Origin of the sequence: Pseudomonas sp. WS 5011 (assembly GCF_012985775.1) — a bacterium.
Classification (GTDB): Bacteria; Pseudomonadota; Gammaproteobacteria; order Pseudomonadales; family Pseudomonadaceae; genus Aquipseudomonas; species Aquipseudomonas peli.
In genome coordinates, this window is the sequence record NZ_JAAQXA010000025.1 from 1 (window position 1) to 43,263 (window position 43,263).

The following is a 43,263-nucleotide window of genomic DNA, read 5'->3' on the forward strand; positions in this document are numbered from 1 at the left end:
GGCATCATCTGCCGCACCACCCACTCCCGATGCTCTATCGAATAACGCGCCACACGGCTCTCACTTCCGCCCACCGACCAAGACTCATCGAATCAACTCACACGACAACTATCCTGACGCGGCGGGATCAGCACACTCCTGATTCTCGGTGTTTTGGAGCTATTCAGTAACACCAGTGCATCTGATCGCGCGAATACCGCTCTCGCACGAGTGCAAGAAAGCGGTCGGGTGGCAATAGAAATTATCGGCGGGGATGCCCGTAGAGCAGGCTTCCAAGGCTGCCTTGCTTCTGCAACCGAAACCGCAATTGGTAGCGGCCTTGATCTGCCAGATGCTGCGGTCGCTACAACCAGCGGCGGCATCATATTCAGATACGCCGTGACCGACAGCACGGCCGGCACACAGCTCCCTGAAGAAAACCGCACTTGCGGCAGCCTTCAAAGGCTCTACCTGAAGACATCCACTTATGCCAATTGCAGCAATGGCGAAAATCTATGCCTGAACGGCCAGTCGATACTGAACAACGCCCAGATAACCAATATCTGGTTCGCCATCCCCAATGGCAACAACACCACTTGGACGCTCAACCCCAGCAACGCAGAGCTAGCCGCTGCACGGGCTGTGCGTATAGCGCTGACCATTGCCGACCCGAGCCAGAACATCTCGCGCAGCTTTACCGGCACTTACGAACTCAGGAACCGACTGTGATGATCACTTCGCATCGACAAAAGGGAATAGCTTTGCTGGTCAGTTTGGTACTACTGCTGCTGCTCACCATTATCGCCATTACCGCCGCCAGCCTTTCCACCCTGCAGTTGCGCATGGCCAGTAACAGCCAACAGCAGAATATTGCCTTCCAGGCGGCGGAGAGCGGGTTGCAGGCCTGGATCGAGGAGTTGACTGAAAGCAACAACGCGATAATCGACGAAACTCGCACCCTAGGCTTGGCCAACGCGGATAGCGGCACCATTGCCAGGGTTCGCATCCAATCTGTACCGGCCATCTGTACCGATGCCGGCACCTCGCTCAACGCAGCTGAGGGCGGCGGGGCACAGGAGTTCATCTGCTATGAAATCACCAGCCACGGCAAGGCGTGCGACAGTGATAGTTGCGACCCAACCTCAGCCGATGGCAGCGCCCGCGCCCAGCATCTGCGCGGCTACAAGATCAGAAATATACTTTGAGCGAGGAAAATCCGTCATGAACACTTTCCAGCGCACACTCCGCCTCAGCCTCGCCGGCTCCCTTTTTAGTGCAAGCCTATTTCAAGCAGCCATAAGTTATGCCGACGACACCGAAATTTTCTTCGGTGGTGCTGTTGCGGAAGAAGGCATTCGTCCAAATGTCCTGTTTATCCTGGACAACTCCACCTCGATGAACTGCTTACCCACTAGCACTTCCGCCGCCTGTAACCCACAGTCAGGCAGCCGACTCGCGCTTATGAAGGAGGCATTCAACAATATTATTACAACAGCCAATGGCATAAACATCGGGGCTATGGCCCTAACCGCCAACAGTGGCAATACACCACAACGCCTGATTGCCCCTGTCGCGTATATCGACCAAGAAATACCGATCAGCGATATTTCCGACATCACCTATCCACGCGAAATAGCGGTCCAGGCCACTGCCGATGACGCCAGTCAAACAGCGAATAACAGCAACAACAATATAACCAATACAACCCTGCAATTAGGCGGCAACTCCGATCAAATCAGAGCGGGCTTGCGCTTTCAGAATGTCCCCATCCCGAACGGGGCGACAGTCACCTCTGCGCGAATTACATTCGTTCCAAGCGCAAACGCTACCAACAGCGTCACGCTAAGCGTACTGCCGCAGGCCAGCGATGATGCACTTGAGTTTGCAACGACCAGCACAGGCAGACTGTCCGGCAGAACCTGGCACAGTGAGGCAGGCTTCCCGACTTGGACCCCGGGCAATTGGACGGCCAATGAAAGGATCGATACCGATGCCGGTGCAAACGTCACCCAGCAGGTTCAATATCTAGTCAACCGCGACGGCTGGTGTGGCAACAACGCAATGGCCTTTCAAGTCACACGCAGCGGCACAGGTACCACTCAGCGGACGGTACATAGCTTCGACGCCACAAATAAAACCTATGCCCCCACGCTAGAAATTGAATTTACGACCAGCGGTGAGGCGGGCTGTCTCAACCCGATTATCGAACTGCCCGTTGCAAGCGGTAATAATGATGCGGCGCAGGTTGGAACCTCAGCCAGCAACCGAAACCCTGTCCTTAACGGCACAACCTTGGTGTTTAGCAGCAGCGCTACGACTCTCGGCGCACGCTTCGAAGACGTCCCAATTCAGCAAGGCGCCACCATCCTGGACGCCAAGCTGATAGCGACCACCACGGCGGGCAGCGCTGGCGGACAAGTAGCCGGCGTCGGTTTTCAACAAGTCGACAGCGCTACAGCATTTTCTACGGGCCGAGAAGACTTGAGCAACAGGATGCCCGACACTGCAAATCGCACCAACTGCACCTTTACATATTCCGGCACAGCCACAACTGTCATATGCCCAGATCTTACCGCCAGACTGCAATCGGTGATCAATCGTAGCGGCTGGCTGCCAGGTAATGCTTTGGCTGCACTGATCCGCCCGAGCAACTCCGGAGCCACTCTGCGCGCCTATGAAGGCAGCACCGCCCAAGCTATGAAACTTCGCATCAAATTAAGTCGCGAAGATCTCATAACCGAAACCACTTACCGCGACCTCGTTAATGCACAAGTGCAAGCCCTCCTTAGTGGCACCTCCTCACCCGCCAATTACCAATACACCCCATTAGTCCCGGCTATTTACGATGCTGCCAGTTACTTGCGTGACTCGAGCAACTCCCCCATTGAAAGTGCCTGCCAGCCAACCCACGTGGTGCTTCTCTCCGATGGCGCGCCCAACAACACGGACAACACCAACTACACCACGCTAAGCGGCTTAGGAGGCCCTGCCTGCGACGCCGCCACCTCCGCGGAGCGCTGCGGCCGCGACTTGGCTGAGTGGATGGCGACCACCAACCAATCCAACTGGATTGACGACGCCAACAACTATGCAACAACCCACACCATTGGCTTTGCACTCGGCGCGAGCCGCACTAATGATGAGTCATGCGATTTCACAGGCACGAGTTCTGCTGTGACGGCCTCGGAGTTCCTGTGCGATATAGCAACAGAAGGCGGGGGTGGTTATTACAGCGCAGCAGATGCCACCGACCTGACTGATGCCTTTAACGAAATCATTCAGAACGTAATTTCAACCGATGCTTCATTCGTTAGCGCCAGCGCCCCGGTCAACAGCTTTAACCGTGCGGACAACAAGGATGAATTGTATTTCTCGGTCTTCCGCCCACAAGAGTCTGATCGCTGGCCCGGCAACCTGAAGCGCTATCGCCTGGATATAGATGGCGCCCGAATTCTTGACTTCGTAGGTAGTGAAGCGGTAGATAGCGAGACCGGCTTTTTTAAAAGCACCTCTCGTAGTTGGTGGAGCGCAACAGCAGACGGCAACACAACAGTGGCGGGTGGAGCCGCCTCGCAACTACCTACCCCTGGCTCGCGCAATCTGTTCACCTATACAGGCAGCACACCCAGCAGCCCGGTAAGCCTTGCCACTGACGCCCATAGGCTGATCACCACTAATGCCAACTTAGACACCCCTTTAGGGACGGCAAACGCTAGCGAGCGCACGGCACTGGTCAACTATATTCGTGGGTTCGATACCAATGGAACGACCCAACGCAAAGCCATTGGCGACCCATTGCACTCCAGCCCGCGCCTTATCACCTATGGCTGCACTACCCGCAGTAATGGCGTATGCACGAGCGGAAAGCAAAGCGCGGTCTTCGGCACCAACGAGGGTTTTGTACATTTGATCGACACTAGCAATGGCGCCGAACAAATGGGCTTTATGCCGTCGGCCTTGCTCGGCAATATCGCACGCCTCAAAGATAATGCCCGCACCACGACCAGTAAGCGCCCCTACGGCATGGACAACACGGTGACGGTCTGGGCTAACGATGCCAACAACAACGGCATCATCCATGCCGATGGCGGTACCACCGCCGAAGCCGGCGAATTCGTGTATGCCTATGCCACCATGGGCCGAGGTGGACGCAATATCTACGCACTCGACATCACCACCCCCACGTCACCTCGATTACTCTGGCAAATCATCGGAGGTGAAAATGGTACCTCCGGCTTCGCCAAGCTCGGGCAAACCTGGTCAGCGCCAGTCAAGACCAAGGTTCAGGTTGGTACAGCCAGTGACAGCAATCCACCTACTGATGTGCTGATATTTGCTGGCGGCTATGACCCAGAACAAGATGCCCAAGTTGATGGAGACACCAACTATGTGCGCAGGGTCGATGACATGGGTAACGCCATTTACATCGTCAATGCCAAAACTGGGGCACTAATCTGGTCTGCCAGCAATGCCTCTGGCCATGATGCCGTGCTGACCGACATGCAATACAGCATGCCAAGCGCCATACGTGTGATCGACTTGCAGAAAAACGAGGAAGGTACACTAGTCAATGATGGTCAAGGTACGGCCGACCAATTCTTCGTCGGAGATATGGGCGGCCAGGTCTGGCGCTTCCATATTAATAATGGCAGTAGCGGAGCCAGCCTGGTGAGCCCGGCGGGCACGAATGGAAATGGCGTATTCGCCAGCGTGGGCGGCAATGCTGAAAACGCCAGGCGCTTTTACCATGAACCAGATATCGCACTGCTCAGCGTCAGAGGCACCCTTAGCCTTGCTGTCAACATTGGCAGCGGTTATCGCGGCCACCCCCTGCATGAAATCATTCAGGATCGTTTCTACTCGTTCCGCACAAATATCGTGGTCAAGGCGACTGGCAGCGAGGGAACGCTGACCGAAAACAGCTTAAGTGATGTTACCGACAATCTGCTGCAGAGTGGAACCGCTGAGCAAAAAGAAACCGCAGAGGATGAGCTGGAGACGCGCAGCGGCTGGATGATCCAACTAAGCAGCGACGGCGAGAAAGTGCTCTCACGCGCCCTCACAGCTAGCGGTAGACTCTACTTCAATACCTATGAGCCCACCGCCCGCTCCGACTCCTGTCAAGCGAGTGTAGGCATTAACAGGGCCTATAGCGTCCATCTTTACGACGCTACTCCAGTGCGCATCACCACTGTAGGCGATCCAGCTGACCGCTTCGAAACAATAACAACCACAGGGATCCTGTCAGACCCAACCGTGGTTTCGATAGGAGACAAGAGCGTATTGGTTCGCTTCCCCTCCATGGAAGAACTGGACAACGTGCGCATGGGTAAAACCTTCTGGATGGATATGACGGAGCTGAATTAATGATGCCCATAAACCGACAGCTAGGCTTCACCCTACTAGAGCTATTGATTGCAATAACAATCATCAGCATCCTCGCCGCCATTGCCATCCCTAACTATCAGGGCCACGTACGGCGTTCCGCTTGCGAGGACGCTAAAGGCGTACTCGTTGGCGCAGGCAACGTGATGGAGCGTTTTCGGGCACAAAGTAATACCTATGAAAATGCTCCACTTGGTGCTTATGTCCAAAGCCCGGTAGATGGCATTGCCCAGTTCAACATCGTGGCCAGCGCTGTAACAGCCACAGCCTATACACTCACCGCAACGCCAGTTGCCGGTGGACGACTGGCAGGCAGAGGCACTCTGACCCTAACCTCCACAGGGGTAAGAGGCGCCACTAACGGCGCAACCGACCCTGGCTTTCTGGCGGCGAATGTTTGGAACAGTAGTTGCCGTGGATTATAAGAAGGGCATTACGGCGAACTACACACCGAGTCAGTCGACGGTGGGGCCGGGCCGTTAAGAGCTGTCTTGTAAACGAAAGGCTATGTAACCGTTAATTTATGCGATGAGTACTTAACCAAACGAAAAACTCTCGGAAATATTTTCTTTCGAGGATTTCGTTTAATGATCCTTGTTTCGCAATACCGTCGACTACTTCAAGGGCCCCATGCGGGAGCAAACAGTGATACCTAGGGCGTCACTCGCCTCAGACGGTGCGCCGGGGTCGGGCGTCGGCGTAAACCATGGAGGGCTGTCGCTTCAGTAACCTTACGTCTGCCGTGCAGGCTCAGAGCCGTGTCACACGTAACTCCTTCGGCATTGAGAAGGTCACATTCTCCGGTCGCCCCAGCATCTCTTGCGCCCCTGTTGCGCCCCACTCATTCAGTTGCTGGATAACCCCCTGCACCAGCACTTCCGGGGCAGATGCACCCGCAGTAATACCAATGCCTGTCACACCCGCAAACCACTCCTGCTTGAGATCTTCAGCCCCATCGATCAGGTAGGCAGGCGTACCCATGCGCTCCGCCAGCTCGCGCAGGCGGTTGGAGTTGGAGCTGTTGGGGCTGCCGACCACCAATAACACGTCGCATTCAGCGGCGAGTTGTTTGACGGCGTCCTGACGGTTCTGCGTGGCGTAGCAGATGTCGTCTTTGCGCGGGCCGCCGATGGCGGGGAATTTGGCGCGCAGGGCGTCGATGACTTTGCTGGTGTCGTCCATCGACAGGGTGGTTTGAGTGACGAAAGCCAATGCTTCTGGGTTACGCACCTGCAGCTCAGCTACGTCGGTTTCGTCCTCCACCAGGTAGATGGCGCCGCCGTTGCTGGCGTCGTACTGGCCCATGGTACCTTCGACTTCAGGATGGCCCTCGTGGCCGATCAGGATGCATTCGCGCCCTTCGCGGCTGTAGCGCACCACTTCCATATGCACCTTGGTTACCAGCGGGCAGGTGGCGTCGAATATCTTCAGGCCACGTCGCTCTGCTTCCGCGCGTACAGCCTGGGAGACACCATGGGCACTGAAGATAACGATGACATCGTCAGGAATCTGATCCAGCTCTTCGACGAAGATTGCGCCACGCGAACGCAGATCTTCGACCACAAACTTGTTGTGCACCACTTCATGGCGCACATAGATCGGCGGACCGAAGACTTCCAGGGCGCGGTTGACTATCTCAATGGCGCGGTCGACGCCGGCACAGAAGCCACGGGGATTGGCGAGTTTGATATGCATGCTGGTTATCTCGGCGCGCGTAAACGAAAGTTGCCGTAGGTTGGGTTGGCGGCACATTGCGGCGCAAGCCACGAAAGCCGTGTAGCTCAACAGCACAGTGCCCGACATACGAACCATGGTGGGTTACGGCGCGCTAAACAACCTGCTGCAGACTCAAGCTGCACCTGCGCGCCTAACCCACCCTACAAAAATACTGCGCTGATCAGAGCGCTTTGACCTCAATAATTTCCACATCGAAGCTCAGCGCCTTGCCGGCCAACGGGTGGTTGAAGTCGATGGTTACCTGGTTATCGTCAAAAGCTTTAACTACACCCGGCAACTCGGCATTGGCAGCGTCGTTGAAGATCACCAGCAGGCCTTCCGACAGTTCCATATCCTGAAACTGGCTGCGCGGCATAACCTGGATATTCTGCGGATTACCCTGACCGAAGCCCTGCTCCGGACTGATCGGCAGGCTGCGCTTGTCGCCCGCTTTCAAGCCATAGATGGCCTGTTCAAAGCCTGGCAGCAGGTTACCGTCGCCGACCTTGAAGGTGGCGGGATTTTTATCGAAGGTGCTGTCCACCACATCGCCGTTGTCCAGCTTGAGGGCGAAATGCAAGGTCACCTGCTTATCCGGGCCGATACGCACGTCAGTCATTTACCTGTTTCTCCGGACTTTTCACTTTTGAACATATCCAGCGCCAGCAGGATGGCTCCACCGGTAATCGCCATGTCAGCCACGTTGAAGGCTGGGAAGTACCACTGCTGATGCCAGTGCAGCAGAATAAAGTCGACCACATGGCCAAACACCACGCGATCGACCAGGTTACCCAGTGCACCACCCAGAACTAACGCCAACGCCACCGCAAGCCAGGTTTCGCCAGGCTTGAGGCGCTTGAGCCAGACCACCAGGACTCCGCTCACCACCACGGCAATCGCGGCAAAGAACCAGCGCTGCCAGCCAGTGGCATCGGCCAGGAAGCTGAATGCCGCACCGGTGTTGTAAGCCAGGGTCCAGCTAAAGTAATCAGGAATGATCACGATCTGCTGGTACATGCTCAGGTTGTTGTCGAACCAGAACTTACTCGCCTGATCGACCACAAACACCAGCAGACTCAGCCACAACCAGGCCAAACGCCCGAAACGACTAGCGTTATCACGCATAGTGACGAACCTCACCCGCGCCTTCGATGTTGTCCACACAACGACCGCAAATTTCCGGATGCGCTGGGTTCACCCCAACGTCCTCGCGGTGATGCCAGCAACGGGCGCACTTGGCATGCCCAGACTTCAGCACTTTGAGCTTGAGCCCCGAGACTTCGGTTTCCACAGCATCGCTTCGCGCGGTGGCTAGCCGCGCCAGGCTGGCGGTGGAGGTGATCAGCACAAAGCGCAGCTCGTTGCCCAGTTTGTTCAGATCGGCAATCAGGCTGTCTTCGGCGTACAGGATCACTTCCGCCTGCAGGTTGCCGCCGATGGCCTTGGCCGCACGCAGGTTTTCCATTTCCTTGTTCACAGCCACCTTGACCGCCATCACGCGCTCCCAGAAGGCACGATCTAGCTCGAAGCCTTCCGGCAGTTCGCTCAGGCCCTGATACCAGCCATTGAGCATTACCGACTCGTTACGCGCACCCGGCAGGTATTCCCACAGCTCATCGGCGGTGAACGACAACACCGGAGCGATCCAGCGCACCAGGGCTTCGGCGATGTGGAACAACGCGGTCTGGCAGGATCGCCGCGCAACGCTGTCAGCGGCGGTGGTGTACTGACGGTCCTTGATGATGTCGAGGTAAAAGCCACCCAGCTCCTGCACGCAGAAGTTGTGCACCTTCTGGTAAACGTTCCAGAAGCGGTAGCTGTCGTAGGCTTCTTCGATTTCGCGCTGCAGCAGCAAGGCGCGATCTACGGCCCAACGGTCCAGTGCCAGCATGTCTTCCGCCGGCAGCAGGTGCTGCGCTGGGTCGAAACCGCTGAGGTTGGAGAGCAGGAAGCGCGCGGTGTTGCGGATACGCCGGTAGGAATCGGCGCTGCGCTGCAGGATGACCTTGGATACCGCCATTTCGCCAGAATAGTCGGTGGACGACACCCACAGGCGCAGGATATCGGCGCCCAGGCTGTCATTCACTTCCTGCGGCGCGACTACGTTGCCCAGCGACTTGGACATCTTGCGGCCGTTCTCATCAACCACAAAACCGTGAGTCAGCAGCTCTTTGTACGGCGCGTGGCCGTCGATGGCCGCGCCCGTCAGCAAGGATGAATGGAACCACCCGCGGTGCTGGTCGGAGCCTTCCAGGTACAGGTCGGCACGTGGGCCACTGGCATGGCCCAGGTTGTGCGAACCGCGCAGCACGTGCCAGTGGGTGGTGCCGGAGTCAAACCAGACGTCCAAGGTGTCACTGATCTTGTCGTAGTCGGCGGCTTGATCGCCCAGCAGCTCAGCAGCGTCCAGCTTGAACCAAGCCTCGATGCCCTCTTGCTCGACACGTTTGGCCACCTCTTCCATCAGCTCGGCGCTGCGCGGGTGCAACTCGCCCGTGGCCTTGTGCAAGAAGAACGGAATCGGTACACCCCAGTTGCGTTGACGCGAGATACACCAGTCCGGACGCCCGGCGATCATGCTGTGCAGACGTGCCTGGCCCCAGGCCGGAACGAATGCAGTCTGCTCGATGGCCGCCAGCGCGCGCTCGCGTAGGGTGCCGCCTTCGTTAGGCTGCTTATCCATGCCGACGAACCACTGCGCGGTGGCGCGGTAGATCAGCGGGGTCTTGTGGCGCCAGCAATGCATATAGCTGTGCTGAATGGCTTCGTGCTTGAGCAGCGCGCCGACTTCTTCCAGCTTGGCGACGATGGCCGGGTTGGCCTTCCAGATAAACTGGCCGCCAAAGAACGGCAGGTCGCTGACATACACGCCGTTGCTCTGCACCGGGCTGAGGATGTCGTCATTGCTCATGCCGTAGCCTTTGCAGGAACGGAAGTCGTCCTCACCATAGGCCGGTGCCGAATGCACCACGCCAGTGCCGGCGCCCAGCTCAACGTAGTCAGCCAGATAGACCGGGGCAAAGCGCTCATAGAACGGATGACGGAAGCGGAGCAGCTCCAGCGCAGCACCTGGCGCGGTGGCGATCACGTCGCCCTGCAGGCCATAGCGGGCCAAGCAGCCTTCCACCAGTTCTTCGGCCAGCAGCAGCAGACGCTCGCCGGTATCGACCAGCGCATAGGTAAATTCAGGGTGGACGTTCAGCGCCTGGTTGGCCGGAATAGTCCAAGGCGTGGTGGTCCAGATCACGATGGAAGCAGGCTTCGGCAGGCTGGCCAGACCAAATGCGGCGGCCAGCTTGTCGGCATCTTCCACTACGAAGGCGACGTCGATGGCATCGGACTTTTTGTCCTGGTACTCGACTTCGGCCTCAGCCAGCGCAGAACCGCAGTCGAAACACCAGTTGACCGGTTTCAGACCCTTGAATACGAAACCCTGTTTGACCATCTCGGCCAGCGCGCGGATTTCGCCCGCTTCGTTGGCAAAGTCCATGGTTTTGTAAGGGTTGTCCCAGTCGCCCAGTACACCGAGGCGCACGAAGTCGGCCTTCTGCCCTTCGATCTGCTCACCTGCATAGGTACGGCAGCGCTCGCGGGTCAGGTCAGACGGCTGATTCTTGCCAAAGGTGGTTTCTACCTTGTGCTCAATCGGCAGACCATGACAGTCCCAGCCCGGCACATAGGGAGCGTCGAAACCGGCCAGGGTCTTGGAACGGGTGATGATGTCCTTGAGAATCTTGTTGACCGCATGACCGATGTGAATGCTGCCATTGGCATAGGGCGGGCCGTCGTGCAGAACAAACTTCGGCCGACCTTCGCCTTGCGCGCGCAGCTTCTGATACAGGCCAATCTGGTTCCAGCGCTGCAGAATCTGCGGCTCGCGCTGCGGCAGGCCGGCCTTCATCGGAAATTGGGTGTCAGGCAGATTAAGCGTGGCTTTGTAATCGGTCATTTCAGGCTCTTCGTAAGCGATTGGCACCCAGCAGTTGAAGCCGGGCGCTTAAACGCGCCAATGGGCACGGGCGGCAGCAATATCGGCAGCAATAGCCGTCTTCAATGCCTCAAGGGAGGCGAAACGCTGCTCATCGCGCAGCTTGTGGTGGAAAGCCACCGTCAAACGCCGGCCATATAAATCACCGGCAAAGTCCAGCAAATGCACTTCCAGATGAGCGCGACCATCACCGGCCACGCTCGGGCGCACACCAATGTTGGCCACACCCGGCCAGGTTTGGCCGTCAATCTCGGTGCTGACCAGGTACACGCCTTTGAGCGGCACCCGCTTGCGCTTGAGCTGCACATTGGCAGTCGGCGCATTCAGCTGACGCCCCAGTTTCTGCCCGTGCAACACCCGTCCGGCAATCTGAAATGGCCGCCCGAGCAGGTGCTGCGCCAAGGCAAAATCACCGGCATCAAGGGCTTCACGTACCCGAGTACTGCTGACGCGAATACCGTCCAGCTCAACCGTGCTGGCAGCCTCGACGCTGAAGCCTTCGCGCTCACCGGCCTCGGCCAGAAAGGCAAAGTCACCGGCGCGGTCACAGCCGAAGCGGAAGTCATCCCCCACTTCCAGGTGCTGCACACCCAGGCCTTCCACCAGCACGCGATGCACGAACTCAGCCGCGCTCAGCTCACGCAGGCGGCGGTTGAAACTCAGGCACAGCACTCGATCAACACCTTCGGCAGCCAGCAGAGCCAACTTGTCGCGCAACCGCGCCAGGCGCGCCGGCGCTACATCAGGTGCAAAAAACTCGCGCGGCTGCGGCTCGAAAATCAGCACGCAACTGGGCACGCCAAGCTCGGCGGAACGCTCACGCAGACGCGCCAAAATGGCCTGATGACCACGATGGACGCCGTCGAAATTCCCTATGGTGGCGACACAGCCCCGATGCTGGGGCCGCAAGTTGTGTAGGCCTCGAACCAGCTGCATAACGCGCTTCTTGCTCATAAAGTGGCCGATTATACGCACACCGAGCAGCGGACAACAGGCAGCAAATCAGCTGCAACTCAGAGCGCACTGCGGCGAGCAAAATCCTTCAAACGGAACCCCAGCAGCGCCAACACGGCCAAATAGGCCAACATACCCACACCCACCAGCCCGCCCAGGCGCAGCAAACGCCAGAGCATAATGCTGTCCGCCCAAGCTGGCAGCTGCTGCATAGCCAGCAGTAACACCGCCACCATCGCCAGCAGCGCCAGCAAAAGCTTGCCGAGGAACAAGGCCCAACCCGGCTGTGGTTGGAACATGTCGCGCTTGCGTAGCTGCCAGTACAACAGACCAGCATTCAGACAGGCGGCCAGACCGATGGCCAACGCCAAACCGGCATGCGCCAAGGGAATCACAAAGATAAACAGCACGTTCATCGCCTGGGTCGCCAGCAATGTCACCAGACCGATACGCACCGGGGTTTTGATGTTCTGCTGAGCATAAAAGGCCGGCGCGAGAATTTTCACCAGAATGATGCCGACCAGGCCCAGCGAATAAGCAATCAAGGCGCGCTGGGTCATCAAGGTATCGTCAGCGGTGAACTTGCCATACTGGAACAGCGAGGCGATCAACGGCTCGGAGATAATCGCCAACGCCACAGCACTGGGCAACGCCAACACCAGACACAGACGCAAGCCCCAGTCGAGCAGCTTGGAGTAGTCCTCGCGGTTGGCGCCCGAATGGGTTTTAGACAAGGCCGGCAGCAAAATGGTGCCTAACGCTACACCGAGCACGCCGGCAGGCAACTCCATCAAGCGATCAGCGTAATACATCCAGGACACGGAGCCGGCGACCAGAAAGGAGGCAAAAATCGTATTGATGATCAGCGAAATCTGGCTGACCGACACCCCGAAGATCGCCGGCCCCATCTGCTTCATCACGCGCCACACGCCTGCGTCCTTGAGGCTCAGACGCGGCAGCACCAGCATGCCGATCTTGTGCAAATGCGGCAGTTGGAACAGTAACTGCGCCAGCCCCCCCACCAGCACCGCCCAGCCCAGCGCCATGATCGGCGGATCGAAATAGGGGGTCAGAAACAGGGCAAATACGATCATGCTGACGTTGAGCAGAGTCGGCACAAAGGCCGGCACCGAGAACCTGTTCCAGGTATTGAGCACAGCCCCCGCCAGCGAGGACAGGGAGATCAGCAAGATATAAGGAAAGGTCACCCGCAGCAGGTCGGTGGTCAGCTCAAAGCGCTCCGCCTCATCAGCGAAACCAGGAGCGGAGGCCCAGACAATCCACGGCGCCGCGAGGATGCCGATAAAGGTTACCAGCGCCAGCACCAGAGTCAGCAGGCCTGTCACGTAAGCGAGAAACGTGCGCGCCGCCTCATCGCCCTGCTGGGTTTTATATTCGGCCAGAATCGGCACAAAGGCTTGAGAGAACGCGCCCTCGGCAAAAATCCGCCGCAGTAGGTTGGGCAGCTTGAACGCCACCACAAAGGCGTCCGAGGCCACGCCAGCGCCGAAGGTGCGGGCAATGATGGTGTCGCGCACAAAGCCCAATACACGCGAAAGCATGGTCATGGAGCTGACGGCGGCCAACGACTTGAGCAAATTCATGTAGTATCCCGGCTCCGCAAACAAGCACTGGCGCGCAAAGGCGACGAGTGTAGCGGTCTGCCGCTGGTCAGGCCAGCACAGGGAAAAGCCAACAGGCTTGACAGCACTCCCTCATATCGGCATGATTCGCGGCCTTATTTGTTTGTAACCCCCAGAATTTTTCTTCGAGGAGCTTGACGGTGGCCAATACACCTTCTGCCAAAAAACGCGCAAAACAGGCTGAGAAGCGTCGTAGCCATAACGCCAGCCAGCGCTCGATGGTTCGTACTTACATCAAGAACGTCGTCAAGGCTATCGAAGCCAAAGACGCCGCTCTTGCAGCCACCGCTTACACCCTGGCTGTGCCGGTAATCGACCGCATGGCCGATAAAGGCATCATCCACAAGAACAAAGCCGCTCGTCATAAGAGCCGCCTCAATGGCCACATCAAGGCCCTGAGCGCTGCTGCAGCTGCCTAAGCTGTTTGCGACACGCTACTCGTTCTTGAAAAACCGGCTTAACCGCCGGTTTTTTATTGTCCGCAATAATTGCTGGCGCAGCCTGCAACGCCCAGAGACAATCGCCACCGGTGGCAAACCACAAAAAAGCCCGAATCACTTCGGGCTTTTTTTGCTTCAGGGCTTTTGCGGCCAGGGCAGAATCGGAATGGCCGTCACCGCATTCTGCGGACTCCCCTCGATTACCCGATCGCTGTAGACCAGATAAACCAGGGTATTGCGCTTCTGATCGAAGAACCGCACGACCTGCATGGTCTTGAATACCAGCGAGGTACGCTCACGAAACACCTCCTCGCCCTCCTTGAGCTTTTCCAGGAAGCTGATCGGGCCAACCTGGCGACAGGCAATCGACGCCTCGGCACGATCCTCGGCCAGGCCCAGACCACCCTTGACGCCACCGGTCTTGGCCCGCGACAGGTAGCAGGTCACGCCTTCCACCTTAGGGTCATCAAACGCCTCGACGACGATTTTGTCGTTCGGCCCCATAAACTTGAAAACCGTCGACACTTCACCGATCTGCTCGGCCGCCGCCAATCCAGGCAACAGCACAAGCGCACCCAGCAATCCCTTAACCACTCGCATCAGCCTTCCCTCAAATCAGGATCAAATTATCCCGATGGACCAACTCGGGCTCATCAACATAACCCAGCAGCCTCTCGATGGCATCCGACGACTGACCGATGATCTTTTGCGCTTCAAGCGCACTGTAGTTAGCCAACCCACGGGCAATCTCGCGACCATCCGCCGCCACGCAGACCACCATCTCACCGCGACGAAAGCTACCCTGCACGGCCTTTACGCCAACTGGCAACAAACTCTTGGTACCGGTCGCCAGCGCCGTGACCGCACCATCATCCAGCACCAGGGTGCCGCGAGTCTGCAAATGCCCGGCTAGCCACTGCTTACGCGCTGCCAGCATGCCGCGCTCAGGCGCCAGCAGAGTACCCAGGCGCTCGCCCGCCTTGAGCCGCGCCAACACCTGCTCGATGGCACCGCCAACGATTACCGTATGAGCACCAGAACGCGCTGCCAGACGCGCCGCGCGCAGCTTGGTCTGCATACCGCCACGTCCGAGCGCACCACCCACGCCACCCGCTACAGCATCAAGCGCCGGATCATCGGCGCGCGCCTCGAAAATCAGCTCAGCATCGGGGTTATGCCGCGGATCGGCGTTATACATACCGTCGCGATCAGTAAGAATTACCAACAAGTCGGCCTCGACCAGATTGGCCACCAGCGCAGCCAGGGTGTCGTTATCACCAAAGCGGATCTCATCGGTAACCACGGTGTCGTTCTCGTTGATCACCGGCACCACATCCAGATCCACCAGCGTGCGCAGCGTGCTACGCGCATTCAGGTAACGCTTGCGATCAGACAGATCGTCATGGGTCAGCAGAATCTGCGCCGTGCGCCGGCCATGCTCGGCAAAGCTCGACTCCCACGCCTGAATAAGCACCATCTGACCAATAGCTGCCGCCGCCTGTAACTCGTGCATGGCGCTCGGTCGCGCTACCCAGCCCAACTTGCTCATACCCGCCGCCACCGCACCGGAGGACACCAGCACCAACTCAACACCCTGCTCACGCAGCGCGACCATCTGCTTGACCCACACAGCCATGGCCGCACGATCCAAACCACGACCATCAGCGGTCAGCAGGGCACTGCCAATCTTCACTACCCAGCGCTGCGCACCGGTTACCTTGTCACGCATGATCTTCCAACCTTAGCCGCGACCTGTGATTACAAAAACGCCGCAATTAAGCGGCGTTTTGTAGTTGCTTAATCCCGGACGTAAATGATTTCCGGGCCATCGTCTTCGTCTTCTTCATCCCAGAAGCTGTCGTCTTCATCGACATCACCGACTGCCTTGACCCCGGAACGACGCAGCGCACGCTTGTCGTCCAGCGCCTGCAGCTGAGCGCGCGCTTCGTCCTCGATGCGCGTATCCAGCTCGGCCAACTCGGCGGCGTACTCTGGGTTTTCCTGAATGCGCTCAGCGCGCGCTTCAAGGAAGTCCATGATGTCATAACAGAGCTTCTCAGTGCCCTGGCGCGCCAGGGCAGAAATCACATAAACCGGCCCAGTCCACTCGATCCGCGCAACGATTTCAGCAATCCGCGCTTCCTGCTCTTCATCGAGCATCTGGTCAGCCTTGTTCAGCACCAGCCAGCGCTCACGCTCAGCCAGCGACGGACTGAACTTGGTCAGCTCATCAATAATGGTGGCGGCAGACTCGGCCGGATCGGTCAGATCCAGCGGCGCCATATCAACGAGATGCAGCAACAGACGGGTACGCGACAAATGCTTGAGGAAGCGGATACCCAAACCAGCACCGTGGGAAGCACCCTCGATCAGCCCCGGAATATCGGCAACCACGAAGTTTTTGTAACGATCGACACTGACCACACCCAGGTTTGGCACCAGGGTAGTGAAGGGATAGTCAGCAACTTTCGGCTTGGCGGCCGACACCGAGCGAATGAAGGTACTCTTGCCGGCATTCGGCAAGCCTAGCAGGCCGACATCGGCCAACACCTTCAATTCCAGCTTGAGATCGCGCGACTCGCCCGGCTTGCCCGGCGTGGTTTGCCGCGGCGCACGGTTGGTACTCGACTTGAAGCGGGTGTTACCCAGACCATGCCAACCGCCCTGTGCCACCATCAAACGCTGACCAGCGCGAACCAGGTCACCAATCACCTCCTGAGTACCGGCATCGATCACCGTGGTACCAATCGGCACCGGCAGGATCAGATCCTCACCCTTGGCACCGGTACAGTCGGTGCTGCCACCCTTCTCACCATTCTGCGCCTGGAAACGACGGGTATAGCGGTAATCCACTAGGGTATTGAAGTTCTCGACCGCCTCGATATACACCGAGCCACCGTCACCGCCATCACCACCGTTGGGACCGCCTTTCTCGATGAACTTTTCACGACGAAAAGCCATCATGCCGTTACCGCCGTCGCCGGCTTTTACAAAAATCGATACTTCATCGACGAATTTCATCTTTACGCCTCCCGCAATCACGCGGGTCATCTAAACCGAGAAACACCAGGTTCTTGCAAAATTGACCTGCATTCAAATCGAACGCTAACACCCAGGACAGTTTGGCAAGAACCCCAAGAATACAGAAACAAAAAAGCCCCGTCGCAAGGACGGGGCTTTCCCAGCAGTCGCGCTATTAAGCCGCAACGACGCTCACGTAACGGCGGTTGAACGCGCCTTTTACTTCAAACTTGATCACGCCTTCGATTTTTGCGAAGAGGGTGTGATCTTTACCCATGCCAACGCCGTAACCGGCGTGGAACTGGGTGCCGCGCTGACGCACGATGATGTTGCCTGCTTTGATAGCCTGGCCGCCATACATCTTCACGCCAAGGCGTTTGGCTTCTGAGTCGCGACCGTTGCGGGTACTACCGCCAGCTTTTTTGTGTGCCATGAGTTCAATACTCCTATAAAGGGATCAGACCGAAACGAATCAGGCCTGGATACCGGTGATTTTGATCTCGGTGTACCACTGACGGTGGCCCTGGCGCTTCATGTGGTGCTTACGACGACGGAACTTGATGATGGTGACCTTGTCGTGACGACCTTGAGCGATCACTTCAGCAACAACTTTGGCACCTTCAACAACCGGAGCGCCGATTTGAACGTCGTCGCCATTGCCGACCAGCAGAACACGGTCAAACGTCACGGCTGCGCCAGTGGCCAGCTCGAGTTTTTCGACCTTGAGGAATTCGCCTTCGGTGACTTTGTATTGCTTGCCACCAGTAACAATTACTGCGTACATGGTAAATCTCCGTTAATCCTGCTCACCCAGCGCTTTATAGGAATAAGTGTCGGCTGGCATGGCTGCTTGGGGCCTTCAAGGACACCCTTGCAATTGCGTAAGGCAGGGAAATACCCAGGGGGAAGTTCAGGGTGCGCGATTGTACGCAAGCAGCTAGCGCGACGCAAGGCCTTGGCACCCAGAGCCCAAGCCTCTTGCCTTGACAGCCCCTACCCTGCCCCCTAGCATGCCGCGCAACCCATGAGTAGCAGGTGCAAGCGATGCAACCCCAGGCTTTCTACCGCGTGGTGGCGGATGACTTTACCGCCGTCGACGGCATCATCCGCGCCCAACTGGTGTCGCGCGTACCGCTCGTAGAGAAGATCGGCGACTATATTATCTCCGCCGGCGGTAAGCGCCTGCGTCCGCTACTGGTTCTGCTCAGTGGTAAGGCGCTGGGCATTGAAGGCGACAACCTGCGCCTGCTCGCTGCCACCATCGAATTTCTGCACACCGCCACCTTGCTGCACGACGACGTGGTCGACATGTCCGACATGCGCCGCGGCCGCAGCACCGCCAATGCCCAGTGGGGCAACGCGCCAAGCGTACTGGTCGGCGACTTCCTTTATTCACGCTCCTTCGAAATGATGGTCGAACTTGGCTCCATGCCGGTGATGAAGATCCTTTCAAAGGCCACCAGGGTGATTGCCGAGGGCGAAGTGCTGCAGCTGTCGAAGATTCGCGACGCCAGCACCACCGAAGAAACCTACATGGAAGTCATCCGCGGCAAGACTGCGATGCTCTTCGAGGCCTCGACCCATAGCGCCGCCGCACTGGCCGGCGCCAACGCCGAACAGACCGAAGCGCTGCGCGCCTTTGGCGACCACCTCGGCGTGGCCTTCCAACTGGTCGATGACCTGCTCGACTACCGTGGTGATGCCACTACCTTGGGCAAGAACGTCGGCGACGACCTGGCCGAGGGCAAGCCGACCCTGCCGCTGATCTACACCATGCGCGAAGGGACGCCTGAACAAGCTGCACTGGTACGCCAGGCGATCCAGAAAGGCGGCATCGAAGACCTGGAAAGCATCCGTAATGCCGTAGAAGCGGCTGGGGCACTGGACTACACCGCACAGCAAGCGCGTGACTTCGCCGAGCGCGCCATCGCTTGCCTGGATGCACTGCCGCCCAGCGAATACCGCGACGCGCTGATCGAACTAAGCCGCTTTGCTGTAGCCCGCACGCACTAAAGCTTCTCAGGACAGACAAAAGCCCGCCCATATGGCGGGCTTTTTATTACCTGCGATCCACAGCAATCAAACCGCGCGACGAAAGGCAGCGATTAATCCTTGCTATAAATGCAATAAGAATTATTCTCATCTAACCACTTAAAAGGGAGATGAGTCATGACCTATCTGATCGATGCCTGGCTGGACCGCCCGCAGCCGTATCTACGCATTCTCAATCGCAACACCGGCGAGGTTTGCGCCCTCCTTAAGGAAGATGCCCTAGATGAGCTGCGTGATCAGGGTGACCTGGATATGCACGAGCTGAACTCCAGCGAGCCGCTAGTGCTTAAAGAGTTGGTGCGTAATCTGTTTCTCTACTGCTACGCCCGAGCTTTGCGCCCCTGAAACGCATCGCGGGCATGGCCCGCTCCTACACCAGACTTGCTGGAACCTCGTAGGAGCGGGCCATGCCCGCGAAGGAAAGCGCCTGAAACGTTAGAGAACGTCCAGCAGCTCCACATCAAACACCAGCACGCTGTGCGGCGGGATGCTGCCCACGCCTTGCTCGCCGTAAGCCAGCTCGCTCGGCACGTACAGGCGCCATTTGCTGCCGGCATTCATCAGCTGCAGGGCTTCGGTCCAGCCGGCGATCACGCCGCCAACCGGAAACTCGGCAGGCTGACCACGGTCGTAGGAGCTGTCGAATACAGTGCCGTCGATCAGGGTGCCGTGGTAGTGGGTGCGCACTGTGTCTTCGCGAGAAGGCTTGGCACCTTCGCCGGCGGTCAGCACTTCGTACTGCAGGCCAGAAGCCAGAACGATGATGCCGTCACGCTTGGCGTTTTCAGCAAGGAACGCCAGACCCGCACCGGCCGCAGCTTCGGCCTTGGCAGCCGCTTCGGCTTGCATGATGTCACGGATGACTTTGAAGCTAGCGGTCAGTTCTGCTTCGCTAACGCGGCTTGGCTGGCCGGCGAAGGCATCGGTGATACCGGCGATGATGGCGTCCAGGCTGGCACCCGGCGGCGGGTTGTCGCGCAGCTGACCACCCAGCTGACGGCCAATGCCGTAGCTGACGCGGGTTTCGTCAGTCGAGAGATTGAGTTCGGACATAGCACGGCTCCGCTAGGGCTAAAAAAGGTCGGCCAGCCTAGCACAAACCGCCTGACCGCCCTACCCGCCTGCCGCACCCTGACGATGACGCCGACAGCGCTCGGAGCAGTACTTCACCTCATCCCAGCAGCGCGCCCACTTCTTGCGCCAGGTAAAGGGCAGGCCACACACCGCACAGGTTTTAACCGGCAATTCGGCCTTTTTCACAGCGCCTCGCCCGCATCCAGACGCGCCAACAACTGCTCACCCCGCGTCCATAAGCCCTGCTGCTTGGCCTCAGTCATCTTGTCCAAACCGCGATAGATCATGCCCAACCGATGGTTACCGGACAGCTGCTCGCGGTGGCGCATGAGGAAATGCCAGTACAGCGCATTGAACGGGCAAGCCTGCTCACCCACGCTTTCCGTGACCTTGTAGGCGCAGTCGCCGCAGTAGTTGGACATCCGCTTGATGTACTGACCACTGGCGCAATAGGGCTTGGAGCCCAGATAGCCGCCATCGGCGTGCATGACCATGCCCAGGGTGTTGGGCAGCTCGACCCAATCGAAGGCATCCATGTACACCGCCAGGTACCAGTCGCAAACCTGGCTGGGCTGGATACCGGCCAGCAGGGCGAAGTTGCCGGTGACCATCAGCCGCTGGATATGGTGAGCATAGGCATGCTCCAACGTCTGGCCGATGGCCTGACTCATGCATTTCATACGGGTTTTACCGGTCCAGTAGAACTCCGGTAGCGGCCGAGTGTTGCCGAAGGCATTGCGCTCGGCGTACTCCGGCATGTGCATCCAGTAGATGCCGCGCACGTATTCGCGCCAACCAATCAGCTGACGAATAAAGCCCTCGGCAGCGTTCAGCGGCACCTGGCCGCGCCAGTAAGCCGCCTCGACATCCGCACACAGGCGACGGACATCCAGCAGGCCGATATTCAGCGCCGCACTGATCCGCGCATGAAACAGAAACGGCTCACCGACCGCCATGGCGTCCTGATAATCGCCAAAGGCCGGCAGGGCGAAATCGAGAAAATGCTGCCACAGCGCTTCGGCCTCGGCATGGGTCACCGGGTAATCGAAAGCCGCCAGACTGCCGTAGTGATGACTGAAGCGCTCGGCCACCAGTACCAGCACGTCCTGGGTAATGGCATCCGCCGGGAAGCGTGCCGTCATCGGCGCCTTGATCTGCTTGGGCAGTGCCTTACGGTTTTCCGCATCGAAGTTCCATGCGCCGCCCACCGGGGTACCGTCGCCATTGAGCAGCAAGCCGGTCTTGCGGCGCATCTCGCGGTAGAAAAACTCCATGCGCAGCTGCTTGCGCCCCTCGGCCCACTGAACAAACTCGTCACGACCACAGATAAAGCGGCTGTCGGCATGCCAGGTGATCGGCACGCCGCTGCGCTTCAACTGATCTTCCAGCCGCCACTCACCACACTCGGTGACATGCACTTCAGTCGCCTGCAACTGCGCGGCCCAGCGCTGCAACTCTCCCGGCAGCGAGCCGCTGTTGTCCGGGTCGTCCAGTGCTACGTACTGCACGCGCCAACCACGCTCGCGCAATGCCTCGGCAAAGTGACGCATGGCACTGAAGATCAGCGCAATTTTCTGCGGGTGGTGCGGCACATAGTCCGTTTCGGCGGCCACCTCGGCGAGCAACACCACATCCTGCTGCGGGTCCAGAGCCTGCAGACTGGGCAGATCGAAAGACAGCTGATCACCCAGTATCAGGGCGAGCCGGCGAGTGGTCATAACACAACAACCTCGGTGTTTGGGCAGCGCCGTAAATGGCTCAGCACGATGTGGTAGGCATCCAGACTGAATGCCTGGGATGGCTGCTGACTGACGGAATGAAGCAAGGCCGGGTCATCGACCGTGGCCAGGTAGCGCCACTGATCCAACACATGCCACTGCGAGAGCCCATGTTCAGGATCACGCTCAACCAGCGCGACAGTCCCCGGCCAGGGCCAGGCCACCGTACGCAGCTGTTCGCAGGCGGCCAGCAGCCGGGCATCATGCGCAGCGCGCGGCTCTTGCCCGCAGCAGGCGCCCTGACAGCCGCCCAGTTGAGTGGCAAAGCACGCGCCCATGCCCGCTTCCAGACCGATCAGGCGTAAACACAACTGATGCTTGCGCGCCTGGCTGCGCAGCCAGTCCTGAGCCTGACGCCGTGAGCGGAATAAACCAACACTGCTGTCAATCGGTGCATGGGTGTCGACACCCTGCAATGCCAGCTGCCAACCGCCCGGAGACTGGCTAAGGCTCCACGTCAGCAGTTCACGCTGGCGCCGCAGTTGCCGGTTATACAACGGCAAAAGCCGCTTGACCTCCGCAGCCTCCAGCAAGAGCGCACCCAGCTCGCCGGCTGTAGGCTGCACGCGCACCTCACGGATCTGCTGAGCCACCTGCAGGCTTCGACGGCTGTGGTGATCATTCTGGAAATGCGATTGCACACGCTGACGCACATTACGGCTTTTGCCGATATACAGCAGCGCCTGGTTGTCGCCATAAAAGTAGTAAACACCCGGCCGCGCAGGCAGCGCTTGCAATCGCTCAGCACTGAGGAACCGAGGGACTGCCGCTTTGCGTAGTTGGCGTTGCACTTGAACGTCCAGTAGCTCAGCGGGCACCTGCGATTGCAAACTGGAGAGCAACTGCCAAACGGCATCAGCGTCCGGTAGTGCGCGATGACGGAAGAAACGCCGGATCTGTTGACGCTCACACAGCGCCTCCAGACTGTAATCCGGTAAATCCGGCCAGGCGGCACGCGCGAGCCGCACGGTGCACAACTGCCGGTAACGCACCGACAGGCCTGCGAGAGTGAAGGCCCGCCGCAAAAATGCATGCGCCACACGCAGGTTGTGCCCGACCACCACCCGCCCTTCCAGCAACCGGGACAGCTCGCCAGCAATCTCGGCAAACACAGGCTGCTCGTCCAACTCTGCCGGTAACACACCTGACAGCCTCGAAACAGTGCGGGGCAGCGCACATGCGGGCTTTAACAACCAGGAGTGGCGCGCCACCACCGAACCCGCCTCGACCTGCAACACGGCAATTTCCCAGATGCAGTCCTTGTCAGGATGCATGCCGGTGATTTGCACATCGATAACAGCCAGCGGGCGAGCAAGCAGCAGGGTTGTGGGGTTCAAGGCATTACCAGGACGAATTGAAGGAAATCGGTACGCGCAGGGTGTCCTGGGTGCCGTCCTGCATGCCGCACATCTCGTCATGCACCACAGCGTGCACCAGGTGGAACGGGATACGCGGTAAGTCGTGCAGCAGGTCGCGCGCATGCTCAACAGAGCGCAGGTGCAAGGTTTTGCCTTGGCCATCGTTGAGTGGATGGACCCGACCATCCATGTGCGCTTCCAACAAGTAGATGCCGCCCTCAATCGAGATCAGGTTGAGGGCGTCGATATTTCCGGAATGGGCATGCTGTGACAGCTCTTGAAGATTCATGGCTACGTCCTCGGGCAAGCAAAGTTATACAAAAATATATACGAATACAATTCTTGTACAACACAGCAAAAGCACAAGGCACAAACCAAACCGCCCGTCCGTTTTGCAACGGCCGGGCGGCAGGTCCAGCGGCAAACGATCAGTGATCGTGCTTGGTGAGCTTGTCCAGGTAGCCCATGGCAAACGCCGAGAGCACAAAGGCCATATGGATGATCACGTACCACATCAGCTTGGTATCGGGGATGTTCTGCGCATTCATGAACACTTTGAGCAGATGAATGGAGGAGATCGCCACAATGGAAGCCGCCACTTTCATCTTCAGCGAGCTGGAATCCATCTTGCCCAGCCAGCTGAGCTTCTCGGTGCCTTCCTTGATATCCAATTGGGAAACGAAGTTCTCGTAACCGGAGATCATCACCATCACCAGCAGACCGCCCACCAGCGCCATATCGATCAGCGACAACAGCACCAGAATCAGGTCTGCTTCAGCCATGGCAAAGACGTTGGGCAGGATGTGAAAAACTTCCTGAAAGAACTTCAACGCCAGCGCCAACAGGGCCAGCGACAGGCCGAAATAGATGGGCGCCAGCAGCCAACGCGAGGCATACATGGCATTTTCGATAATGCGTTCCATAAGGACTCACTCAGGGTTCAAGACTGCCGGCGAGTATACCCAGCGCCCCCGTCCAGACAACCCTGGCGTGTGGCAATCAAGGCTCGTTGCAGTTATCCCCGACAACTGTGGATAACCTTGTGGGCAGGCTCAGGATGAATGACTGCACGCTTGCACGGCAGCGGCTTCCAGGAGGCTGGTCAGAAACTCGCCAGACGCCTGCTCAGATGTCTGGATGGCGCTGGCAGTCGCGCAGTGGATGGCCACGATCACCGTTTAGGCGACGCAACTCCGCCTGGATATGCAGGCGCCAGATCGGCACATCAGCGGCTTGCTCATAGCCCATGCCCTGCAGGTTTTCAGCGATATCGACAAGGATGCTTTCAGCAGCAAAAGCCCCGTGGAATGGGCCTTGTGCCTTAATCGTGGAAGGCTGCGCCCCAGCCATGCCTGCCGCACAAATCAGCGTCCAAAGGCCGTTGTTACCGGCCAGCGGCAACACCACGCATTCAATACGGGTGTCCAGGCCCAAGCAGTGACGGGTGAGATTGAGGCTGCGCACCATGGCGATGACCCTCTCGGGAGCAGGTCTTCAGCCTACACCCGAGCGAGCGCCACTGGGAAGCCAACAGTTATCCCCGCTTGCTGTGGATAACTGTGTGGATGAAGTGAGGAAAAGCCGGCCTGAGCCAGGCGCGCGGGCCGGCGGAGCAATTCGCTCAGTGACTGACCAGCCACCGGGCGAATTGTCGCAGCCGGACGGTCATTCAGCCGCCGGTTTTTTCGCCCGAGGCTTCTTCTCCTTGGCCGCAGCAGCCGGTTCTTCCTTCTTCGGCTCCTCTTTGTCCTCCTCTTCCATGCCCATGGCGGCGATATCACGCAGACGTTCAACCACCCGCGCATTGACGCTGCCCGCCGGGAACTGGCCCTGCTCATTCGGTGAGCCGGCATCCGCGCCGACCAACAGACTCAGCGCCTCATCGACCTGACGCACGGCATAGATATGGAACTGCCCGGCACGTACCGCCTGCAGCACCCGTTCATCAAGCATCAGGGTGGTGACGTTGGAGTGCGGAATGATCGCGCCCTGCTCGCCCGTAAGGCCGCGGGCCTCGCACAGGCGGAAGAAGCCTTCGATCTTCTCGTTGACCCCACCCACCGCCTGCACTTCACCGAACTGGTTGATCGAGCCGGTGATGGCGAAACACTGCTTGAGCGGCGTGCGCGACAGGGCCGAGATCAGCGTGCAGACCTCACCGAGCGAGGCGCTGTCACCGTCGACATAACCGTAGGACTGCTCCAAGGCGATGCTCGCGGAGATCTCCAGGGGGAATTCCTGGGCGTAACGGCTACCCAGGTAACCGGTAAGGATCATCACGCCCTTGGAGTGGATCGGTTGGCCGAGATTAACCTCACGTTCGATGTCGACGATGCCGCTGCCACCCGGATAGACCGTGGCGGAAATCCGCGCGGGTACGCCAAAGGCCGAATCGCCGACTTCAAGCACAGTCAGGCCGTTGCACTTGCCCACGGCCGCACCGGCGGTATCAATGAGGATGATACCGGCCAGCATGTCGTCGATGATCCGCGCCGAGACGCGACCGGTGCGCGTGGCCTTGGCCTTTAGCGCGCGCTCGATATGCCCGGCGTCGGTCACTTCATCCCCAGCCAGGCTGCGGATAAAGTCGGCTTCGCTGACCAGTTGAAACAGATCACCAATACGCGCCGACAAACGCCCCTGATGCTCGGCCAGGCGCGCACTGTAGGTCGCCACACGCGCTACAGCAGCCGCAGTCAGCGGTGCCATGCCCTCTTCCGAGGTGCGGGTTTTCATCAGCTGGGCGAACTGCTCCAGGCTGTCGTCGGCCAGCGGGATGTCTTCATCGAAATCGACCAGCACGCGGAACATCTCCTGGAAGTCCGGATCGAGATCCTGCAGCGTGTAATACAGCTGGCGCGAGCCGATGATCACCACCTTGAGGTGCAGCGGAATCATCTGCGGAGTCAGGGTCACGGTGGCGATGCGACCGAGGTCACCGAGCGGCGACTCCATTTTCAGCTGACGCGATTGCAGCGCGCGCTTGAGCGCATCCCAGACAAACGGCTCGCCGAGCATCTTCTCCGCTTCCAGAATCAGAAAACCGCCGTTGGCGCGGTGCAGCGCGCCAGGGCGCAGCTGGCGGTAGCTGGTGTAGAGCGCGCCCTGATCGGTGTTGTATTCGATGCGGCCAAACAGATTGTCGTAGGTCGGGTGCGGTTCGAACACCACCGGAGCGCCGCCCTGGGCGTGATGACCGACCACCAGGCTCGGGCAGTACTGTTCTTCGAGCAGCTTGCGGGTCTGCGCATCGGCTTTTTCCACTTCGACCAGTTGATCGACCACGGTTTTCAGCAGATTAACCTGCACCGCCTGCAGGTAGGCGCAGACCCCGGCGTTTTCCGCGTACTTCTGCGACAGCGGCGCGAGCAGCGGCTGCAGGGCGATGGTGATGGTTTCTTCATTGAGCTGACGCAGCAGGTTGCTCGACTCGCGCTTCCACTGCGGCAGACTGGACAGCTCCTCGTTGAGGCGCTCTTCCAGGGTGGCGATATCGGCATGGAAGCGCTCGCGCTCGGCTTCCGGCAGCTGGGCAAACTCGGCCTCATCCAGCGCCTTGCCATCGAGCATCGGGGTAAAAGCGATATTGCTGCTGTCACGATAGAGGGCGACGCTCTTTTCCAGCGACAGGCGCTCGACCACATCCAGGGCCTGGTCGTAGCGCTTGTTGAAGTCGCGGTCGATGGCGTTTTTCTTCTGCTGGAACGAGGGGTGCTCGAACACCGCCGGGAAGGTCGCCAGCAGGTTATCGATCAGGCCGTTGATGTCAGCGAGAAACTCGCCGGCAGTACCGGACGGCAACTCCAGCGCGCGCGGCTCGCGCGGTTCATCGAAATGGTTGACATACACCCGGTCAGCCGGCGTCTCCAGGCGCTTGGCTTCAGCCTTGAGGTAGCGTTTGACGAAGGAGAAACGCCCGGTACCGGGCTCCCCCATAACAAACACGTTATAACCGGGGCGCGGCATCGCCACGCCGAACTGCAGCGCCTCGACGGCGCGCTCCTGACCCAATACGCCGCGGAAGGGCTCCAGGTCTTCGGTATCGGTGAAGTTGAACTGCTCAGGGGAAAAGGGACGGGTAAGTGCATCAGGGGGCAGGCGTAACGCGGCAAGGCTGGGCTTGGACATTGCAAATCCTTACATCGGGCGGCTGTGGCCGCAGAGGTGCAGTGATTCTGGAACAGCGCAGCAGCAGGGATCAAGAATTGATTCAGGGCAGCAGTCAGTACGCAGCATTGGTGTACCCTTCGCGGCAGTTCGCCGGACCGGATCAAAGCCCTTTATGCCAATCAACCAACACATGCAATTACCCGTCACGCATGCTGCCCGCCTTGACTATGCCGCGCTATCACACCGGCTCAATGTCAGAGAAGCCCTGGAAGACATTCGCCAGCAGGGGCTGGGCGAACGCATCATCTATTTTTATGTGGTCAACGATGAGCGGGTTTTACTGGGTGTTCTGCCAAGCCGGCGCCTGCTGACCGCGCCACTGGACAAACAACTGGCCGAACTCATGGACACCGCCGTGGTTGCGCTCAAGGAAAGCGCCAGCATCCTGCAAGCCTGCCAATTGCTGACCCGCCACAAATATCTGGCGCTGCCTATCGTGGATGATCAGAAGCGCATCTGCGGCATTGTCGATATTGCCCTGCTCAATGATGAAAGCTATGACCTGCGTCAGCGCGACCAGGCCGATGCGTTGTTTGAAACCCTGGGTTTTCATGTCAATCAGATAGGCGCCGCTTCGCCGCTGTGGGCCTTCCGCCTGCGCGTACCCTGGCTGATGGCAACCATCGCCAGCGGCACCCTGTGTGCAGTTCTCGTCAGTTTCTATGAGCTGACCCTGGCCAACAGCCTGGTGCTGGCGTTTTTTCTCACCCTGGTGCTGGGCCTTGGCGAAAGCGTCAGCATTCAATCCATGTCGGTGACCATCCAGGCGTTGCGCAGTGTCAGCCCAACGCTGCACTGGTACCTACGCAACCTGCGCCACGAGCTGATTACCGCCGCCCTGCTTGGCAGCGCCTGCGGCAGCGTGGTCGGCTTGATCGTCTGGTTATGGCGCGGAGAAGCGCTGGCAGGAGTGGTTATCGGTGGCAGTATTCTGCTGTCCTTGTGCGCCGCCAGCCTGATCGGCCTGAGCATTCCCGCCCTGCTGCACGCCCTTAAACTGGACCCGAAGATTGCCGCAGGGCCGGTGACCCTGGCACTGGCCGACCTCTGCACCCTGCTGTTCTATTTCAGCCTGGCCACCTGGCTGCTGTAGCGCCAGACAAACAAAAACGGAGCCTTGCGGCTCCGTTTTGTATTGCTGCGTGACTTATTGGGCCAGCTTCTTGTAACGCACGCGGTGCGGCTGCGCGGCTGCGTCGCCCAGGCGTTTTTTACGATCCGCTTCGTACTCGGTGTAGTTGCCCTCAAAGAACTCGATATGCGAGTCATCTTCATACGCCAGGATGTGGGTCGCCACGCGATCCAGGAACCAGCGATCGTGAGAGATCACAATGGCGGCGCCCGGGAAGTCGAGCAGCGCTTCTTCCAGCGAACGCAGGGTTTCCACGTCGAGGTCGTTGGACGGTTCGTCCAGCAGCAGCACGTTGGCGCCCTCTTTCAGGGTCAACGCCAGGTGCAAACGGCCGCGCTCACCACCGGAGAGGTCCTTGACGAACTTCTGCTGGTCGCCACCCTTGAAGTTGAAGCGCCCGACATAGGTGCGCGACGGCACTTCATAGTTGCCGATCTTGATCATGTCGGAACCACCAGACACGGCTTCCCACACGGTTTTGCTGCCGTCGAGGTCGTCACGGCTCTGGTCCACGCAGGCCAGCTGCACGGTTTCACCGATCTCGATGCTGCCCGAGTCCGGCTGTTCCTTGCCCATCAGCATGCGGAACAGGGTCGATTTACCGGCACCGTTACCGCCGATCACGCCGACGATGGCGCCCTTGGGCATGCTGAACGACAGGTTGTCGATCAGCGCGCGGTCGCCGTAGCCTTTGCTGACGTTAACGAAGTCGATGACCTTGTCGCCCAGACGCGGGCCAACCGGGATGTAGATCTCGTTGGTCTCGCTGCGCTTCTGGAATTCCTGCGACTGCATTTCTTCGAAACGCTGCAGACGCGCCTTGGACTTCGACTGACGGGCTTTGGCGCCTTTGCGCACCCACTCCAGTTCTTCCTTCATGGCCTTTTCATGGGCTGACTGCTGCTTGGACTCCTGGGCCAGACGATCCGACTTGGCTTCCAGCCAACCCGAATAGTTGCCTTCGTAAGGGATACCCGCGCCGCGGTCGAGTTCGAGAATCCAGCCGGCGACGTTATCCAGGAAGTAACGGTCGTGCGTGATCGCGACCACAGTGCCCGGGAAGTCGTGGAGGAAGTGCTCCAGCCAGGCCACCGAGTCGGCGTCCAGGTGGTTGGTTGGCTCATCCAGCAGCAGCATGTCCGGGGCTGAGAGCAGCAGACGGCACAGGGCCACGCGGCGCTTCTCACCACCGGACAGGTGTTCAACCTTGGCGTCCCAGGCCGGCAGACGCAGGGCATCCGCCGCAACTTCCAGCTGACGCTCGAGGTTGTGGCCGTCGCTGGTCTGCAGAATGGCTTCGAGCTTGGCCTGTTCGGCGGCCAGCTTGTCGAAGTCGGCATCCGGCTCGGCGTACGCGGCGTAGACCTGATCCAGACGCGCCTGGGCGTCCTTGATCTGGCTCACGGCCTCTTCCACCACTTCGCGCACAGTTTTGCTCGGGTCGAGCTGCGGCTCCTGCGGCAGGTAGCCGATATTCAGCTCCGGCATCGGACGGGCTTCGCCGTCGAACTCGGTGTCGACGCCCGCCATGATTTTCAGCAGGGTGGATTTACCCGAGCCGTTGAGGCCGAGTACGCCGATCTTCGCGCCTGGGAAGAACGACAGGGAGATGTTCTTGAGGATTTCCCGCTTCGGCGGTACGACTTTGCCGAGCCGATGCATGGTGTATACGTAAGAGCCTGTTTTGCCTGCTTTGTCACTTTTGGACATGGTTTGATTCGCCTTTAATCCTGTTTTTCAGTGCTTTATGGTAGCGGCAAGCGCTTAAATTCTGGAAAGCAAAACGTTAGATTTTGCGTTGACCCATACTTGTTCCTGACTATACTTAGAAAAGTTATTTTTTATGAGGGAGCAATATGGGTCTCCAGGTCATAGAGCAGGTGGTGAATGGTGCTCGCAGAAAGCTGCTGGTGCAAGACTACATCCCGGTTTACTACCCCAACCTCTACTTGACCATGGAGCACTCGGGCAGAGCACTGGAAACAACAAAGAAGTACCTTGAGCATCTAGTTGTGCTTGAGCAGTTTCTAGCTTTTTCCTCTATTGATCTGATTTCTCGCATCGAACAGCGCCCTGCCAGCCAATACCTGACAGACACTGAACTTTCTCGGTTTGTGTCGGACGCGGGGTTCAGCAAGGAAACCCTGGCCATGAAGTATGCGGGGATGCGTTTGCATCCGACTGCCTACAAATCCGTTGGCAAAGTCCATGCGCGGCAGCGAATCGAGGCGGTACGCGATTATCTGGCCTTCCTCTATGACAAGTTGGGTGATCACTCATCACGATATGAGGCGGTTGACGATGTGAAGAAGCGCATCAACCGCAAGATCAAAGCGGCCAGCCCTGCGTGGAAAAAAACGCGAACGGACGAAATGAAGGGGCTTACGAGTCAGGAGCGAACTCGCTTGCTGGAAATAATGCATCCGGATAGCGCCGAGAATCCCTTTTCAGATGAGGCCATCAGGCTGCGTAACTACATCATTTTGCTGTTGGGTCTCGACATGGGGCTGCGCCGCTCCGAGATGCTGCTGATCAAGACCAGCGATATTCACTGGCACAGTCGTCAACTAGCGGTGGTCAACCTAGAGGATGAGAGCCTCGATCCACGAACGATGGCCCCGCAATTCAAAACCCACGAGCGCATGCTGGTGATGACCGATGACCTGTATGACGCAATCACTGAGTACGAATCGAAATATCGCCACAGAAAGCACCGTAGCGGCGCATCGCGAGCGAGAAGGCATCCGTTTTTGCTGGTGGCGCACAAGCGAAATGAGGGCGGACCTCTGACCATCAAGGCAGTGGATGGCGTTCTGCCCCGGATTCGAGAAATAGCGCCGGAACTGGCTCATGTGCACCCGCATATTTTGAGGCATGACGCGGTCTACACGATGCTGGAAAGCATGCGTGAGGAACTGGCAGCGCTCACGCCGGAGGATCGCACCACGCAAGTTCAAAAGATCCTCACATGGATGTTCGGCTGGAGTCCCGACTCGAACATGCCCGGCCTCTACGGCGCGAAATTCTGGAAGGAAGAGGCAGACAAAGCGATACAGAAACGGGCCGAGCGGTTTACGGCCAGCCGTCAGAAGGCCGGCACAATACAAGGAGGTTCAGAGTGAACATGGCTGTGGAAGCACTACAGGCACCCACTAAGGACACCCTTGATGCATGGCTAAACACGCCTCGCTTGGCGAAATGTGGTGAGCTGTTCACACCAGCCGAACCGATGTGGAAACCGGACAAATCGGCTGGTTATTCAGTCAACTGGAAAGCTGCTATTGACTGCGTCTCGCCGGATTGGCAGCCCTGGTTGCACGCCGCCCTGGCGTACCGAATGGCCGATGTGGCGGCGTGCACGATTGTTTACACCTCCAGTGTGTTGTCGCGGACTGCTCAGGCCGGGCTTGACCCGCTCAACGAGGATCACTTGATCGATCTGCGGGAGCGCTTTAGTGATAGTGAGTTTAGTTCCATTGCCGCTTTTATTGCGTTTTGGCACGACTGCGAATCACTCGAACAGCGTCCGCCGCTCCCCCTGATCGATGCCTACAAGGAACTGCCAAGGAAACCGAAATCCAGTAACGATGCGATCCTCAGCCTGGACCCAGAGAAAGGCCCGTTAACACAGTTTGAACAGAACTCGCTGCACCAGTGGATACATGAGATGTTTTGGCGCGGTCAGTTAGGCCCCGAGCAGTTCCTTTACCTGTGCATCTCGATGATCTACGGGCAGCGTGGCCATCAAAACAGGATGATGGTTTTTGATGACTTCAGGAAGACTGACCAAGGCTACAAGATACTGATTCACTGGGCAAAGCAAAGCGGCGACGAGACGGGCTGGCGAAGAAAGGCCGAAACATTCCCTCTGGATGAGGACCTCTACAACATCGTGCAGGCCTACAAAGCAATCGTTTTGGCCCAACTCTGGCAAGCGTATCCAGACGGTGCCAACTGGGATGTAGCCATTAAGAATGTTCCCCTCTTCCGTAAGAGACTGGATGCTGACAAAGCACAACCTCAGGAGCTGCGGACCCCTCCTGTGCTGCTCGATAGCCCCCTGCAAAAAGGCCTCGAAGAGGCGCCGGATTCGACCTTTCATGTCTCAGGACGCGTGGTCGGGCAATGGCTTGCTCGCATCGAGCAGATGGAGGGCTTTCCGACTTCGCCTCGCACCCATCAGCCGCTGAAAGTGACACGGGCCCACCGGTTCAAGCACACCTTCGGCACGGACCTTTCCAATGCGGGGCTGAATGAGTGGGCGATGGCCAGCGCATTGATGCACAAGAATACTAATACAGTGCGAAAGTACCGTGCCGTGTCGGCGGAATTGCTGGGGTTGATCGACGCGAAGATGAGCGACCATCTGACCCTGGTGGTGAATGCGTTCACCGGGATTATCGTCACGGATCGTACCTCAGCGATAAACGGGGACCGAGCGGATCGACAAATCGAAGATTTGGCAGTTTGCGGTGCCACTGCCGCCTGCCATCTCGATGCTCCGTACACCTGTTACGCATGCGGAAAGTTCCAACCCCTTCTGTACGCCGATCACCACGCGGTCCTTAAGCGACTGGAGAGTCGTCGAGAACAAACCATTGACACGGATAAAACTACCGGCGTGGTTTGGGATCGAGCCATTCTGGCTTGCCGCAAAGTCATTCTGGATTGCGAGGCCATGCGCCAATCAGAGGGAAAGGCGAATGACTGAAACGCCAAACAACGTTATCGACTTTAAGCCCCAGAGCCAACTGGCTGCTGAGGATCAGCTCGCGGCATTTATCGAGTGGGGAAAACTGACCCTGCTCAAGGGCATTCCCAATCGAGTGCGCGCGAGTATTCGCTGGGAAGACACCAGCTGGCACCAGCATGGCTTCAAAGGCTGTAGCTTCTCTGCGCTTGGATCGACCAGAGCTGCCCAAAAGGCGATGCAGGCACCCTTCACCGATTTTGCCAAAGCCATTCTGGTGTACCGAAGGGTGTATTTGCAGAAAAGCCAGACGAAGGACTGGCTGAGCGCATTGAAGGCGCTGGAAGCCGCCCTGTTCGAGCTGACCGGCACGCGTGATGTGACGCAGGTGTCCGCCGCTACCTGTAATAAAGCGTGCGACCACATGCAGCGTCAATGGACAAAAGGCAATACAGCATACGATATCAGTAAGTCACTTGACGCACTCATCAATCTGATGCGGGAAAAAAAACTGCTCAAATCGGATTTCCGGTGGGAATCTTGGCTGAAGCAGAGGCCGGCCGGCACGCTCAAACAGCAAAGAGCGAATCAGGAGCAGAAGCTGCCCGACCCTGAAGCAATCAAAGCCCTCGGGGAAGTGTTCAATAACGAATTGACCACCCCCCTCGACATCATAGTGACATCCGCCTGTGCGCTGTTGCTGAGCACACCCAGCCGCGTGGGTGAATTGGCGGATGTTGAGTTGGATTGCATCGTCTTCAAAGAGGATACCCAGGGCAATCAGCGCATGTTCCTGCGCTGGTACGCCGAAAAGATGAACGAGGTGATACTTAAGGCCGTCGTTAAGCCTGAGATGGAGCCGGTCGTCGAGCGGAGCATCGAGTTACTGAAACCGATCACTGACGAAGCGCGGACTTACGCCGCCTGGCTGGAAGATCATCCCGATGAGTTTCCGCCCCATGAAGGAGTCCCATCCAAGGGGCCTGATGAGCCGCTGACATACGCGGAAGCCTGTTCCGCACTGAAACTCTCCGTTATTAAGACCGATCGCCCGCGAAACGTATTCAAAAGGTTCCTGAAAGGCATAAAGCAGCAAAAGGCTCTCAGCCCCACCGCCCGAGCCCTCTTGACCGAGTTTCTTGACGGCTGGGACTCCAGCAGAGGGAGGAAAATAACTATTAAGGGCAGGCAAGGAGTCCTGCGTTATGAGTTTGACGACCGGTTTGTGCTCACGCTGCGCAGACTCAATGTACTGTTGCGGGATAAGTATCTTCCAAAGGATTTTCCGTACACCACGCCGAATACGGGAATCAAAGCTCGTCGAGTGAAGTACCGTGATGCGTTGTTCACAGTACGCACGGGAGCAATGGCTATGGCCTCAGGTGGGGCGACTTCGAAAAGCGGGCTTGGCGTGGAGATCGCGGCGAATACTGACCGCCTCAATACGCAATTAGGCGGCCCGAACGACCCGAACAAGAAAAGTCTGTTCGAGCGCTGGGGATACAAAGGTCTCAAGGTCAAAACGCACGCGTTTCGGCACGAATTAAACACGCAGATGCACCGGGCGGGTCTGTCGCAGCTCTTGATTGATGCTTTCTCCGGGCGCACGTCGATGGGGTCGGTCTACAACCATGAAACCGTCGAGGAACGCACCCAAAGGGTTGCGGATTACCACCCACAAACGAAGCACAGCACCGCTGCTCAGCGTCTGGACAAGGTCAAAACCAATCAGCCGCTGAACCTGGCTGATGTGAGGGAACTGCAAGAGGGTGAGCAAGACCGCATTATCCATCAAACCCATCTCGGCGTTTGTGTGCACAACTTCGCGTCCGAGCCCTGCCCGAAAATGGGCGCTTGCCTGGACTGCGGGCGGCTTGGCTGCGTCAAGGGGGATGAGGTGAAGTTGGCCAACCTCAAGGAAGAACGCGACGACCTCAAACGCCGCCTCGAAAAAGCCCTGGATGCGCAGTCTCGGGGTGTGTTTGGGGCCTCGGAGTCGGCAAAAAAACTGGGTGAGAGGCTCTTTAAGTGCGAAGCGCTCATCCAAACGCTGGAAAACCCCGAACTCGAAAACGGTGCCATTGTGTGGAACGCCGATAACGGCTGGACCCTTACCAAGAACGCCGCCGCAATGTCGGGGCTGATCGAAGTCAAATTCATTGAAGAGAACCAGACGCAAGAGGCGTTGCCATCGCTGGATGACGTCTTGGCTTTGCTGGATGAGATCGAGGGTTAGCGATGGGCCATTTAACGCCAAAGGATGAGAAACGCATCATTAAGCTGATTGAGGAATGGCCAGAGCCGAAGCTGACCTGGCCTTTGCTCGTTGACGCCTGCAAAGAAAAACTGGGTATCAGTCGTGCTCGCCAGTCGCTGATGAATCTACCTGCCGTGGATTTAGCAATGAAGAATGCCAAGGCGGGATTGAAGGCTAAGAAGCTGAAGCCGGGCTGGATTAGCGATATTCAGGCAGCCAACGAGCGCATTGAGGAACTGACAGCGACCAATCAGAAGCTGGCAGCTGCTGTTCGAGATATGCATAGCCGGTTTTTGATCTGGCAAGCCAATGCGGATATGCACGGGCTAACGCAATCAATGTTGGAGCGGCCGGTTTCACAGCTTAAAAAGAAGACCTGATCCGGTGTTCAGAAACTTATGCCATCCCTGCCAAGTTGCTATTACCGGCGTTCGACGTTTACGTTTGGAGCTTCGAGGTCGGTGGGGTTCTACCCCGTTAGCATGGCCACCAGCACCATGAGTTTCAAAGAACAGCTACAGGAAGCCCGCGCCAAATCCTTCATCGAAAAACCCATACTGGCGGAAACCATTGACTTCAATGAGCCCTACCGTCATTGAGGCTATAGGCATTTCGGTTGATGAATATCGGCAACAAAAGCGGATTGAGGTTTACGTCAAGGCTCAGGAGGCAACTGGCAAAGACCCGAACGGTTCTGCGCTCACACTCTTGACGTGTCTTCTGATCAAGAGCAGGCCTGGCGTTTGGATCGGCACCGCAGAACTGCATCTGCTCTGGGCATGGAGTGGGATGAATACAAGGAACTCAATCGCATCAGCGAATAACGACCGCTCCCCCTTCACTTACCTGTAGCAAAAGTGAACGCTTCTGCTCTGGGACGTATTGCATGCTGGTGTGTTTTGCATGCAATCTCGCTCTGTTAACAGTTGTAGTGCTTCGGCAGGGAGCAAGGCCGAAGACGCAGCCCACATAGCAAAGGATGGTCTATGGTGTTTCATGTCCCAGACGCAAACTATGGCCTGCTTGAGGATGTCTTGGAGCGCTTTCGCGTCCTTCTCAAGAAAAGCGCTATCACCGGCATCGACGAAACTAGACTCGACCGCTGGATTTCAAATTTTCGTACCGATGAAGAGAATTACCTGGCGGCATGCATGCTGAACCGCCTGATCTATCGCTCACAGGCGATGATCGACAGCTCTATCGACCACCTGCTCCACTGCCTATTGCCGACGTATCTCCGGGAAATTGGCCATTTCCCCCACCCCGACATCGAAAGCTTCCTCAAAGTGCTGCAACTCAACGACAGCGGCTATCCGATCCGGATTGTTGGTGTGGACGGCAGCCGCGCGTTCGACACGGGCAAAAGCGGCGCCTTAATCATTCGCCAGTACAAACGGCGGGCCGGAATATCCAAATTTCTAACCTGCCGGCCAGATGCGCTTGGTGAGCTTTCAAAAAAGGTCCGTTGCCTGGTTTTTGTTGATGACATGCTGGGCACGGGTACTCAGTTCGACACATTCGCAAAGGAACATGCCCTGCATGAAAAAGAGGGCGTCCATATCGTTTACTGTCCTCTGATCGCTCATAGCGAGGGTCTGAAAACTCTCAAAGACAACTGCCCTTGGCTGACCGTCCTTCCGGTGGAAATCTTCGATGGCCAGCATAATTTCTTCTGCGAGCTAAAAGTCCGCCCCGGTATCTGGGGGGTAGATGGTGTCAACACCGTCGATGACGTTAAGGGCTTCTACAACCGGATCGCTGCTAAACACGAAATACCGAAGCTTGGGAAGTTTGACCTGGGACTTGTCCTAGGCTTCGAACATTCGACACCCAATAACTCTCTGTCCATGCTCTGGGCCAGCTCAGGTAAGTGGGCGGCGCTGCTCACAAGGTGATGGCTATGCAAGCGATAGCAGATGCATTCCTGAAGAACCGGGCGGACATCCTGCCACCTGATGTCTCCCAGGAATTCATCGTCCCTCCGTTTTTCCAGGAAATCAGCATCTTTGGCGACAACAAGTCGGTGCGAGTGTTGGGCGGGCGCGGCTGTGGCAAAACGATGCTGCTGCGCTACTTCTGCCATGGATCCAGATTCAGTGCTAATCGCGAGCAGATTAGCGACAGTGAGTTCGATCAGATCGGACTGTATTTCCGCCCCGACACGGGCTTCTGTGCACTGTTGAGCCCTACCTGGCTTCCAGAGCAGCAAGATGGCCACGCGTTCTCCCACTACCTGACGTTAAACCTAATCAACGAAGCTTGTCAGGCTGTTCGGGGAATCAGCGCTGCTAGAAATCTACAAAACGGTGCGCTGGATCTGAGTGGTGTAAAACTGGGTGTCACACTCACAACACAGCTTGATCTTTCGGAGCCTAGCTTCGAGGCGTTGGAGCAGCGAGTCGAGGTGCTACTGGCGGAATTTGATCTTTGGGTACGAAATCCGGGGCGGTGCCAGGAGCCTAAATTCGTTCATTTCACGAAGATCATTCCGGCCCTGGCTGCAGATCTTGCAAAGCATTCTTCACGGCTTAGCTCGGTATCCTTTAGAGTCTTCGTCGACGAATTTGAGAACCTTCTTCAGCGACATCGCGAGATTGTGTGTGATGCAATTAAGCATCCGCAGCAGCACATCACAGTCCACATTGCCCACAAGCGAGATGCAGTCACCGATTTCAAAACCAGCAGCGAAGAGCGGATCATGGCTTCGCATGACATCCGCACTATCGACATAGAAAAATTGTTGCTGGATCGAGAGGGGATGTTCGAGGTTCTTGCCGCAGAGCTTTTTCTCTTCAAGATTTGCCAAGCGGGTGGATACGCCTCATATCCTGCATTCAAGCCAGAGTTGCTGCACGACCCTGTGCATCTGCCGCACCGCCTTTCCGATGAGTACAGAAGAGACATCCTCGGCTACGTCAAACAAGTGTTGCCCGAGTTGCAAGCTCCTGAGATTGCACGCGAAGCCTTGCAGGATGCCGCGCTACGTCGGCGTGTAACTGAGTTCATTAGGAAAGGGTTGGAGCAGCAGGGGCTTGCTAGCCATATAGACCCAGAAACACTGATCAGCGAGGAATACGCTGAGGCAACAGTGGTGCTGGGCGCCATCCTCCACCGTAAGAGCCAGGCCGGTAGGGATGCGGTAAAGCTTTTCCACCATCTGCTAGAGAACGGCAAACTGGCGAGTGATCCGTTCTATAAAACCGGAGGCTGGGTCGATAACAACCTCTATGGGTGTTTGTTCCACCTATATGCGGGCCTCCCCAGGCGACCAAACATCCTTTACTCCGGCTTTTCTCGATTCTGCAAAATCGCCTCGCCAAACCTCCGCTTTTTTATGGAACTCTGCCATACCACCCTGTTGCTGGGGTACCAGCGGCTGTCCGCCAGTGATATTTCGGATCCTCTCCGGGTGAGCTGTGAGAATCAGGCGATTGCAGCACAACAAGTGTCGGCTGCAATGTTCGAGGACATCGTCCAGCTAGGGCCACATGGCGATCGGTTGCTCGATTTTGCCCGCCGCCTCGGTAGCCTTTTCGAGGGGTATAACAAGCGCCGTAGTCAAAGCGAACCTGAGATCAATCACTTTTCCGTGAGTGGCGCCAACTCGACGCCGCTTTCTGAAACGGCCGTGGCGATCCTGCGGGAAGCGAAAATATGGTCGGTGCTCAGGGAGATGGACGATACCAAAGGCAAAGCGGTGTATGACTCCGTGCAATACGAGCTAGTACTGAACACCATCTATGCACCGCACTTCAAAATCAGTTATCGAAAGCGTCGGAAAATCACGCTCACGTCTGATCAGTTGGAGATCATTCTTATGCAATCCGACAAGCAGTTTGAATCGCTCCTCAAGCAGCTTGTGGAAAGCCAAGACGACGATCAGCCAATCCCTCAAACCGGCCGGCTGTTCTGAGGTGACCGTGCGATTTATCAGACAAGATTTGATTGATGACCAGGGCATCAACGCACTTCCAGTGATGGACATTGCGTTTGTTGGGGCTGATGACTTGGACGAAAGAAGCCAGCACTCAGTCGAGCGCTCGAAGAAGCTGGGATGTCAGCATTTTCTCGTTCGCTACGATCCTGGAACGTATACGTTGGCTGTGGGCGACCAGACATTTCGAGCCAACGATGGCGGACTTGAGGACCTTGCACTGCTGTTTAAAGCCGACTCGATCGTGATTGACGCCACCACCTTGGACTTTGCCGAGATCGCATTGCTGCTGTATGCGTATACTTTTTCTGGAAAGCGACCCCGAATCGGTTTTCTTTACGTCGAACCAGAACGGTATGTTAAACGCGAGCTGGAAGATTCGGCGGTCAAAGGAGCCGAATTTGCCTTAAGCGAGGGTTTCACGACGCAATCAATTCCGCCTTTTTCCGGCATGCTGAATCCGCAGGACAAAGTACATCTCGTAGCATTTCTCGGCTTCGAAGGTGGGCGACTTTCCAGAGCTATCACCCAGGACGATGGCCACTTCATGAAGAAGTACAGCGTCGTTTTTGGCATACCTCCGTTCCAGGCTACCTGGGATCTTGAAGCTCTGATGGCAAACAGCAGGTTGCTATCAAACCAAGACGTAACGGTGAAGTTCTGTGGGGCCAACAACCCAAAAGCTGCGTACGACTTGTTAGCAGAAACGCTCCATGCGACTACGGCTCGCAGCGTGTGCAACCGCCTTATGGTTTCCCCGTTTGGCACTAAACCAATGGCGATTGGTGCAGCACTTTTTTGCGCAACGGAGAGACGGCCGCGAGTTCTTTTCGACCATCCACGCCGCAAGAAAGGGCGTACCGTTGGCGTTCACTGCGCCCGCTGGTACGAGGTAGATCTGAGTTAAAGCGCAATCGCCCCGCTCCTAGAGTTGAATCTGAGCGAGGCTTAGAGGTGTCTACGAAACTAGGGGCGATTCATAACTATGCAGGTACAGGCATGCCCAGTAGCGATGTGACAGTCAGATGTTTAGCACATGCCCCTTGAGCGGCAGACTTTCGCCAGCCAGTGCAGGCATCGCTTGTGATCCAGCGGACTACTCTGTCCTGATGCTTCGCCGGGGCGCGTACCCGGAAAACAGACTCGGAATAAGGTCCCTGGCCACTGACGACAATAGCCTTATGCTCAAGACAGCGGGTGCCTACACGAGGAAGCAAGATGTCCCCGACAGTTGCTTGCTGATAATCCGATGAGCCTTTCCCGTCGAGCGAAATCTCCATGCCTGAATTGCGGAAGTCCGAGGTATGAAAATGCGCGACGCCTAGCTGTGAAAATTCTGAGCGGCTGCGGCTTCCACGGATGATAGATACGCCCAAATCTTTCATCGTGACGCCTTGGCTCGCTCGCCGTAATTGCTCATCCATCTCCCTGAACTCGTGGTGTGTCAGCACCATATTTTGAACTGCCAGATCTCGTCCAAAACGGCGCAAGGAGGCAACGTTGAACTCATCGTCCAACCGGCCTAGGACGACGTGCTGTGCTGTAGTTCGACCGAAGCGGACTATCAGCATATAGGACTGAACCTCTACCCGGTGCCCGAAGGCTTTGATGGGTAGCTCATAGCACTCGATTTCAGAAGCCTGTTCGATCAGCATTTTCCGGAAGGGGATACTCTGCGCCCCACAAGGAATATCTGCCCCGACTATGAAAGCGCCAGTGCCAGTCGATTTGAGTCGAGATAAGGACTCAAGCACAAAATAGAGATCAATCGGTGTCCAGTGAAACGCAGCTTCCAAATCGGGACATAACTGCAACAGTCGGCCTTTGGCTTTGGGCGGAAGGCCGTGCACGCCGTAGGGAGGATTGCCGACAACATGATCGAACTCCCTCCCCTCCAGGGAGCATCCCAGCGACGCGGCGGATAGCACGTCGTGCTCCAGATACTCGAAGCCTGGATGCCTCGGGCAGAGATCAATCATTGAAGGCTCCAGCTCAACCCCGACGTAGCTTAGCGGTGCAGCACTATTTCGTACCGCCTCCGCCAGCCGCCCGGATCCTGAGCCTAGCTCCAGCCAATTACCTCCGGATGATCCCAACAAGCGAAGCAACGCATCCGCCATGAGCGGAGGGGTCATGACCTGACCCAGTCGGGCGCGAGGGTCTTTGACCGCCCGATATCGTTTCATAGCTTCTAGTTTTTTCATCTCTCTTCCACCTCCAAGTGCGTGAGAGCTTATGGGCTTGTTGGCTCTGCCCAGGCTTGATATCGTACATACCTATGCCAAGAATCGCAATAAAACCAAGCATCGAAGTACTAACTGCGCGCAGTCAGCTGCGTCGTCATATTCATGCGCTCGGAGTTTCTGAAAGCGAGTATTCTAGGCGTTCAGGCGTACCTCAATACACGATATCCAAGTTTCTCAACGGGCATATAAAAACCATTACACCTGCCGTCGAACAGGCACTAACTTATGCTAATATCGGCATAGCTCATGATGTCACTCAGCTTATTCAGCACCCCGCTATTCAGCAGGCCTTGGGGCATGCGTGGGATGGCACAGAACAGGGTGCGCAATCGCTCGCACTGATGATTGATGCTATCGCCCCAGTTCTTCGCTCTTCGCCCGACAGCGTTGGCCGGTAGCGCAGGCTGTGCCAGCCTAAAGGGATAATTCGCCAATGAGCCCTCTAGCCGACTTCTGCCTGCCACACCACTGCCGTCCGGGACCAGGCGGAAGGGAGGGCGATGCTCGTACTCGCCGCACAGCAAGGGCAAACTTCCTCATTCGAGGAACAGTTGTACTGGTCCCGCAAAGAGCCTACCGAATGTGCGCACTCTAGTAGGACTGTGAAACACAACCGGCTAAGGTTTTTGGCAGTAGCCGTATCTGCACTCAACAAAAAAACTGCTACTGGAATCGCCTGTGTAAATCCGGGAAGAGCAGTTGAGCGAACCATACTGGGAAGCCGGGATAAAGGTCGCGAGACTTGGGTGACGGCGCTTCTACCACCCCAAGCAGCAGCAGCTCCTTGAGCTGATTAGCCGCCGTCTTATCGTGCAGGTTGAAGTACGCCTTGAAGTCAGCGCGCAATACCTCACCCTGAATAATCAGCAGGTATAGCGCACGTGCCCCCTCAGGTTTGATGCCTGCATGGATGAAGCGAGGTTCGAATTGGACAATTCGTGCCAGCCGTTCGCGCAGAACTGGCATTGCCATAGCCTCACGCGCGTACTGAATCTGGTCCTTACAAACCGAAAGCATGAAGCGCACAAACTCAACCAAGCCGGCTTGGGTCAGTTGCCCACGCCCATCCAGGTCACCCCGGCGTCCCTGATCGGCTGCACTGAGGCGCGCGTAATACTCGTCTTGCTTGCGGGCTAGGCCCCGTGAGATGGTTCAGCCTTCTCAACTTATAAAATCCCGCCGTATTCGATACAGCGCAACAACCGACGCACCTGGGTAGCGCCAAGATCAGTGCTGCACAAGTAATGAGGCGCCCTCCCATCCAGGGCAAAATTGGGGGATGCGAGCCATGCGATAGCAGCGGCACGGCTACCGAAGACCTGCGGATTCCACGGTCATCTGGCCACCCATTCCATGAGCATCTGACCACCGATTCCACGCTGATCCGGCCACCCATTCCACGCGCATCCGGCCACTGATTCCACGGCCATCCGGCCACTCAACCGG

The 43,263-nt window shown here is 57.6% G+C and carries 38 protein-coding genes; 16 read left to right on the forward strand and 22 right to left on the reverse strand.

Annotated features, from left to right (window positions below):
* The first annotated feature begins 228 nt into the window (after window positions 1-228).
* The 4 genes from HBN63_RS19210 to HBN63_RS19225 are packed head-to-tail and all read left to right on the forward strand — an operon-like array spanning window position 229 to window position 5,789.
* Window positions 229-708, forward strand: a complete 480-nt coding sequence (locus HBN63_RS19210) for a hypothetical protein (protein WP_170050513.1) — start codon at window positions 229-231, stop codon at window positions 706-708.
* The gene (locus tag HBN63_RS19215; protein ID WP_170050514.1) at window positions 708-1,184 is read left to right on the forward strand and encodes a PilX N-terminal domain-containing pilus assembly protein; all 477 of its coding nucleotides are present in this window, start codon (window positions 708-710) and stop codon (window positions 1,182-1,184) included. The genes HBN63_RS19210 and HBN63_RS19215 overlap by 1 nt, the downstream gene beginning before the upstream one ends.
* 16 nt (window positions 1,185-1,200) lie before the next feature.
* Complete coding sequence (locus tag HBN63_RS19220; RefSeq protein ID WP_170050515.1) at window positions 1,201-5,346, forward strand: PilC/PilY family type IV pilus protein; 4,146 nt, start codon at window positions 1,201-1,203, stop codon at window positions 5,344-5,346.
* The gene (locus HBN63_RS19225; protein ID WP_275941112.1) at window positions 5,346-5,789 is read left to right on the forward strand and encodes a type IV pilin protein; all 444 of its coding nucleotides are present in this window, start codon (window positions 5,346-5,348) and stop codon (window positions 5,787-5,789) included. Before HBN63_RS19220 ends, HBN63_RS19225 begins: the two co-directional genes overlap by 1 nt.
* Before the next feature lie 325 nt (window positions 5,790-6,114).
* Here the strand turns inward: HBN63_RS19225 and ispH are convergent, their stop codons facing one another.
* The 6 genes from ispH to murJ form a co-directional block, all read right to left on the reverse strand.
* Window positions 6,115-7,059, reverse strand: a complete 945-nt coding sequence (gene ispH / locus HBN63_RS19230) for a 4-hydroxy-3-methylbut-2-enyl diphosphate reductase (RefSeq protein WP_170050516.1) — start codon at window positions 7,057-7,059, stop codon at window positions 6,115-6,117.
* A 202-nt stretch (window positions 7,060-7,261) separates the two neighbouring features.
* Complete coding sequence (locus tag HBN63_RS19235) at window positions 7,262-7,699, reverse strand: peptidylprolyl isomerase (protein WP_170050517.1); 438 nt, start codon at window positions 7,697-7,699, stop codon at window positions 7,262-7,264.
* Window positions 7,696-8,205: a signal peptidase II gene (gene lspA, locus HBN63_RS19240; RefSeq protein WP_170050518.1), complete on the reverse strand. Its 510-nt coding sequence runs from the start codon at window positions 8,203-8,205 to the stop codon at window positions 7,696-7,698. Before lspA ends, HBN63_RS19235 begins: the two co-directional genes overlap by 4 nt.
* Entirely contained in the window at window positions 8,198-11,029 is a 2,832-nt protein-coding gene (gene ileS / locus HBN63_RS19245; protein WP_170050519.1) for an isoleucine--tRNA ligase, read from the reverse strand. The genes lspA and ileS overlap by 8 nt, the downstream gene beginning before the upstream one ends.
* Window positions 11,030-11,077: 48 nt before the next feature.
* Window positions 11,078-12,004 carry a bifunctional riboflavin kinase/FAD synthetase gene (gene ribF, locus HBN63_RS19250; protein ID WP_167142779.1) on the reverse strand — a complete coding sequence of 309 codons (927 nt, stop codon included), beginning with the start codon at window positions 12,002-12,004 and terminating at the stop codon, window positions 11,078-11,080.
* A gap of 77 nt (window positions 12,005-12,081) precedes the next feature.
* Window positions 12,082-13,626 carry a murein biosynthesis integral membrane protein MurJ gene (gene murJ, locus HBN63_RS19255; RefSeq protein ID WP_170050520.1) on the reverse strand — a complete coding sequence of 515 codons (1,545 nt, stop codon included), beginning with the start codon at window positions 13,624-13,626 and terminating at the stop codon, window positions 12,082-12,084.
* Window positions 13,627-13,805: 179 nt separating this feature from the next.
* Here murJ and rpsT point away from each other — a divergent pair, with 179 nt between their 5' ends.
* Window positions 13,806-14,084 (forward strand): 30S ribosomal protein S20, encoded by a 279-nt coding sequence (gene rpsT, locus HBN63_RS19260; RefSeq protein ID WP_160085557.1) that lies wholly within the window; start codon window positions 13,806-13,808, stop codon window positions 14,082-14,084.
* A 156-nt stretch (window positions 14,085-14,240) separates the two neighbouring features.
* Here rpsT and HBN63_RS19265 read toward each other — a convergent pair whose 3' ends face one another.
* The 5 genes from HBN63_RS19265 to rplU all read right to left on the reverse strand — a co-directional run bounded on the left by HBN63_RS19265 (window position 14,241) and on the right by rplU (window position 17,910).
* Entirely contained in the window at window positions 14,241-14,705 is a 465-nt protein-coding gene (locus tag HBN63_RS19265; protein WP_170050521.1) for a CreA family protein, read from the reverse strand.
* 10 nt (window positions 14,706-14,715) lie between these two features.
* On the reverse strand, window positions 14,716-15,834 hold the full coding sequence (gene proB / locus HBN63_RS19270; protein ID WP_170050522.1) for a glutamate 5-kinase: 1,119 nt from the start codon (window positions 15,832-15,834) through the stop codon (window positions 14,716-14,718).
* 68 nt (window positions 15,835-15,902) lie between these two features.
* Window positions 15,903-17,126: an Obg family GTPase CgtA gene (gene cgtA, locus HBN63_RS19275; protein ID WP_090249412.1), complete on the reverse strand. Its 1,224-nt coding sequence runs from the start codon at window positions 17,124-17,126 to the stop codon at window positions 15,903-15,905.
* A 175-nt stretch (window positions 17,127-17,301) separates the two neighbouring features.
* Complete coding sequence (gene rpmA / locus HBN63_RS19280) at window positions 17,302-17,559, reverse strand: 50S ribosomal protein L27 (RefSeq protein WP_085584170.1); 258 nt, start codon at window positions 17,557-17,559, stop codon at window positions 17,302-17,304.
* Between the two features lie 39 nt (window positions 17,560-17,598).
* Window positions 17,599-17,910, reverse strand: a complete 312-nt coding sequence (rplU, locus tag HBN63_RS19285) for a 50S ribosomal protein L21 (RefSeq protein ID WP_090249415.1) — start codon at window positions 17,908-17,910, stop codon at window positions 17,599-17,601.
* 260 nt (window positions 17,911-18,170) lie between these two features.
* Here rplU and HBN63_RS19290 point away from each other — a divergent pair, with 260 nt between their 5' ends.
* Both HBN63_RS19290 and HBN63_RS19295 read left to right on the forward strand, forming a co-directional pair.
* Window positions 18,171-19,139 carry a polyprenyl synthetase family protein gene (locus HBN63_RS19290; RefSeq protein WP_170050523.1) on the forward strand — a complete coding sequence of 323 codons (969 nt, stop codon included), beginning with the start codon at window positions 18,171-18,173 and terminating at the stop codon, window positions 19,137-19,139.
* Between the two features lie 156 nt (window positions 19,140-19,295).
* Window positions 19,296-19,523: a hypothetical protein gene (locus HBN63_RS19295; protein WP_170050524.1), complete on the forward strand. Its 228-nt coding sequence runs from the start codon at window positions 19,296-19,298 to the stop codon at window positions 19,521-19,523.
* A 90-nt stretch (window positions 19,524-19,613) separates the two neighbouring features.
* Here HBN63_RS19295 and HBN63_RS19300 read toward each other — a convergent pair whose 3' ends face one another.
* From HBN63_RS19300 to HBN63_RS19335, 8 genes are all read right to left on the reverse strand, one after another.
* Window positions 19,614-20,231: an FKBP-type peptidyl-prolyl cis-trans isomerase gene (locus HBN63_RS19300; RefSeq protein ID WP_170050525.1), complete on the reverse strand. Its 618-nt coding sequence runs from the start codon at window positions 20,229-20,231 to the stop codon at window positions 19,614-19,616.
* Window positions 20,232-20,291: 60 nt separating this feature from the next.
* Window positions 20,292-20,438: a DUF2256 domain-containing protein gene (locus HBN63_RS19305; RefSeq protein WP_160085563.1), complete on the reverse strand. Its 147-nt coding sequence runs from the start codon at window positions 20,436-20,438 to the stop codon at window positions 20,292-20,294.
* Complete coding sequence (locus HBN63_RS19310) at window positions 20,435-21,970, reverse strand: cryptochrome/photolyase family protein (protein ID WP_170050526.1); 1,536 nt, start codon at window positions 21,968-21,970, stop codon at window positions 20,435-20,437. The genes HBN63_RS19305 and HBN63_RS19310 overlap by 4 nt, the downstream gene beginning before the upstream one ends.
* Window positions 21,967-23,367 carry an exonuclease domain-containing protein gene (locus HBN63_RS19315; RefSeq protein WP_262499041.1) on the reverse strand — a complete coding sequence of 467 codons (1,401 nt, stop codon included), beginning with the start codon at window positions 23,365-23,367 and terminating at the stop codon, window positions 21,967-21,969. The genes HBN63_RS19310 and HBN63_RS19315 overlap by 4 nt, the downstream gene beginning before the upstream one ends.
* A gap of 4 nt (window positions 23,368-23,371) precedes the next feature.
* Window positions 23,372-23,677: a DUF6482 family protein gene (locus HBN63_RS19320; RefSeq protein ID WP_090249432.1), complete on the reverse strand. Its 306-nt coding sequence runs from the start codon at window positions 23,675-23,677 to the stop codon at window positions 23,372-23,374.
* 139 nt (window positions 23,678-23,816) lie between these two features.
* A complete protein-coding gene (locus HBN63_RS19325; RefSeq protein ID WP_090249435.1) occupies window positions 23,817-24,311 on the reverse strand; it encodes a TIGR00645 family protein in 495 nt (164 codons plus the stop codon).
* Between the two features lie 202 nt (window positions 24,312-24,513).
* Window positions 24,514-24,855 carry a hypothetical protein gene (locus HBN63_RS19330; protein ID WP_170050528.1) on the reverse strand — a complete coding sequence of 114 codons (342 nt, stop codon included), beginning with the start codon at window positions 24,853-24,855 and terminating at the stop codon, window positions 24,514-24,516.
* Between the two features lie 198 nt (window positions 24,856-25,053).
* Window positions 25,054-27,516, reverse strand: coding sequence for an AAA family ATPase (locus tag HBN63_RS19335; protein WP_170050529.1), 2,463 nt, complete (start codon window positions 27,514-27,516; stop codon window positions 25,054-25,056).
* Between the two features lie 154 nt (window positions 27,517-27,670).
* On the opposite strand from HBN63_RS19335, the gene HBN63_RS19340 reads away from it, so the two are divergent.
* Complete coding sequence (locus HBN63_RS19340; protein ID WP_170050530.1) at window positions 27,671-28,651, forward strand: magnesium transporter; 981 nt, start codon at window positions 27,671-27,673, stop codon at window positions 28,649-28,651.
* Window positions 28,652-28,705: 54 nt separating this feature from the next.
* On the opposite strand, the gene ettA is transcribed toward HBN63_RS19340, so the two are convergent.
* A complete protein-coding gene (gene ettA, locus HBN63_RS19345; protein ID WP_170050531.1) occupies window positions 28,706-30,400 on the reverse strand; it encodes an energy-dependent translational throttle protein EttA in 1,695 nt (564 codons plus the stop codon).
* Between the two features lie 146 nt (window positions 30,401-30,546).
* On the opposite strand from ettA, the gene HBN63_RS19350 reads away from it, so the two are divergent.
* From HBN63_RS19350 to HBN63_RS19380, 7 genes are all read left to right on the forward strand, one after another.
* Entirely contained in the window at window positions 30,547-31,812 is a 1,266-nt protein-coding gene (locus HBN63_RS19350; RefSeq protein ID WP_170050532.1) for a site-specific integrase, read from the forward strand.
* On the forward strand, window positions 31,809-33,401 hold the full coding sequence (locus HBN63_RS19355) for a site-specific integrase (protein WP_170050533.1): 1,593 nt from the start codon (window positions 31,809-31,811) through the stop codon (window positions 33,399-33,401). The genes HBN63_RS19350 and HBN63_RS19355 overlap by 4 nt, the downstream gene beginning before the upstream one ends.
* Entirely contained in the window at window positions 33,394-35,616 is a 2,223-nt protein-coding gene (locus HBN63_RS19360; protein ID WP_170050534.1) for a hypothetical protein, read from the forward strand. Before HBN63_RS19355 ends, HBN63_RS19360 begins: the two co-directional genes overlap by 8 nt.
* Window positions 35,617-35,618: 2 nt before the next feature.
* On the forward strand, window positions 35,619-36,017 hold the full coding sequence (locus HBN63_RS19365; protein ID WP_170050535.1) for a hypothetical protein: 399 nt from the start codon (window positions 35,619-35,621) through the stop codon (window positions 36,015-36,017).
* Between the two features lie 606 nt (window positions 36,018-36,623).
* Window positions 36,624-37,532: a hypothetical protein gene (locus tag HBN63_RS19370; protein WP_170050536.1), complete on the forward strand. Its 909-nt coding sequence runs from the start codon at window positions 36,624-36,626 to the stop codon at window positions 37,530-37,532.
* Between the two features lie 5 nt (window positions 37,533-37,537).
* Window positions 37,538-39,550 (forward strand): hypothetical protein, encoded by a 2,013-nt coding sequence (locus tag HBN63_RS19375; RefSeq protein WP_170050537.1) that lies wholly within the window; start codon window positions 37,538-37,540, stop codon window positions 39,548-39,550.
* A gap of 7 nt (window positions 39,551-39,557) precedes the next feature.
* Entirely contained in the window at window positions 39,558-40,478 is a 921-nt protein-coding gene (locus HBN63_RS19380) for a hypothetical protein (RefSeq protein ID WP_170050538.1), read from the forward strand.
* Between the two features lie 76 nt (window positions 40,479-40,554).
* On the opposite strand, the gene HBN63_RS19385 is transcribed toward HBN63_RS19380, so the two are convergent.
* Complete coding sequence (locus tag HBN63_RS19385; protein ID WP_170050539.1) at window positions 40,555-41,775, reverse strand: N-6 DNA methylase; 1,221 nt, start codon at window positions 41,773-41,775, stop codon at window positions 40,555-40,557.
* A 74-nt stretch (window positions 41,776-41,849) separates the two neighbouring features.
* On the opposite strand from HBN63_RS19385, the gene HBN63_RS19390 reads away from it, so the two are divergent.
* On the forward strand, window positions 41,850-42,215 hold the full coding sequence (locus tag HBN63_RS19390; protein ID WP_170050540.1) for a hypothetical protein: 366 nt from the start codon (window positions 41,850-41,852) through the stop codon (window positions 42,213-42,215).
* Window positions 42,216-42,480: 265 nt separating this feature from the next.
* Here the strand turns inward: HBN63_RS19390 and HBN63_RS19395 are convergent, their stop codons facing one another.
* Window positions 42,481-42,783, reverse strand: a complete 303-nt coding sequence (locus HBN63_RS19395) for a hypothetical protein (RefSeq protein ID WP_170050541.1) — start codon at window positions 42,781-42,783, stop codon at window positions 42,481-42,483.
* Window positions 42,784-43,263: the final 480 nt, after the last annotated feature.

Excerpts from the sequence above, each read along its gene's own strand:
- HBN63_RS19215 (WP_170050514.1), top strand. The coding sequence starts at position 708 with ATGATCACTTCGCATCGACAAAAGGGAATAGCTTTGCTGGTCAGTTTG.
- HBN63_RS19220 (WP_170050515.1), top strand. The coding sequence starts at position 1,201 with ATGAACACTTTCCAGCGCACACTCCGCCTCAGCCTCGCCGGCTCCCTT.
- HBN63_RS19225 (WP_275941112.1), top strand. The coding sequence starts at position 5,346 with ATGATGCCCATAAACCGACAGCTAGGCTTCACCCTACTAGAGCTATTG.
- ispH (WP_170050516.1), bottom strand. The coding sequence starts at position 7,059 with ATGCATATCAAACTCGCCAATCCCCGTGGCTTCTGTGCCGGCGTCGAC.
- HBN63_RS19235 (WP_170050517.1), bottom strand. The coding sequence starts at position 7,699 with ATGACTGACGTGCGTATCGGCCCGGATAAGCAGGTGACCTTGCATTTC.
- lspA (WP_170050518.1), bottom strand. The coding sequence starts at position 8,205 with ATGCGTGATAACGCTAGTCGTTTCGGGCGTTTGGCCTGGTTGTGGCTG.
- ileS (WP_170050519.1), bottom strand. The coding sequence starts at position 11,029 with ATGACCGATTACAAAGCCACGCTTAATCTGCCTGACACCCAATTTCCG.
- ribF (WP_167142779.1), bottom strand. The coding sequence starts at position 12,004 with ATGCAGCTGGTTCGAGGCCTACACAACTTGCGGCCCCAGCATCGGGGC.
- murJ (WP_170050520.1), bottom strand. The coding sequence starts at position 13,626 with ATGAATTTGCTCAAGTCGTTGGCCGCCGTCAGCTCCATGACCATGCTT.
- HBN63_RS19265 (WP_170050521.1), bottom strand. The coding sequence starts at position 14,705 with ATGCGAGTGGTTAAGGGATTGCTGGGTGCGCTTGTGCTGTTGCCTGGA.
- proB (WP_170050522.1), bottom strand. The coding sequence starts at position 15,834 with ATGCGTGACAAGGTAACCGGTGCGCAGCGCTGGGTAGTGAAGATTGGC.
- cgtA (WP_090249412.1), bottom strand. The coding sequence starts at position 17,126 with ATGAAATTCGTCGATGAAGTATCGATTTTTGTAAAAGCCGGCGACGGC.
- rpmA (WP_085584170.1), bottom strand. The coding sequence starts at position 17,559 with ATGGCACACAAAAAAGCTGGCGGTAGTACCCGCAACGGTCGCGACTCA.
- rplU (WP_090249415.1), bottom strand. The coding sequence starts at position 17,910 with ATGTACGCAGTAATTGTTACTGGTGGCAAGCAATACAAAGTCACCGAA.
- HBN63_RS19290 (WP_170050523.1), top strand. The coding sequence starts at position 18,171 with ATGCAACCCCAGGCTTTCTACCGCGTGGTGGCGGATGACTTTACCGCC.
- HBN63_RS19295 (WP_170050524.1), top strand. The coding sequence starts at position 19,296 with ATGACCTATCTGATCGATGCCTGGCTGGACCGCCCGCAGCCGTATCTA.
- HBN63_RS19300 (WP_170050525.1), bottom strand. The coding sequence starts at position 20,231 with ATGTCCGAACTCAATCTCTCGACTGACGAAACCCGCGTCAGCTACGGC.
- HBN63_RS19310 (WP_170050526.1), bottom strand. The coding sequence starts at position 21,970 with ATGACCACTCGCCGGCTCGCCCTGATACTGGGTGATCAGCTGTCTTTC.
- HBN63_RS19320 (WP_090249432.1), bottom strand. The coding sequence starts at position 23,677 with ATGAATCTTCAAGAGCTGTCACAGCATGCCCATTCCGGAAATATCGAC.
- HBN63_RS19325 (WP_090249435.1), bottom strand. The coding sequence starts at position 24,311 with ATGGAACGCATTATCGAAAATGCCATGTATGCCTCGCGTTGGCTGCTG.
- HBN63_RS19330 (WP_170050528.1), bottom strand. The coding sequence starts at position 24,855 with ATGGTGCGCAGCCTCAATCTCACCCGTCACTGCTTGGGCCTGGACACC.
- HBN63_RS19335 (WP_170050529.1), bottom strand. The coding sequence starts at position 27,516 with ATGTCCAAGCCCAGCCTTGCCGCGTTACGCCTGCCCCCTGATGCACTT.
- HBN63_RS19340 (WP_170050530.1), top strand. The coding sequence starts at position 27,671 with ATGCCAATCAACCAACACATGCAATTACCCGTCACGCATGCTGCCCGC.
- ettA (WP_170050531.1), bottom strand. The coding sequence starts at position 30,400 with ATGTCCAAAAGTGACAAAGCAGGCAAAACAGGCTCTTACGTATACACC.
- HBN63_RS19350 (WP_170050532.1), top strand. The coding sequence starts at position 30,547 with ATGGGTCTCCAGGTCATAGAGCAGGTGGTGAATGGTGCTCGCAGAAAG.
- HBN63_RS19360 (WP_170050534.1), top strand. The coding sequence starts at position 33,394 with ATGACTGAAACGCCAAACAACGTTATCGACTTTAAGCCCCAGAGCCAA.
- HBN63_RS19365 (WP_170050535.1), top strand. The coding sequence starts at position 35,619 with ATGGGCCATTTAACGCCAAAGGATGAGAAACGCATCATTAAGCTGATT.
- HBN63_RS19370 (WP_170050536.1), top strand. The coding sequence starts at position 36,624 with ATGGTGTTTCATGTCCCAGACGCAAACTATGGCCTGCTTGAGGATGTC.
- HBN63_RS19375 (WP_170050537.1), top strand. The coding sequence starts at position 37,538 with ATGCAAGCGATAGCAGATGCATTCCTGAAGAACCGGGCGGACATCCTG.
- HBN63_RS19385 (WP_170050539.1), bottom strand. The coding sequence starts at position 41,775 with ATGAAAAAACTAGAAGCTATGAAACGATATCGGGCGGTCAAAGACCCT.
- HBN63_RS19390 (WP_170050540.1), top strand. The coding sequence starts at position 41,850 with ATGCCAAGAATCGCAATAAAACCAAGCATCGAAGTACTAACTGCGCGC.
- HBN63_RS19395 (WP_170050541.1), bottom strand. The coding sequence starts at position 42,783 with ATGCCAGTTCTGCGCGAACGGCTGGCACGAATTGTCCAATTCGAACCT.